We start from the raw sequence: 57,671 nt of genomic DNA, 5'->3' as shown, positions 1-57,671 counted from the left end.
GTTAACGGATGCGCGGCGCAGACATCCTACCAGGGATGGCGCCGTTATTACTGATAAAACCGTCTGGCGGTACCTGGGGCTAGGTGCCACTAAAGCTGATTATGAAAAGTATCACTTTGATGTGCCGGAGCCGTCGTTGACCATTAACGAGGTCAACGCACGGAGTGTCGTCGCGAAACTGGAACTGGAGCCCGACCGGCCCGCCATTGCGATCTGTCCGGGTGCCGAGTTTGGACCTGCCAAGCAGTGGCCGCTGGAAAGCCACCGCGCTTTGGCAGAACAGTTGGTGCAGCAGGGTAACCAGGTATGGGTCATCGGTGGGCCGAAAGATGCGGAGGCGGGTGACCAGATTTCCAAAGGGCAGGCAGGGGTATTCAATCTCTGCGGTAAAACCCGCCTGGAGGACACCGTCGACCTATTCAGCCTGTGCCGTAAGGTGGTCAGCCATGATTCGGGGCTGATGCATGTAGCCGCAGCAGCGGGAGCCGAGGTGGTGGCTATCTATGGCTCCACCAGTCCGGATTTTACGCCGCCGTTAACGGAGAATGCGATCATTGTTCGGCACCCGGTGGAGTGCAGCCCCTGTTTCGAACGCACGTGTCGTTTCGGGCATTACCATTGCCTGACTGGCATCTCCGTACAACGGGTTCTGGAGGCGTGCCAGTGAAATTGAGCGCCGTCCTGATCACCAAAAACGCCGGGCCAGACTTTGCCAAGTGTCTAGAAAGCCTTGGGTTTGCCGATGAGATCGTGATCCTGGACTCTGGCTCAACCGACGATACCTTATCGATTGCGGAGCAGTTTGGCGCTCGCATCTTCCAGTCCACGGACTGGCCGGGGTTCGGCCCGCAGCGCCAGCGAGCTCAAAGCCATGCCCGTGGCGAGTGGTTGTTCTGGATTGATACCGATGAAGTTGTGACCGAAGAGTTGGCCAAATCCATTCAGGATGCTGTGGGGCAGGCTTCGGAGAATAGCGTGTTTCAGGTGAAGCGCTTGTCCTGGTTCTTTGGCCGGTTCATTCGCCATTCGGGCTGGTACCCGGACAAGGTGGTTCGCTTGTACCGGCGTGACGCCTATGGCTATGACGATGCCCTGGTGCACGAAAAAGTGGATTGTCCGGGCGCTTCAGTAAAAACCCTAAATGGCGACCTCCTGCACTACACCGCCACCAATTTCGCCGAGTACATGGCGAAGTCTGTCCGCTACGCCGAGGACTGGGCCGAAGGCCGGGCCCGCCGAGGCAAGACAGCTTCGTTGTTCTCTGCGTGCACTCACAGTGCCGGCGCCTTTGTCCGAAAGTATATTTTGCAAAGAGGCTTTCTGGACGGCCGGCATGGTTTTTTGTTGGCTGTAACAACGGCCATTTACGCTTTCAACAAGTACGCTGCGCTGTGGATTAAAACTCGCCGCTGACGGTTTCCTCGATAACCTGCAACAGGGCCTTTGCTGACTGCTCAACGTGAAAGCGCGAATTTATGCGTTCTCGAGCCATGCGCCCCATGCTCTCGCACAAACCCTGATCCCCATAAAGCTTTCGGATTGCGCTCGCAATCTCATCTGCGCTACCGGGTGTGACCCGGATGCCAGACACCCCGTCTTCTATCAGCTCGGCGCTACCACCGGTATCACTGACGATGGGGGCAACTCCATACGCCATGGCTTCAATCACGGTTTTCGGCAGGCCTTCTCGCTTGGTGGAGGCCAGAACGGAAACCTGGCAAGAGGCGATGATTGCCGGCGCGTCTTTGCGAAAACCCGTCAGGTGGATTCTGTTGGCCATGGGGCTGTCATTGATCAGCTTCTGCACGTCTGGGTTGTCCATGCCCCTGCCGACCAGCACCAGATGGATGTTGCTGTTTTCCGGTAGTTTGTGAGTTGCCTCAAGCAATACTGGCAGCCCCTTCCGGGGGCGAATGTTAGCGACAGAGCCGACGACGAACGCGCCTTCCGGCACCCCGAACTCTTTGAGATCAACGGGTGTGTCCTGATACCAGGCAAGGTCATGGCCTTTGTATACTGCGCAGACTTTGTTTTTGTTGCCCCAAACGTGATTTTGCAGGTCGTCCCGGGTAGCTTTTGATACGCAGACAATGCGATCCACCCTTGGGTTCAGGTGAGTCAGATAACAGCTCGGGTCCCAGCGACTGATGTTGCCTGTCTGACCACGGTAGGTCATGACCTTGACCGGCAACCCGACGGCAGCAAAATTTGTGTTGGTGATGGCCTTGTTGTTAAAGCAGTACACCGCGTCAAACTTGCCCTCGATCAGCAGGTGACGAATGCGACGAATGGCTTCTGGCTCTATTTTCTTGCGGGGATGGAAACCATGCACCTTGATTCCGTTTTCTTCAAAACGGGAGCGGTACTCTGCATCCGGTTGTGTCATCAGCTCAACGTCGACACCCAACTTTGCCAGCCCGATCAGCATTTCGGCTTCAGGCCGAACAGAATTCCAGGTATCTACATAGGAGCTGATTACAAGTAGCTTCACAGTGTTATGTCCTTTTCATGGTCGATCTCTTACACTTCCGCCATTAAAACATCGACGGGGCCGAGTTGGTATGCACATTTGCCACGTAAACCTGGCCGGAGGTTTTTCCGGTGGCGAGCGACAGACTGTAAACCTGATTCGGGAGCTGGCGAAGCGCGGTATTCAGCAAACGCTGGTGGCCAGGCCTGGGAGTCGCCTATGGGCAGAGCTGGAAGACACCCAGTCGCTCGGAATGCGCGAGTGTGCACATTTTCTGTTGGGCCACGGCAAGGGAAGCTGGGACCTCGTTCATTGCCACGACGGCAAAGCAGTCTACTGGGCCTGGATCGAATCCCGCTTGCGCGGAACGCCTTACGTCATCACCAGGCGAGTCGATAATCCCATCGGAACAGGGCGATTGACGGCTGCGGCCTATGGTGGAGCCGCGACCATCGCCTGCCTGAGCTCTGCCATTGAATCTGTTGTGCAGCACCGGCTGGGCGATGTCGACACTGTCATCATCCCGTCAAGTTTTTCAGGCTTCCCGGCCGCACCAGAGGCCGTAGCAGCCATCAGACAGCAGTATCCCGCCAAACGTCTGGTCGGTCAGGTGGGCCGCCTCCTGAAGCACAAGGGTTATCACATCACGATTGAGGCAGCGCGTTTAATGGCCAATCTCAGGCCAGACGTGCAGTTCGTATTTCTGGGAGAAGGGCCAGATGAACAATGGCTCAAATCCCAGGCACAGGATTTGCCCAACGTCAGTTTTCTGGGGCACCAGGATAGCGTTGGGGATTGGTTGGCAGCTCTGGATGTCTTCGTGTTCCCCTCACTCTCCGAGGGGCTTGGCTCAACGATTCTTGAGGCCATGCAACATCATGTGCCGGTGGTTGGGGCCAAAGCCGGAGGCATTCCTGACCTGATCTCCGATAAAGCGAATGGACTTCTGGTATCCCCGGGTGACCCGGAGGCTTTGGCTTCGGCGATTCAGTTTATCCTCGATAACCCAGAGAAGGCCGCCGCTTTCGCAGACGCTGCCCAGGCAGGCTTAACAGCGTTCAGCCCTGCATCGGTGGCGGAACGTTACCTGGGACTCTACTCCGCAACCTTGCAATCCCAAGGGAGTTCCTGGCAGCCAGGCGGTTAGTCGCATATCTGCCCAGGCTTATAAGGATTCGGATTCCCCGGCGGCCGGTGCCGCATGCGTTTGTACTCCCACTGGTACTGCTCAGGGGTCATTCGCACCACCTTTTCCACGGATTGATTCAAGGCGGTGGCGCCGGCCACTGTATCCTCGGCACCAATGCCAGGCTCCGCCCGAGTGACCAGAATCTTGAAGCCTTCGCCGTTGGGCAGGCGCTCGGCGTAGGTCACCAGAACATTGGCCCCGGTTTTCTGTACCAACTTGCCGACTAGGGTCATGGTCATCACGTCCATGCCGAAAAAGGGCGCGTAGGCGTTGGTTTTGCCCCGGGGAGACTGGTCGGGAAGAATGCCGGCTACGCCGCCTTCCTTCAAAATACCCATCAGGCGCATCAGGCCTTTACGGTCGCCGCGCACCAGTTCGGAGCCAAGGCGCCCCCTCACCCTAATCATGTAATCTTCGAATTCCTTGATGTGCGGAGGGCTGTATAGTGCGGCCATTTTATAGCGGGAGGAGAAAAACAGGCCCGCCAGCTCCCAGTTGCCAAGGTGCGGCGCGAGCAAGATCAATCCTTTGCCGGTCGCCAGGGCCTCATCAACCAGTTCCAGGCCTTCCGTTTCCTTGATCAACCCAAGGCACTTATCTACGGGCCACTCCCACATCAGCGGGATTTCCAGGGCCGTCATGCCGGTATGGGCCAGGGAGTCTCTGGACAGGTCCCTGCGCTGCTCTTCGGTGAGTTCCGGCAGGCAGATGTCCAGATTGATGTCGGTGATCTTCTTTGGCCGGCCGCCCAGTTTCCAGGCCAGGAGTCCCAGCCATTTGCCAATGAACTGTGCGGCGCCCAGGGGCAAATAGCTGACAATCCGCAACAGGCCGGCAATCAGGTAATACTTGAATTTGCTCATGATCTGCCGTACCGGTCCTCGAATCGTACAATGTCATCTTCGCCCAGATAGGATCCGGACTGCACTTCAATCAGTTCCAGGTCAATAACGCCGGGGTTTTCAAGGCAATGAATCTGGCCGACCGGTATGTAAGTGGACTGATTTTCGGTCACCAGGTACGACTCCTCGCCATTGGTTACCTTTGCGGTGCCGCTGACGACAATCCAGTGTTCTGCCCGGTGATGGTGCATCTGGACAGACAGCTTGGCACCGGGCTTCACGGTGATGCGTTTCACCTGGTAGCGGTGGCCGTTATCGATGGAATCATATACACCCCAGGGGCGGTAGACTTCCCGGTGATTCATGTGCTCGTGCCGGCCATCATTCTTGATGCGTTCAACCACCTTTTTGACATCCTGGACCTGATCTTTGTGGGCGACCAGCAAGGCGTCTTTGGTTTCAATGATCACCAGATCTTTCACGCCAACCGTGGCCACAAGGCGGCTGTCTGCGCGGACCAGAGTGCTCTCTGTGTTATGGGCAATGACATCACCGCTGAAGGCGTTTCCGCAGCTGTCTTTTTCAGAAACTTCCCATAAAGCGGACCAGGAGCCGATATCGCTCCAGCCGGCATCGAGCGCCACCACGGCGGCGTTATCGGTCTTTTCCATCACGGCGTAATCGATGGAATCTTCCGGGCACTCGGCGAATACGCTTTCATTTACGCGGGTGAAGTGCAGATCCTCGCTGGCGTCGTCCAGCGCTGCCTGGCAGATCGCAAGAATGTCCGGGCGGTGTTTCTGCAGTTCCTGAAGGTAGGTGCGGGCGCCGAACAGGAACATGCCACTGTTCCAGAGGTAATCACCGGATGCGAGGTATTCTTCCGCGGTAGTCTGGTCGGGCTTCTCCACAAACCGGCTAACGCTGAAGCTGTCGTCGGCCAATTTCGGGCCTTGCTGGATGTAGCCGTAACCGGTTTCCGCATGGCCGGGTACTATGCCGAAGGTCACCAGCTTGTCCTGCTGAGCCAGGGGTATGGCCTTCTGGATGCCGCTCTGGAACGCAGCGATATCTTTGATCAGGTGGTCTGCGGCCAGAACCAGCATCAGCGGGTTCTGGTTTTCATCTATGTTCTTGACCAGTTGCAGGGCTGCCAGAGCGATGGCCGGTGCCGTGTTGCGCCCACAGGGCTCCAGAATAATTCGGGCATCTTTGTAGCCCGCCTGGCGCATTTGCTCGGCCGCCAGAAAGCGGTGGTCTTCGTTGCAGATCAGGAGTGGATCGGCGGATTCCATACCATCCAGCCGGGCCACGGTCAGCTGCAGCATGGATAGATGTTGGTCCGTCAGTTTCAGGAACTGCTTGGGGTTCAGTTGCCTGGATAACGGCCAAAGGCGAGAGCCGGTGCCTCCGGCCATAATGACGGGGTGAATCATGTGTGCACTCCAGGGTGTTGAATTGTTACCAATTCGGCTAAGAATCACTGACACTGTATGTTAACACGCAGATCTTAGCGGTTTTATCTTAAGCGTTGGAAATCTTCCCAGGAAAGGCCTTTACTGTCTTGCTCCCAGGCCAGTCGTTTCCTGAATCTGTCGATCTTTCTGTCGATGTAATGCGAGCTCCAACCCGGCACTGGTGCCAATGCCCGAGGTATCGTGGGCGCTCCCAGGCCGTCCACGAGAAACAATTGAGTGCGGCCAATCCGATCCGTGACGACCAGGTTATGAGGGAGCAGGTTTCTGGTGAGTATTCGGGTTTGTTTCAGCCAGTCGAGAAATTCTCTGATGCCTGTTTCCAGTTCCGGTGTCAGGCCGTGGTCTTGCATCAATGTTTCGAGCGTTGGCGCAACACTGCCATTCGCACGGCAAATCAGTTCGCTTTCATTGGCCTCGCCAAGGGAGGTTTGCACGCTTCCGTAGAACCTTGGCAGATGCGCCCAGACAAGATTTTCGTGACCTTTAGCGAGCAGCCCTCGTATGGCGCGCTGATTGTGCGCGATGATCTCCTGGGTGTTATCGTTGAGCCGATGGGTTCCTAAAAGCTGTTTGAGGCGTGACTGCCTTTGGGCGCGGGCGGCGATATTTTCCGGGCGAACGATCTTCAGGCAGCGGGCTGAATCTAACGGGTGTTCGTAACACAGGCGATTGTAGCCCTGCGCGAACGGCAGTTTGTCAGACAGGTCTAGCATGGTTTCATTATTTGAGGCGAAAGAGTGAATCGGGCGATAGCATACGGGGATTGCAACACAGAAGGGCTTAAAGGTGAATGTTTCCCTTTATGGCCACAGATTGTTTGCGAGTCGGAAGCGCTGGAGTTGACCAATTGCGGACATACCATGAGCACGACTCGTGAGCTGCTTGAGTACAATCGAGCTTTCCCCGCGTCACAGTACGCTGTTGCTTTTGTTCAGTATGGTTTGGTGGACTCCTGGCTGACGTTTCGTGGGGCACCCTATGTGCTTTATTACCCTGATTTCCCCTTGCGTAAACTGGCTCGAAAGCTGGTTAAAAAGCTCAAGAAGCTGGCGCGGGTGTGGCAGTTGCAGAAGAGGTTGGGTGCCGTTGAGCAAGTGCCGTTATCAGAATATACGGATAACCTTCGTAAGGTGATTGCATCGGCGCCCCAGACCCGTTTTGTTCTTGTGGCAACGGCGCCCAACCTGGACGAGCCCCGCAACCCGAGGATCAAGATTTATAATGAAGCCTTAGCCCGGATTGCGGAAACCTACGACCATGTAATGTACGTGGATATTTATGAGGACATCTGGGCGCACCGTGGCCTCACTCTCATGGGAGACGGTACTCACCTCACAGCTGCCGGTCATGAACGGATTGCGGCGAAGATTATTAACGCACTCAAGGAAGTTCAGCGGTAGCTTTTTGATAGACGTTTAGCGTTTGCCTGGCCATGGTAGGGAGCGAGAACGTGTCGGCAGCGAAGGTTCGGGCTTCGGCCTGCTCAGCGGCCAATGATGCCGTGTCTTGCCGCAGAAAAGCAGCAAACCGCTTTGGGTCGTCACTATGGAAAATATGCTTTTCAGGCAAGACTTCGTTGGCGATGGGCACGTTGGTTGAAATGACGGGTTTGCCGAGCAATAGCGCTTCTGCACATGCGTAAGAAAAGCCCTCTCTTTCAGAACTGATCACCACCCCGTCTGCCGCCGCCATCAGTGCGGGAACATCAGTGCGGAAGCCAAGCAGCTTGACCGTGTCTGACTGAGAGGTTGAACGGATCAGATCAGCCAGTCGCTGCCGCTCAGGTCCGTCACCGGCAATGAGCAGTGTGCCCGGGCAATACTGGAAGGTCTTGATGAGAAACTCGAAGCCTTTGACGGGCACCAGCCTGCCCACGGCTAACCAAACCGGCTTTTCTGTTACTGCGGGAAGCAGGGCTGGCGCCTGGGCAATAACCGAGACGCCATTGTAGATGACCGTAACGCCCGGTTGGGCGATGTCCGTTGCGAGGGCCTGACTTACGGCGATCAGTTGGTGAAACGCAGCGGCTTTAGGGTAACGCGATTTGAAGCCGTGAATGGTCGCTACTCGCCCCCGGCCCTTTGTAAAAGGTGCCAGCCGCTGAAGAACGAAGGCCGCTTTCGTGCCCTGTGCATGAACAACATCGAAACCGGTGGCCCGAATCAGACGAAGGACGGTGAGTAGCAAAAAAGGAGAATGGCGTGAGCCACCGGTATCCAGCGCCCGCGTTGTCACGGCTGGTTCAAGGTCTGAAAGGTGCTGTGGTGCAGCGGCCAACGTCACCGTGTGCCCTAGTCGTGCCAGCTCGCAGGAGAGTTCGCGGGCGTGTTTTTCCATACCGCCGACACCGGGACTGTCCGAGAGCATCAGCATCAGGATGTTCACTGCGCAGGTTCCTGCCGCACTGCCACCAGTGTTTGATAGACGGCGAGGGTAGCCTCCGTCTGCGCCCTTAACAAAAATCGCTCAGGCAACTCAATCTCCGGTCGGGGCTTATCCAGCAATCCCAGTACCGCGCCCGCAAACGCCCCGGTATCATCCGGCGGCACCAGCCCATCCCGAAAGCAGGCTTGCAGAGTTTCTGCAGCACCACCTCTATTATAGGCCACCACCGGTGTGCCAGAGGCCAAGGCCTCGGTAACGGTTCGCCCGAAGGGTTCTGGTTTGGTGGACATATGGCAAACCACATCGGCGAACAGATACAGGTTGGTCATGTCGTTGCGCTGGCCGAGGAACGTAACTTTATCGGTCAGGCCTAACCGGCTGCGCTCTTTTTCAAGCTCTTGCAGGAAGCGTTCTTTTCCCGGTTCAGCCCCGCCTACGATGATGCCATGACAGTCCGGCCGCTGGCGTATAATGCGGGCCATGGTTTCCAGGTAGTCCAGCTGGCCTTTCCAGCGGGAGATGCGCCCGGGCATCATAATGATTTTTTTGCCGGCCAGCTGTGGGAAGCGGGACAGAAGAATGTCGAGCCATTGAGCGTTAATGGCTCGGTTTCGGAAGGCGTCAATGTCGACGCCGCGCTGGATAACGGTCAGCTTGCTTTCCGGCACGTGGAAATTCTTCAGCACGTAATCCCGTACGCAATTGGAGACGGCAATGACCTGATCTGCCTTGGCCATAATGGCGCTGTAGGGATTAACGGAATACATGCCGTGAAAGGTCGAGACAACGGCGGGCTGTTGGTTGGCAGGCAGGGTCTTCAGGGCCAGGTGGATAATCCAGGCGGGCATGCGTGAGCGCACATGCACGATGTCTGGTTGCAGCTCCTGCAACAGCTTGCGCATGGGCAGAATCTGCCCGAAAGACGCTGGCGTTTTCCGGTGGATGGGCATGTGGATGTGGGTTGAGCCCTGGCCGCGAACCTGTTCCGCCATGGGGCCGCCGTTGGAAACCACATAGGATTGATGACCACGCTTGACCAGTTCTGCGGCAAACTCCACGGTGCCCCGCTCCACGCCGCCGCTGTAGAGCGCCGGAAGAGCCTGGAGGATCTTCATTGTCTGGCCTCCTTTCCTGATTGTTGAAAAGCAGCCAAATAGTTGCCCGCCACCCATCGCGCAGCCCGGTCGGCCTCCCAGAGGCGTTCATGTCTTTCCGCCTGTTCGGCCATCACGCTGGCATGGTCTGCCCAGTGGGCAATCAGCCCCCGCTCTGCCAGGCGTTTTACTCCGTTCGCCACGCGGCTGTTGGCACGCGCATTCAGGTTCAGCAGGCCGGTGGGAACGCCGGAAGTGGCGGCTTCGCACACCATGGAAATGCTGTCCGGCGTTACCCAGACCGCGCGGGAAGCAGCGAGCTGGTGGCTGAGCCAGTCGTCGTGGGTACGAGTGTGATGCACTACCGAGATTTTCGGACTCTGCAATTCGGCCAGTCGCTCGCTGGTCGTTTCCGGCGTGCGGCGGGAATTGGTGATGGTCCAGCGCCACTGAGGGTAGCGCGCAATAAGGTCACTGATCTGGTTCAGAATGGCATCGTCGTCCCAATCGAAATGTTCCGAACGCCCACCCACCAGTATCAGGGCTTCCGGTTTGCTGGTCAGCCGGGCGAGGGGCGTGATGGTGTTGATCACGCCTTCGGTCTGCAGAATGTTGTTAGCAGGCTTTACCTCATCATGGGCCGGGATAATCGCGCCATTTACCCAGCCCAGCGGGAAAGCCGGTTTCATCAATACCAGGGTTTTGGCCTTGCCCAGGCGCCGAAGAGCCAGTAATAAGCGGTGAGTACCGGTACCTGCGGCCACAATCAGGTCCGGTTTGGGCAGTGCTGTATCCATAGCTGGGGCCACACCCAGCAGGGCCCGCCACAGAGGTACCGGGTATTCTTCGGCACTGATCCAGTAGAGCGCCGCGCCGGTCAGCACCCGCAGGCGATTGCCCAGTCCCTTAAGTTGGTTCTTGTGGCCGGGCTTGTTGTCTGTCAGCAGCCAGACAACCGGTGCTTGCGAGTGATTGCTCACGGGTTATTCCTTGCGCTTGCGCCCGTAAAAGCCGGGGTCTTCGCGGTCGGGGCGGGTTTTGAAGCGCCGGTGCATCCACAGGTATTGGTCTGGCGCTTTGCGAATTTCCTGCTCGATGACGGCGTTGATCCGGGTTGCATCGTCCAGGTCGTCACCGCTTGGGAAGTTCTCAAGGGCGGGGTGGAAATAGATGTCATAGCCGGGCTTGTCATCGCGGCGAAAATGGCTGAAGGGCACGACTTTACAGCCGCTGCGTTCGGCAATTCGCGAGGTGGCTGTGATGGTACCGGTGGGAATGCCGAAGAAGGGGGCGAACACGATGTCCTTGCGGCCGTAGTCCTGATCTGTCGCGTACCACACGGCGCGATTTTTCTTGAGACTCCTGAACAGGCCGCGCAGGTCGCGGGCACCCAGTACGGTGCCATAGCGCCGGCCCCGGGCCCTGGTCATCACAGCATTCATCAAAGGATTGTTGTGGTCACGCTGCATGACGTCGGCTTCTATGTATTCGGTGACCAGGCTGCCACCCAGGTCGAGCGTGCTGTAATGGCCGCCCAATAGCAGCACACCCTTGCCGGCTTCCAGCGCTTTCTCGAAATGTTCGATACCGTGAATGCGGGTCATGCCGGTCAGCTTGGCCGGGTCCCGGAACCAGGCAATGCCGAGCTCCATCAATCCGATACCATTGGCGATAAATGTGTTGCGCACCAGGGCGGTCTGTTGCTGTTCGTTCAGTTCCGGGAAGCACAGCCGGATGTTGACCTCGGTAATGTGTCGCCGGCTTTTCGCCAGTTTCCAGGCCAGCAAGCCCACCACCTTGCCCAGCCACCATTGAAACCGGATGGGCAGTTGGGCAACCAGCCACATCACGCTGATACCCAGCCAGGTTGGCCACCAGCGAGGATGACGGTAAGCTGAATAGTCGGTATTCCTTGGAAGTTTGCGGTACTTCTTTTTCAAAATCGTGAATCCTGCATCGACAAACGTTGAACCCGGGGGCAAGATGCAACCCCTCGACATTTTTCGCCCTATGATAACGCACTGTTTTGCCGGGAGTCCTGCGTGTTCCAGTTTATCTATTCCCTGCTGATTCGCCTGGCTCTGCCGTTTATTCTCATCCGGCTTTGGTGGCAAGGCCGCAAGGCGCCGGCGCTCAGGCAGGACTGGAAGCATCGCCTGGGCTGCGTGCCTTCCATACCCGGGCCCGTCATCTGGGTGCATGCGGTCTCCGTGGGCGAGACCATTGCCGCCGGCCCCATGGTGCGCCGACTGCTGGCGCGCAATCTCGGTGCCACCATTCTGATGACCGCCATGACCGACACCGGCCTTGCCCAGGCCCGGAAAATGTTTGGTAACAGGGTAACCTATGCCTACGCGCCATACGACACACCGGGCGCCATCCGTCGATTTTTGCGGCGGGTCAATCCCCGCATTCTGGTCATTATGGAAACCGAGATCTGGCCCAATATGATCAGCCAGTGCCGCCGGAAAAAAGTGCCGGTGTTTTTGATCAATGCCCGGTTGTCGGAACGCTCTGCCAGGGGCTATGAGCGGGTCAGGGGGCTGGCGGCGCCGATCATGAAAAGCATCACCTGGGTGGCCGCCCAGGCTAATCCGGACGCAGAGCGTTTTCGACGCATTGGGGTTGCCGCAAGCCATGTTGAGGTGACGGGCAGTGTGAAGTTCGATGTCGACATCCCGGACGATGTCCGGCTTGCCTCTGAGCGTTTTCGTGCCACGCTTGGCCCCCGCCCGGTGTGGATTGCTGGCAGCACCCACACCGGAGAGGACGAGCAACTGCTTCAGGCCCACCGGTCGGTGCTTGCCGCCCACCCGGAGGCATTGTTGATTATTGTGCCGCGTCATCCGGAACGTTTCGATACAGTGGCCGGCATGGCACAGGAACTGGGCTTCCAGGTGGCGCGTCGGTCGCAATCGCAGAGTGCCGAAGGGGCGCAGGTTTATCTGGCCGATACCATGGGCGAGCTGATGATGCTCTACGGGGCCAGCGACCTTGCCTTTGTTGGTGGGTCACTGATCGAGCGGGGCGGGCATAACCCGCTGGAGCCAGCAGCGTGGGGGATTCCGGTGTTCTCCGGGCCTCATGTGTTCAATTTCGAGACCATCTATGAACGTTTGCTGGCGGACGACGGTGTGCAGTTGGTTCAAGGCGCGGATGAGCTGGCCCGGGCCATTAACCTTTTGTTTGCCGCTCCGGAAGAATGCAAGGCATACGGCGAACGTGCGCTGGCCGTGGTGGACAAAAACCGGGGCGCGCTGGACAGGGTGGTTGAGGGGATAATAGAAAGGCTGTGATTCCGGGGCAGTCGCCACCGGAATCACATGAACGATGGCGCTACTTACTGCGTGGGATCATCCAGGGTCAGCTCTTGCTCTGCCAGAGCTTCAATGCCGCGGGCGTTTGCGCTGAGCCAGTTGTTCAAATCAATCAGGTCTTGCGGGCTTAGAGTGCCAGCAGCCTGCTTCAGCTGCAGCGTGTTGATCACGTAGTCGTAACGGGCATTGGCATAGTCCCGAAGTGCCACGTAATAGGCACGCTCTGCGTCCAGCACTTCCACAATGTTCCGGGTTCCCACATCGTAACCAGCACGGGTCGCGTCCAGCGCGCTACGACGGGAGATGATGGTCTGCTCCAGGGCAGAAGCCGTCTCAACGTTATTGTTTACGGTCAGGTACAGGCTGCGTGTGTTAACCCGAACATCCCGGCGCGTGGTGTTCAGGTCTTCCTGCGCGGCGGTAACCAGTGAGCGCTGCTGGCGCACGCCGGCTTGTGTGCCGCCACCCATGTAGAGGGGAACGTTCAGCTCAAGGCCAATAACGCCTTGTGTGCCTTCCTGCTGGGTATTCTTGGCGCCATCCAGTTCAGACTTGCCATAAGACGCGAACAGGTCAAGCGTAGGCAGGTGGCCGGATTTTGCGACCTTCAGGTTGGCCTCGTTGGCATTCAACTGATACAGCGCAGACTGAATAACCCAATTCTGTTCGAGCGCCGTATTCTCCCATGCTGCAGGGTCCATAGGCTCAGGGCGGCCGAGGGGGAAGTTTTCCCTGAGGTTTTCCAGGTCTTCAGCGTATTCGCCGGTAAGGCGGGCGAGTTGTTCTCGAGCGACATTCAGCTGATTTTCAGCAGCAATGCGCTGGCTCTTGCTGTCGTCGTAGCTGGCGCGCGCCTCGTACACTTCGGTAATGGCGATCAGGCCAACGTCAAAACGTTCCTGGGCCTGTTCATACTGGCGCTGAATGGCTGCCTCTGTAGCACGGGCCGTGGTGACCGTATCCTGGGCGCGCAGAACGTTGAAGTAGGCGGTGGCGACGTCCAGAATCAGTTGTTGCTGGGCCAGGTTGTATTGTGCTTGCGCGGCTTCGGTCTGGAACTGGCTGGCGTCGTACCGGAACCAGCTGTCGGCGCGAAACACCGGTTGGGTCAGGCGAACACCGTAGTTGAAGGCCTTATAGCTATCACCCGGGCCATTCTTGGCGTCGAAATCGGTATGGTTTGCTTCCGCAAACGCGCCGACCTGAGGCAGTAGCGAGCTTCTGCTGACGTCACTGGCTGCCTGCTGAGCCTGAAATTGTGCCAGTGCCGAGGCGATGCCTGAATCGTAAGACAGCGCCTTCTCGTAGGTTTCCATCAGATCCAGAGAAAAGGCAGGCTGGGCTGCCAGCAGGGTGATCAGTCCTGGAAGTAGACGTTTCTTCATTATTGCTCCTGAAAAAAAATACTCCGGGAATCTGCCCGGCAATGACCCAAAGGTATTGGTCGCTCATTATGGACAATAATCAGTCCGGCCTCTACACTTGCAAAGTTCACTCATTTTGTGAGCAAAACAGAATATCTATCGCGTCTTGACGGGGTGCTGAATTACCGAATGGTGATCGGCTGAGATTGCAACGCAGAACCCGCGACCTGATCCGGATAATACCGGCGTAGGGATTAAGACAGTACGAACCATGCCAGAATGCCCCGGTGGGTGAATCCTGCATAGCTCCGTCATACGCGACCCGACCCCAAACTCAACGGGAGCAAATCATGACGGACGTACCAGCATACCTCAGCGACTCCGCAAAAGTAGACTCCGCAGCAATCAAACCATTACCAGGCTCACGGAAAATATACGTGCAGGGTAGCCGACCCGATCTGCGCGTGCCTATGCGGGAAATTACTGTGGGAGACACCCCCACGGAAATGGGCGGCGAAAAGAACCCGCCAGTCGTTGTCTACGACACTTCCGGGCCGTACACCGACCCTGGGGCTACCATTGACCTGAGAAAGGGCCTGCCCCCGGTTCGCGCCAACTGGATTGCCGAGAGGGGCGATGTGGAGCAGCTGGATGGCTACACCTCCGAATTCACCCGCCGGCGCATGAAAGACCCCCAGCTCGACCCGTTGCGCTTTATGGATGAGCGTAAACCCCTGCGGGCGAAGCCGGGCAAGAACGTGTCCCAGATGCATTACGCCCGCCAGGGCATCATCACCCCGGAGATGGAATACATCGCCATCCGGGAAAACATGAAGCTGCAGGAAGCTCGTGACAATGGCCTGCTGGCCGATCAACACCCGGGCCAGTCCTTCGGTGCCAACCTGCCACCAGAGATCACCCCCGAGTTTGTTCGCGATGAAGTGGCTCGTGGCCGGGCGATTATTCCCGCCAACATCAACCACCCGGAAACCGAGCCGATGATCATCGGCCGTAACTTCCTGGTGAAGATCAACGGCAACATCGGCAACTCGGCGGTCACCTCGTCCATCGAAGACGAAGTCGAGAAGCTGACCTGGGGTATCCGCTGGGGTTCCGACACGGTGATGGACCTGTCCACCGGCAAGAACATCCACGAAACCCGCGAGTGGATCATTCGCAATTCCCCGGTTCCAATTGGTACGGTCCCTATATACCAGGCCCTGGAGAAAGTGGGCGGCGTGGCCGAAGACCTGACCTGGGAAATCTTCCGCGACACGCTGATCGAACAGGCTGAGCAGGGCGTCGACTACTTCACCATCCACGCCGGCGTGCGGCTCCACCACGTGCCGCTGACCGCGAAACGTACCACGGGTATCGTGTCTCGCGGTGGCTCCATCATGGCCAAATGGTGCCTGGCTCACCATAAAGAGAGCTTCCTGTACGAGCACTTCGAAGACATATGCGAAATCATGAAGGCCTACGATGTTTCCTTCAGCCTCGGCGACGGCCTGCGCCCGGGTTCCATCGCCGATGCCAACGATGCTGCCCAGTTCGGAGAGCTGGAAACCCTGGGCGAGCTGACCAAAATTGCCTGGAAGCACGATGTCCAGTGCATGATCGAAGGCCCCGGCCATGTGCCCATGCACCTGATCAAAGAGAACATGGACAAGCAGCTGGAATGCTGCGATGAAGCGCCGTTCTACACCCTTGGCCCGCTGACCACCGACATCGCGCCGGGCTATGATCACATTACCTCCGGCATTGGCGCTGCCATGATCGGCTGGTTCGGCTGTGCCATGCTCTGCTACGTCACCCCGAAGGAGCACCTGGGGCTGCCGAACAAGGATGATGTGAAAACCGGCATCATCACCTACAAAATCGCCGCCCATGCTGCCGATCTTGCCAAAGGTCACCCCGGCGCCCAGATCCGCGACAATGCGTTGTCCAAGGCCCGTTTTGAGTTCCGCTGGGAAGACCAGTTCAACCTCGGCCTGGACCCGGACACCGCCCGCGCTTTCCACGACGAGACCCTGCCCAAGGAATCGGCGAAGGTGGCCCACTTCTGCTCCATGTGTGGGCCGAAGTTCTGTTCCATGAAGATCTCGCAGGAAGTAAGGGATTACGCGGCAGAGCAGGGCATCGACGAGGTATCGGCGATTGATGCCGGGATGCAGGCCAAATCGCGGGAGTTCGTGGAGTCCGGCTCCAAGCTTTACGACAAGGTCTGACTTTGGCGCTCTAGATCGCCTAGCCTGCTGGTTAGGCGTTGTGAGTCGGGGTGGGGGTGCCGTTCAGGAGACGCCTCAAGACGTCCCTGTGCGGCTTGGGCTCCGCCATCCCTGGCTCCGCACACTCCTGAACGGCACCCCCACCCCAACTCTCTTGGGCTTTGGCAGTAATCGCTCCCAAGAGGGCGTCAGGCAATGTTGGGGCGTGTCGCACAAGCGTCGGCTGCAGTCGTTGGGTATTGCTTTCCAAAACTGTGCGGAGCCAGGGATGGCGGAGCCCAAGCGCCCCATGGATGGGCCGAAGGAGCGTGTTTTGGAAAGCAATACCCAACGACTGCGATGCACCAACCTGAGCAGGCTAGGGCCAGAACCAAACCATTACGCCAGCCGTAAGACACTTGCACCCAAGCAACCCCAAAGGCTATCGTTCCAAGCCGAACACCAAACCGGAAACACGAATGCCGAAACCGTTCCAGTTCAACGCCAGCGACGTCACCGTCGAAAAACGCGAAACCGTTTTCCAGGGCTTCTTCCGCATGGACAAGCTCTGGCTGACTCACCCGCGCTTTGACGGCCGCGACATGCCCACCTTCACCCGTGAACTTTTCGTTCGGGGCGACGCCACCTGCGTGTTGCCCTACGACCCGGAGCGGGACGAAGTCGTGCTGCTGGAACAGTTCCGCCTCGGTGCGCTCGGCCGTAACCAGTCTCCCTGGTTGCTGGAACTTGTCGCCGGCATGAACGAAGACGGCGAAAGCCCGGAAGACGTGGCCCAACGCGAAGGACAGGAAGAAGCCGGGCTGAGTTTCAGCCGGCTGGACAAGATTTGCGATTACCTGGTGTCCCCGGGTGGCACTACCGAAATGATTCACCTTTACTGCGGACAGGTCAGCACGGCCGAGGCTGGCGGTGTTTTCGGTGTGGAACACGAACACGAAGACATTCTCAGCCACGTGGTCAGCGCTGAAGATTGCTTCGCCATGATTGCCGATGGCCGTATCAACAACGCTGCCGCCATCATCGCTATCCAATGGCTGCAGCTTAATCGGGACAGGCTGCGCCGGGAGTGGCGGGCATGACCGAGTGGGTAAAACGGCCCAAGCCATATGTGCCGGATCTGCGTCAGTTGGGTGCGCTGTGTGATGGAAACTACCAGCGCCTGCGCAAACTGCGCCAGTTGGAGGCTGATGGTAAGCCCGTTTGCGAATTTGAGCTGCACCGGGAAAGCCAGTATTTGGGCCGGGTGCGCATCGAAGTGCTGCAAACCGCAAAGTTCACCGAAACCCTGTTACTCGAGCAAGTGCATAACAGTGGCCGGTGGCTGAACAACCCGCAAATGACGGTGCGGGTCTACCATGACGCGCTCATGGCTGAGGTGATCAGCTGCTACCGACAGCGCCAGATAGCGCCGGTGAACGATTACCCGAATCGCTTTATGCACCATCCGGATGAAAAGGTTCAGGTGAATGGCTTCCTCGCTGACTGGCTGGATTACTGCCTGCGTTTCGGCCATTTGCCTATGGAGCATGCCGCCTGGTCCGCGGGCGAAGGCGGCGAGTAGTTTTTTGTATACACCGGGAGCTGTATCGCAGTGCGCTGAAAGTCTGACTTGCTCCTGGCTCCCCTGTGCCGTAGTTGGCAAAAAATGCAAAATCTTTGTGGTGGCGGGCCAGAATGTGACCCACCTAACATTTAATTCTGATCAAACGAAACGCAGCCATCGTACACTTGTCTGAATTATCAAATGGGTTTAATCAAGATAACAGGCCCTGAATGACCGTAGACCAAACTGCTCGCCCTATGAAGGTACTTCAGCTGACCGATCCACACCTGATGGCGTCGGCAGATGGTGCGCTGCTCGGGGTAAACACCCGGGACAGCCTGGCGGCGGTGATTGATGAAGTATTGCGCAACCATGGCCAGCCGGATCTGATCCTCGCGACCGGTGATCTTACTCAGGATGCGTCATCTGAGGCCTATCGGTATTTTGGCGAGCAGTTGAAAGCGTTTAACTGCCCCTCACTCTGGATTGCCGGCAATCACGACGATTCCGACTTGTTGGCGTCCATCGCAGCGGAGTTTCAGGCGGAGCAAAAACAGCTCGTGCAGGGAGGCTGGCATTTTGTGATGTTGGACTCTTCCGTGCACGGCAAGGTTTTCGGTGAGCTTTCGCAGCCGGAGCTTGCTTTCCTGGACGAGTCACTGTCGCAGCAACCGGAGTTGCCCACCATGGTGTGCCTGCACCATCACCCGGTGGATATTGGCTCTGACTGGATGGAAAAAATCGGCCTGAAGAACCGCGATGCTTTCTGGCAGGTGATCGACAGGCACCCGCAAGTGAAAATCGTGCTCTGGGGTCACATCCACCAGGACTTGCAACAGCAACGCAACGGCGTGCAACTGCTGGCTTCCCCGTCTACCTGCATCCAGTTCGCCCGTGGCTCCAGTGACTTTGCCGTAGAGCCTTTGGCGCCGGGTTACCGTTGGTTCGAACTTGAGGCTTCCGGGGACTACTCCACGGAAGTATGCCGGGCCAATGAGTTCACGTTCGATCTGGACGAGAAGAGTACCGGTTACTGAGCGAACTCTGGCTGCCCTGCCAGGATTCCCTCTTCCCGCTGATATCCGCACATACAGGCCTTTGCCTGCCTCCGGCCCGCTGAGCAGATAATGCTGCAACTACACGGATAATGCCCGTAGATACATAGTGTTCCGATGTTGGATTGAAATCTAAAATGTCCCTATATGTTCTCATGGTGAAGGTTTTCTGGTATTTTGAGAATATATAGGGTCAGGCGTGGTTGTATGGGAGCGATTACCAGGCAGTTGGGGCAACAGATCAAAGAGCGCCGAAAGGCTTTGGGCTATCAAAGCCAGCAAGCCTTGGCAGATGAAACCGGTGTTCTTCGTAAGCGCATCAGCGAAATGGAAACGGGTCGTTATACCGGTCGGATAACAGACTTGCAGAGGGTTCTGGCGACGCTGGGGCTGGAAATGGAATTCAGGGTGAAAAGCCGTCCTACATTGGATGATCTGGATGTTCTTTTCCCTGCTGAGGATGATGAATGACGCGAAAAATCAAAACGCTTGGCGTGTCTGCAGGGTGACAGCTCTATTGGCCGACTGGGGTTTCAGTCGAAGGAGGTGGAGCGTCAGGCTGTCGTAGGAATGTCTCTGGGCTCTTTGGTCGAAACCGACAACCCCCAGTTGTTTGAGCAATTGGTGGAGCGCTATCTGGGTCAGACAACGATCGCCGGCGTCCAGCCGAAGGTTCTGGTGCCCGAAAATACTGAGCCGAAGTCCTCGATGGTTTTGCCTGAATTGATTGTAAAGTCCGCTGGCGCCGAATTCCCGGGTCTGACGATCAATGAGTTTGTCTGTATGTCTATTGCAGCAAAGGCAGGGCTTTCAGTGCCTGAATTCTACCTGTCCGATGATACTCGAATGTTTATCATGCGCCGTTTTGACATCGGTGAGAGCGGTGAGCGGCTCGGCATGGAGGATATTTGTGGACTGATAGGCCTGGTGGCCAACGACAAGTACAAGCGCAGCTATGAGCAGGTGGCCAAGGCAATCGAAGTTTATTCTGAAGCCCCCAATCGGGATCTGGAGATACTTTTCCGGTCACTCTGTGTGTCGGTTCTGGTCGGGAATGGCGATGCGCATCTGAAGAATTTTGCCATGCTGTATCGGGATGCATCCTCAGGCAAAGCCTGGATGTCGCCGGCCTATGACATCGTTAACACCACGGTTTATCTGGAGGCGGATACCCTGGCCCTGAAGCTGGGCGGCACAAAGGACTTTCCAAACCGGGCGACTATGATCCGGTTCGGCCGGGAGCACTGCAACCTCACAGAGAAAATGGCCGAAGCGGTTATTGATGAGTGCATCTCTGCGGTTGAATGGGGTATGCGTGAGTTTGCTGACTATGCAGAATCGGTCGAACTGGGAGGGCGATCGATGCTGGGTGAACTGGGTAAAGGCGTCGGCCGGCTGATGAAACCTGAGCAAAAACAGAAAGTCTGGAAAGGCGAGGCGCGCCTGCCAAAGCGCACCCGCTGATTCCCATGGAGGCTTGTTACGCCCGCAAAGCCTGGGCCGCTGCAACCATCGTCTCCAGCGCTGGCGTCACTTCCTCCCATTTCCGGGTTTTCAAGCCGCAGTCCGGGTTGATCCACAATCGTTCTGCCGGGATGCGTTCTGCCGCCAGGGTCATCAGATTGATGATGTGTTGCTTGTCCGGAATGTTGGGGGAGTGAATATCGTACACGCCTGGGCCGATGTCATTCGGGTATTCAAAGTTCCGGAAAGCATCCAGCAACTCCATGTCAGACCGCGAGGTCTCGATGGTGATCACGTCGGCATCCATGCGGGCGATGGCCTCGATGATGTCGTTGAACTCCGAGTAGCACATGTGGGTGTGAATCTGGGTGCTGTCATCCACGCCATTGGCAGCGATGCGGAAGCTGTTAATCGCCCAGTCCAGGTACGTTGCCCAGTCTGACTGGCGCAGGGGCAAGCCTTCCCGCAACGCGGCTTCGTCGATCTGGATGATGTTCACGCCGGCCTTTTCCAGGTCCTGTACCTCCTCGCGAATGGCCAGGGCCAGCTGCAGGCAGGAGTCTTTCCTTGGCTGATCGTCCCGAACGAAAGACCAGTTCAGGATGGTGACCGGGCCGGTAAGCATTCCCTTGACGGGTTTGTCGGTCAGGGATTGAGCATAGCGAATCCAGTCCACCGTCATGGCCTTGGGGCGGTGGATATCCCCGAACAGGATGGGCGGTTTTACACAGCGGGAGCCGTAGGATTGCACCCAGCCGAAGCGGGTAAAGGCATAGCCCTCCAGCTGCTCACCGAAGTATTCCACCATGTCGTTTCGCTCTGGCTCACCATGAACCAGTACATCCAGCCCCAGCTTTTCCTGCTCTTCGATGCAGCGGGTGATCTCTGCCTGCATCTGCTCGGTGTACTGCTTGTCGCTCAACTGTCCCTTGCGGAACTGCAACCTTGCCTGGCGGATTTCCGGGGTTTGCGGGAAGGAGCCAATGGTAGTGGTCGGGAAGGCCGGCAGGTTCAGAATTTGCCGTTGCCTGGCAATACGCTGGGGGTAGGGGCTTTGGCGGTTGCCCAGTTCTTGCGTCACTGCGGCAATGGCACGGCGAACCTCCGGGTTGATAACACGGTCGGAGTTCTGGCGACTGTCAATGGCCCGCTGGTTTGCGGCCAGCTCTGCGCGAACACTGGCGTGGCCTTCGTTCAGGGCCTTCGCCAGCGTGCTCAGCTCATCAAGTTTTTGCACAGCAAAGGCCAGCCAGCTGCGGATTTCAGTATCCAGCTCCTGCTCACGATCCAGGTCTACCGGCACATGCAGCAGTGAGCAGGACGGCGCCAGCCAGAGGCGGTCAGCCAACTTCCCGCTCAGCGGTTCCAGCCAATCCAGAATCTTGTTCAGGTCGGATTTCCAGATGTTACGGCCGTTGATGACGCCAAGGGAAAGCACCTTATGGCTGGGCAGCCAGTCCGCCACCCGGCTGACTTCCGCCGGGGCGCTCACGGCATCAATATGCAGCCCGGCCACCGGCAATTCACAGGCCAGTTGCAGGTTATCCCGGAGCTCTCCGAAATAGGTAGCCAGCAGCAGCTTCGGGCGATTGGCCTTTAACTGGTGATAGGCCAGGTTGAACGCATAGCGCCAGTTGGCGTCCAAATCGGTCACCAGGGCCGGTTCATCAATCTGCACCCATTCGGCACCGGCATCGGCCAGGGCTTCCAGTAGCTGCGAGTAGACTGGCAGCAGGCGCTCCAGCAAATCCAGGCGATGACTGCCATCCGAGGTTTTGCCTAACCACAGGTAAGTAACGGGCCCGATGATCACGGGCTTGGCATTAACGCCCTGTTTCCGTGCTTCAGCCAATTGGGCCAGAAGGCGTTCGGGATTCAGCTCGAACTGGGTGTTGGCATGCAGCTCCGGCACGATGTAGTGGTAGTTGGTATCGAACCACTTGGTCATTTCGCCAGCGGCGGTGGCGCAGCAGGGGCTGTCGTTGGCACCCCGGCCCCGGGCGGCACGGAAGTAGGCGTCAAGCTCTGAGCCTTCTTTGTCTTTGGCCCGTGCTGGCAGGTTGCCGAGGGTGACGGACATATCCAATACCTGGTCGTAAAGGGAGAATTCACCTACCGGTGCATAGTCCAGCCCGGCTTGCTGCTGCCAGTGGCGCCGGCGCAGGTCGGCGGCCGTAATGGCTAATTCTTGCTCGGTCTGCCGGCCAGCCCAGTAGGCTTCCAGTGCGAATTTCAGCTCCCTCTGGCCGCCAATGCGGGGGAAGCCCAGGTTGTGAGTGATTGCCATGATTGAATCCTTGAATTCCGTGGTTTGTTAAAGGCCTTCAAGATTAGGTGGGTGATGGCATGAATAAAAATGGTATTATTTCACCTATTCATGAGAATAATTCACGGGTTGGCCATGATTGAACGACATCACCTGGAGATATTGCGAGCGGTGGAGCGCCATGGCTCGTTGACGGCGGCAGCGGAACAGTTGCACCTGACTCAATCCGCGCTGTCCCATGCGGTTCGTAAGTTGGAGCAGCAACTGGGCACGCCGGTCTGGCTGAGGGAGGGCCGGCAACTGAGGTTTACCCAGGCGGGCAGTCAGCTATTGGGATTGGCAAACCGCCTGTTGCCCCAGTTTGAACATGCGGAAATGCAGGTTCGACAGATTGCCAGGGGGCAACGCGGGAGCCTGCGCGTGGGAATGGAATGCCACCCCTGCTATCAATGGCTTCTGAAGGTAGTGGGTCCTTACTTGCAGCATTGGCCGGATGTGGATGTGGATGTAAAGCAAGAGTTCCAGTTTGGTGGTATGGGGGCGCTTTTCGGCCATGACATCGATCTTCTGGTAACGCCAGATCCGCTGCACAAGCCGGGAGTATGTTTTGAGCCGGTGTTCGACTACGAGCAGGTGTTGGTGGTGCCTGAAGGGCATCCGCTGGCGGGCAAGGCATGGGTAGAGCCCCACCAATTGGAGAAAGAAACCCTGATTACCTACCCGGTGGCGGTGGAGCGGCTGGATATTTTTACCCGGTTTTTCCTGCCGGCCCACTGCGCGCCCGCCCGGCACAAGACCATCGAAACCACTGATATCATGTTGCAGATGGTGGCTGCGGGCCGGGGAGTGAGTGCGTTGCCACGCTGGCTGGTGGATGAGTACGCCAGAAACCTGCCAATTACTGCGCTGAAACTGGGTAAAGAGGGTATGCCCAAACAGATTTTTCTGGGCTTCCGGGAGCGGGATGAGTCGGTGGATTATCTTGCGGAGTTTGTGAAGTTGGCGCGTGAGGTTCGCTGGGGCTAGGATCTTCGGTTAAACTGCGCGAAAAATTTCAACAGGACACACAAAATCATGAGCGATATTCCTGCAGATCTGAAATACATCGAAACTCATCAGTGGGTTCGGGTGGATGCCGATGGCACAGCCACCGTGGGGATTACCGATTTTGCCCAGGAGCAGTTGGGTGATGTGGTTTATATTGGTGTGCCGGAGGTTGGTGCGACGGTGAATGGTGGTGAGGAGGCCGGTGTGGCCGAGTCGGTTAAGTCGGCTTCGGATGTTTTTAGCCCGGTGACGGGTGAGGTGATTGAGATTAATGAGAAGCTTGAAGACGAGCCGGAGATTGTGAACGAAGATCCTTATGGCGATGGTTGGATGTTCAAGGTGAAGCTGGCTGATAAAGGCGAGCTTGATGGCCTGATGGATGCGGCAGCCTATGGTGAGCATGTGGCAGCAGAAGAGTAAGATCCGCTCCTGGTGCAAGCGTGTTTCCGGGGACAGGCCTCCCGAAACACGCTCCTTCGGCACATCCATGTGGCGCTTGGGCTCCGCCATCCATGGCTCCGCACAGTTTCGTGAGGCCTGTCCCCGGAAGCACGCCCAAGCAATGGCGCGGTCCTCTATTTAACCGAACTCTCAGGTAACTATTCGATGGATTTTCCCGTTCTCTACCTGCGCAAGGGCGCAGAACGCCGTCTTCGTGCCGGCCATTTGTGGGTGTACAGCAACGAAGTAGACACCCGGCGTAGCCCGCTGCCAGGGTTTGAGCCCGGCGCGCAGGTTCAGGTGCGTGCATCGAACGACAAGCCGATGGGTGTGGCGTTTGTGAACCCTCACGCATTGATTTGCGGCCGGCTGATCAGTCGGGATGCGGACCATGGCATGACGCCTAAGCGGCTGACGGATCGGATGGAGGCGGCGCTCAGTCTTCGGGAGCGTTTGTTTGATAAGCCTTTTTACCGTTGGGTGTTTGGTGACAGTGATGGGCTGTCTGGCTTGGTGGTGGATCGGTTTGATGATGTCGTGGTGGTGCAGATTTCCACCGCGGGCATGGAGCAGATGAAGGATGCCATTGTGCGTGCCGTTCAGCGGTTGGCTCATGCCCGGATTATCGTGCTGAAGAATGATGGCAAGATGCGCAAGGTTGAGGGGCTGGACACCTATGTGGAGTTTGCTCATGGGCCGGAAGCGGATACGGTGCTGGTGGAGGAGAACGGTGCTCGTTTTGAGGTGCCGTTGGCCGGTGGTCAGAAAACCGGCTGGTTCTATGATCATCGTATGAATCGGCAACGCCTGCAGGCCTATGCGCCGGGTAAGAAAGTGCTGGATGTGTTCAGTTACGTGGGCGGTTGGGGTATTCAGGCCGCTTGTGCCAGGGCATCCCAGGTGACCTGTGTGGATGCGTCCTCATCGGCGGTGGATGCGGTGCACCACAACGCCAAACTGAACGGGCTGGACAATGTAGATACCATTGAGGGCGATGCCTTTGATGCCCTGAAAGCCCTGGCGGATGAGAAAGAAAAGTTCGACATTGTGGTGCTGGACCCGCCCGCGCTGATTCCCCGCCGCCGTGACCAGAAGGCCGGGGAGCAGGCCTATGCCCGGCTGAATCAATTGGGGCTCAGGCTGCTGGAGCGTGATGGATTGCTGGTGTCAGCATCTTGCTCCATGCATCTGTCCCAGGAAAAGCTGATCGACATTATTCGTGGCAGTGGCCGCAAGATTGATCGGTTTGTGCAGCTGCTGGAGCAAGGTCACCAGGCACCGGATCATCCCATCGTGCCGGGGATTCCGGAGACGGACTACATCAAGTCCTGCTTTGTGCGGTCGCTGACAGGGTTTTTCTAGGTTTTAAGGGTCTGTCCCCGCATGGGGACTGACCCATCTTGGAATCCAGTACCATTGTCTAGGGGTCTGTCCCCGAACGGGGACTGACCCATCTTGGACTCCAGCACCATGGTTCGATCTGGTTGCAACAGACGGGCAAAAGTGGGTCAGTCCCCATGCGGGGACAGACCCCTGGAGCAGACCCCTGTCAGACCCGTAACGACATAACCCGCCAGCCATTCTCCACAGCCGTCTTCTCCAACGTCGGGTCTGGATCAACCGCCACCGGGTTCTCCACCCTCCGCAACAGCGGCAGGTCGTTATGTGAGTCGCTGTAGAACCAGGCGCCCTCAAGGCTCTCACCGTGAGCTGCCAGCCAGTCGTTCAGCCGTTCCACTTTGCCTTCCTGAAAACTTGGTGTGCCAGCCACTTCACCGGTGAATTTGCCGTTGACCAGCTCGGGTTCGGTGGCGATCAGGTGCTCAATGCCCATTAGTTCAGCAATTGGCTCGGTAATGAATCGGTTGGTGGCGGTGATAATCATCAGGGTATGGCCCTGTTCGCGGTGGTCGGCCAGTAGCTTCGCCGCCTTATCCTGCATCATGGGCTGTACTTTCTTGGCCATGAAGGCTTCGCGCCAGCGTTCCAGCTCGTCCATGTTGTGCCGGGTCAGTGGTGCCAGGACAAAGCGCTGATAGTGGAATACGTCGAGCTCTCCGTTCAGATACTCTTCGTAAAAGCGGTCATTGGCGCGCTTGTACTCTTCGGCATCCACCATGCCCTCTTCCACCAGAAATTCACCCCAGGCGTGGTCGCTGTCACCGTTCAGCAAGGTGTTGTCCAGATCAAATATTGCGAGCGTCAAGCCGTTTCCTCCCATTGTGACAGGCTCTGAAGCAGGAGCCACAGTCTACCATGACCTGCCGCTAACGGCTCCGTTTGCCGAAGCCTTGGGATTCTGTAAGAATGAGAGCAACTTGGACAATTTTCGCCGGTTAAAACTTAACCGGTGCCGACTTTAATGAGGACTGTGCCGTGATCGACTCAGACGGTTTCAGACCCAACGTCGGAATCATTCTGGCCAACCACAGGGGAGAGGTTCTCTGGGCAAGGCGAATAGGGCAGGACTCCTGGCAGTTTCCACAAGGTGGTATCAAGCACGACGAATCACCGGAGGATGCGCTTTATCGGGAGCTTGGAGAGGAAATCGGCCTGAGTGCCAGCGATGTGGAAATCATCAGCTGCACCCGGGGCTGGCTGCGTTACCGGCTTCCGAGGAGGATGGTACGCCATAACTCGCACCCCGTTTGTGTGGGGCAAAAACAGAAATGGTTCCTGCTGAGGATGATGTCGCCAGACGCGCATGTGCGCGTGGATGGTACCGATTCACCGGAATTCGACGGGTGGCAGTGGGTAAGCTACTGGTATCCGTTAGGACAAGTAGTTTCATTCAAGAGAGAAGTGTATAGGCGCGCGCTGAGAGAACTGGCTCCCAGGCTGTTCCACAACATGGAACAGTGGCAACGGAGTGAGCAGAACCGGCGTTTGAAGGAACACCAGAAATGACGGACTGACTCCATGCTGAGCATCCTGCGAAGTCTAGTACAAGAGGTAAACAGCGCCCGCGATTTGCAGGAGGCGCTGGATATCATTGTCTCGCGGGTGCAAAAGGCCATGAATACCGAGGTCTGCTCCGTCTATCTTTTAGATCCGGCATCCAACCGTTACATCCTGATGGCTACCGAGGGTCTTTACAAAGACTCTGTTGGAAAGGTCAGTCTTGCTTATTCTGAGGGCCTGGTGGGCCTGGTGGGCTCCCGTGAGGAGCCTATCAATCTTGAAGACGCCCCTGCCCATCCCCGCTATCGTTACTTTCCGGAGACGGGTGAGGAACGCTTCCGTTCATTTCTGGGTGTGCCCATCATTCACCACCGCCGGGTATTGGGCGTGCTGGTGGTTCAGCAGCGGGAGAGCTCCCGCTGTTTTGACGAGGGCGAAGAAGCCTTTCTGGTCACGGTTTCGGCCCAGCTGGCGGGTGTCATTGCCCACAGCGAGGCCACCGGGGCCATCAGCGGCTTGTCGTTGACCGGGGAAGAAACCCAGGATGTCAGTTTCAATGGTGTGCCTGGCTCCCCTGGTGTCGCGATTGGTACTGGTGTGGTGGTGTATCCGTCCGCCGATCTGGACGTGGTGCCGGAGAAACCGACCGAGAACATCGAGCAGGAACTGGAGCTGTTCCAGTCTGCCGTGCAGGCCGTTCGGGAAGACATCGAGCGGGTAGCGAACCGCCTGGCCTCGCAACTGCGCCCCGAAGAACAGGCCCTGTTTGACGTTTACCTGCGGATGCTGGATGACGGTGCCCTGCCAGGCGAGGTTGCGATCAAAATTCGCGAAGGCATCTGGGCTCAGGGTGCTTTGAAACAGGTGGTGCAGCAGTACATCCGTCATTTCGAGATGATGGATGATCTTTACCTGCAAGAGCGGGTGGTGGATATCCGGGATCTCGGCCGGCGGCTGCTGTCCCATATGCAGGAAGGCGAGCAAAAGCTTCAGGAATACCCGGAGCACACGGTACTGGTCAGTGAAGAACTGACGCCAGCCATGCTGGGCGAAGTGCCGAAAGGGCAACTGGTTGGCCTGGTGTCCGTCAAAGGGTCCAGTAACTCCCATGTGGCCATACTGGCCCGCGCCATGGGTGTCCCCACCGTGATGGGATTGGTGGATATTCCGGTCAACCAGCTGGATGGCCGAGAACTGGTGGTGGACGGCTTTGAAGGGCAGATTTTTGCCTCGCCGTCATCGGATCTTCGCGCTTTCTACCAGGCCATCTGTGAGGAAGAAGACGAGCTGATCCGTGGGCTTGAGGTGCTGCGGGACAAGCCCTGCGAAACCACCGATGGCCATCGGGTATCACTGCTGGTAAATACCGGCCTGATGACCGATGTGGTGCGCTCGCTGTCTCACGGGGCCGAAGGCATTGGGCTGTATCGCACCGAAGTCCCGTTCATGATCAAGGACCGCTTTCCGTCTGAGCAGGAGCAGCGGGAGTATTACCGGGAACAACTGGAAGCCTTTGCGCCTAATCCGGTGACCATGCGTACTCTGGACATCGGTGGTGATAAAGCCCTGACCTATTTCCCGATTGAGGAGGAAAACCCCTTTCTTGGTTGGCGGGGCATCCGGGTTACCCTGGATCACCCCGAGATCTTTCTTGTTCAGGTGCGGGCCATGCTGAAGGCCAGCGAAGGCTTGAACAACCTGCAGATCATGCTGCCGATGATCAGCAACATTTCCGAGGTGGAGGAATCCCTGCACCTGATTTACCGGGTTTATCACGAAGTGCGCGAAGAAGGCTACGACATCCACATGCCCAAAGTGGGTGTGATGGTGGAAGTGCCGGCTGCCGTTTACCAGATTCGTGAACTGGCTGAGCGCGTGGACTTTCTCTCGGTGGGTTCCAACGACCTGACCCAATACCTGTTGGCGGTAGATCGCAACAACCCGCGTGTTGCCCAGCTTTACCATTCTTATCATCCGGCCGTTTTACAGGCATTGGTGCGCATTGCCCAGGATGCCCACTCCGTGGGTAAGCCGGTGGGCATCTGTGGCGAGCTGGCCGGCGACCCGGGTGGCGCGTTGCTGTTAATGGCGATGGGCTATGATTCCCTGTCGATGAACGCGGCCAGTCTGCCGAAGGTGAAATCCGTTATCCGCAGCATTGATCGGGAGTGGGCTATCCAGTTGCTGGAAGATGTTCTGCTGCTGGATTCCCCCCACGTCATCAAGAGCTGTGTCGACCTGGCCCTGCGTAATGCCGGGTTTGGCCGGTATTTGCGACCGGTGAAATCCTCCAGCGCCGCGATGGCAGAGCAGGCGGTTTCCTGACCGACTGTGACAGTAATAGGGTGCTTACTCTAAAATCCGTTGATAGGTTAGTAACGTAATTCTTACTGCAGTACCTACGAAGGACAGGCTATGACCAAAGCGACCGAGCTCAAGCCAGCACCGCGCATTGGCCTCGCCCTTGGGGGCGGTGGGCCACTGGGTGGCATTTATGAGATCGGAGCGCTAAGGGCGCTGGACGAAGCCCTGGATGGCCTGGATTTCAACAACATCGATGTTTATGTCGGGGTTAACTCTGGCTCCTTTGTGGCGGCTAACCTGGCCAATCAGATGACCACGGCCCAGTTGTGTCGTATCTTCGTGCGCAATGAAGCCGAGGTTCACCCGTTCCACCCGGAAGTGTTCTACCGCCCTGCATTCCGTGAGATTGGCAGCCGCTTGCTGGCCGTGCCCGGGCTGCTGTCTTCCGCTGTCAGCCGTTTCATCAACAACCCCTACGATCAGAGCCTGCTGGAGGCCATGACCATTCTGGCCCAGGCCGCGCCGGCCGGGTTGTTTGATAACGAGGGCCTGCACGAATACCTGCGGCGAGCCTTTACCATGCTTGGCCGCACCAACGATTTCCGCCAACTCAAACGTAGCCTCTACGTGGTGGCAGCGGATGTGGAAAGCACCGAAGCCGTGTGTTTTGGTGCGCCTGGATACGACCATGTGCCGATCTCCAAAGCTGTTCAGGCGAGTACCTCCTCACCGGGCCTGTACGTGCCGGTAGACATCGATGGTCGTTACTATGTAGACGGCACCTTGCGTAAAGGCTTGCATGCCTCGGTCGCCTTCGAAGACGGCGCCGATCTGGTGCTTGCGGTGAACCCCCAAGTGCCTATCGATGCCAGCGCCGCGGTGAGGGCCGGTACCATGAAGCCGGGCGATCTCACCCGCTCCGGCATGCCTAACCTGTTATCCCAGATGTTCCGCACCATGGTCTATTCCCGCATGCAATCGGGCATCGCACAGTACGGGCGAGACTACCCGGACAAAGACATCCTGCTGTTCGAGCCCACCCGGGACGACGCCAAGCTGTTTTTCTCCAACGTGTTCAGCTTCCAGAGCCGGCGCATGGTGTGCGAGCACGCCTATCAGATGACTCGCCGGGACTTGCTGAACCGGGCAGACGAACTGGAGCCGAAACTGCTCAAGTACGACATCAAACTTCGTCGCGATCGCCTGGAAGACGAACAACGGACCATCAGCACCAGCCTGTATGGCGAAATGCTGCCGTTGTATGTGGCCAAGGGGCGCAAGAAGCAGGCGGAGAAGGGCACGCTGGCAGCCAGCATCAGTAACGTGACCCACCTGTTTTCGAAAGCCCAGTAATGTAGGGCGAGCCCGGTGCGCTATGGGTGATCGGTGATCAATAGTCAGATGCCGGGAGCAAGCTGAGGGAAGTAGTAAGGCTCTGCATGCTCTGGTATTTCCCATTTCAGAGGGGATCTAGAGCTTGTCTCGCTCAGCAGCCCATCGTCTTTCAATTGCTTGATCAGTCTCCTTGCAGTCCGGCTTTCCGAAGTACCGGTCATGGCCAGTGCGCTGGACCGCTCGAGCGTGCCTTGAATAAAAGCCTGAAACAGAATTTGCGTAGCCTCCGGCTTTAGGCCGCCTTCAGCTCCCGGAACGCGACCTTCATTTCTGGCCTGAACATAATTCTGAATTCGTTTCTGCATGCCCCCAAGGTCAAGGAGTCTGGCTACGTAAGCCACTTGATCCTTCGCAGCTTCAAGCATAAACCGGACAAACAGGGCCAACTCTGTTTCACTGAGGTGCCCGCGACCATCCTGATTTCCTTGTCGCGGGAAGTCGGCTCGCGCCAGCTTTGCTTTGTAATTGCCTGATTGTCTGGCCAGACCGCGGCTCAGACACCATACGCCGATGCTCTCCAGGCCAGCGGCTCTCCATGCGGCATCAGTCCAGAGCCTGATAACCCTGCCATTTCCGTCCAGAAAGGGGTGGATCCACAACAGGCGATGGTGAGCGCAGGCCAGGGCAATGAAACGTTTATCTCCGGCATAGAGTCTGCTGGAGTAGTGTTCAAGGGCCTGAGAAACGAGTTGTTCTATATGTTCTGCTGCTGGAGGGATGTGTCGTCCGACGGCGACCGGCTGTTTTCTGAATTCCCCTGGCTCGACCAGAAACTCTTCTCCCGTTTCAGTCTTCATACGCCGCAGCGAGTCGGGTAAATCCCGATAAAAGCGCTCATGAAGCGCCAGCAGAAACTCCGGAGAGCACACGCGAGCCAGCTCCGGGTTCTGCTCTTGTATCCAGTTCTGGGCTGAAATGTGTGCAACGGATTCCAGCTGATGATCCCTTGCTACCGGGTCGTGACTGAAATCACCACGTTGAGCCTCTCGGATCTCATGGGGTAAAGTCCGATTGCCTTCGATAAGGTTCGAGTAGTAAGAATTAATAACAGCCATGTGCTTCCGGATTGTTTCTGCAGTCTCACTTGCCAGCTTGCCGGTCAGTTTGGCCGCTTCACGATTAAGTTCGCTGGCAAGGTCGAGAAGTCCGTGTTCAAGTAAAGCGTCTTCTCGGGGCACAAAAGGGGCGAGATCCAGGAATGATGTCATAAAGCGCCTCTGGCTTATCCGTGCGAGCGAAACTGGTTGGCGTGTCCGGTTTGATGTCCGCTTTTATAATGCCATATAGGGCTTGAATAGAAAGGGTTATTAAGAGATTTCTGCGAAACTGTCCCAGGTAATTTGCGGGATAATGTCCGGTTAAGCGAACTGACTTTTTTCACCAAGTACAAAAAAGGCCGAATGCGCTAAGCACATCCGGCCTTTTCAGTGTCGGGCGAAGCCAGTTAGAGAATATACCGGCTCAGGTCCTCGTCCTCAGACAACTCACCCAGCTTCTCATCGACGTACTCCGCAGTAATCTCGAAGCCATCCGTTACCTTGTCACCGGCATCGAACGACAGGCTTTCAAGCAAGCGTTCCAGCACCGTATGCAGGCGACGGGCACCGATGTTCTCGGTGGTTTCGTTGACCTTGAAAGCCACCTCTGCGATCCGCGCAATGGCATCTTCGCTGAAGTTGAGCTTCACGCCTTCGGTGCCCATCAGGGCTTCGTATTGCTGCACCAGAGAGGCGTCTGGTTCGGTCAGGATGCGTTTGAAGTCCTCCGGTGTCAGCGCCTGGAGTTCTACCCGGATCGGCAAACGCCCCTGCAGTTCCGGGATCAGGTCTGACGGCTTGGACAGGTGGAAGGCGCCGGAGGCGATAAACAGAATGTGATCGGTGCGCACCGCGCCATACTTGGTGCTGACGGTGCTGCCTTCAATCAACGGCAGCAAATCCCGCTGCACGCCCTCGCGGGAGACATCCGATGAGGTGTTCTCCGAGCGCTTGGCGACTTTGTCGATCTCATCAATGAACACAATGCCATTCTGCTCAACCGCATCAATGGCCTTGTGCTTGATCTCTTCCTCGTTCACCAGTTTGGCGGCTTCCTCGTCTTTCACCTGCTTCATGGCGTCCGCCACTTTCATCTTGCGGGTCTTACGCTTGTCAGATGACAGGTTGGAGAACATGCTTTGCAGCTGGTTGGTCATCTCCTCCATGCCAGGAGGAGCCATGATTTCAACACCGGCGCCGCCACTGCGAACGTCAATCTCGATTTCCTTGTCATCCAGCTCGCCTTCCCGCAGCTTTTTGCGGAACATCTGGCGAGTGGCGGAATCGTTACTGGCGCGCTGGCTGTCTTCGTTGAAATCCCGGGCTGGTGGCAGCAAGGCATCCAGAATACGGTCCTCGGCGGCATCCAGGGCACGGTTCTCGTGGCGTTTCATCTCCTTCTCGCGGAGCAGTTTCACCGCCATATCCGCCAGGTCCCGGATGATGGATTCCACATCCCGGCCGACATAGCCCACCTCGGTAAACTTGGTGGCTTCCACCTTCAGGAAGGGCGCATCCGCCAACTTGGCCAGGCGCCGGGCGATCTCGGTTTTACCCACGCCGGTGGGGCCAATCATCAAAATGTTCTTGGGAGTGATTTCGTCACGCAGACTGCTGTCCAGCTGCATGCGGCGCCAGCGGTTACGCAGGGCAATGGCAACGGCGCGTTTGGCTTCATCCTGACCCACGATGTGTTTATTGAGCTCGTGGACAATCTCACGGGGAGTCATTGCAGACATGGTCGCTCCGGTCAGTCTTTGAAGGACAGCACTTCCAGAGTGCGGTTCTGATTGGTGTAAATGCAGATATCACCGGCGATCTCGAGCGCCTTTTCGGCGATTTCATGCGCACTCAGGTCGGTATTTTCAAGCAGCGCACGAGCCGAGGCCTGGGCAAACGGGCCACCGGAGCCAATGGCAATCAGCCCTTGTTCAGGCTCGATGACATCCCCGTTACCGGTAATGATGAGCGAGGCGGTTTTGTCGGCCACGGCCAGCAGGGCCTCCAGCTTTCGCAGAGCGCGATCGGTACGCCAGTCTTTGGCAAGCTCTACCGCAGCCCGGGTCAGATTGCCCTGGTGCTTCTCCAGCTGGGCTTCAAAGCGTTCAAACAGGGTAAACGCATCAGCGGTGCCGCCGGCAAACCCGGCAATCACCTGGCCGTTATAGAGCCTGCGAACCTTACGGGCATTGCCTTTCATGACGGTGTTGCCCAGAGAAACCTGGCCATCGCCGCCCATGGCGACTTCATCGTCCCGACGGACGGAAACTATGGTAGTCATTTTGGCTCCAGTTGCCTGATGTAAAAGTGTCTTGGAGCTTTATGGAGGCTTCTGGCGGGAATTCAAGAGGGCCGGCTTGGGGTGGAGGCCAGCTTTGTGGGGGTGCTTTCCTGAGCCCCGACAACTCCAACAGTCTAGCCTTCTTTCGGGATCTTCCGAACCAGCGGCTGAATATTAATAGAAACCAGCTTATCCACCGCCGCATTCATCTGGCTGCGAGACTCAAATGGCCCCACATTCACCCGATACCACACACTGCCACTTTCCAGATCAATGCGCTGAACCTGCGCCCGCAAACCCTGGAACGCGATCTGAGCCCGCTGCCGTTCGGCATCCGCCTGGCTGCGGAAAGAGCCGGACTGGACGATATAATTGAAGTCTTGCTGAGCAGGGTTGGGGGAGTACTCCTGAACCTTGGGGGGCACCACTTCTGATTCCGGCAACATATCGTAGAACCGGAAATTCTGCTCCCGTGGCCGGCTTGGCTCCTGCTTGGCCGTGCTGGGCGCGGGTGTTTTGGGCTGGGCAGACTGCTGTGCGGGTTGGCTCGGCCTGGCGGATTCCTGGCCCGTAGGCAGCGTGTTGAGATACACGATAAAGCCGACAAAACCACCCACCGCAGCCAGAGACAGAATCCATTTGAACGACAGCGCCCCGTGCTGGGAGTGCGATGGCGCACTCCTCTTGGCGGGGGAAGCTTTGCGGGGCTTCGGCGCGGCCTTTTTGGGGGCAGCCGCACCTCGGCCGGCTGGCCTGTCCTTCTTGGCGTAATCTCTGGCCATGGTCTTTTTACATCTCCTCTGGCGCGCTAACGCCCAGCAAATCCAGGCCGTTGGCAATCACCTGGCGCACGGCCAGGTAAAGGCTCACACGGGCATCCCGCAGGGCGGTATCTTCAATCAACACCTTGTGGGCGTTGTAATAGGTATGGAACTGGCCGGCCAGCTCACGCAGGTAATGGGTGAGGTGGTGCGGCTCCCGCTGGGTGGCGGAGTTGGCAATCAGCTCCGGATACTTGGCCAGCTGATTGGCCAGTTCTTTCTCTTCGTCCAGGGTTAACAGGCTGAGATCGCCAACACATTCGGTCATGCCCCGTTGTACGCCCTCGGCTGCGAGCTTACGCAGCACGCTGCAAATACGGGCATGGGCATACTGGATGTAATACACCGGGTTTTCATTGGTCTGGGAGCGGGCCAGGTCGATATCGAAGGTCAACTGGGAATCGACACGGCGCGCGGCCAGGAAGAAACGGGTGGCGTCGCGGCCTACTTCGTCGATCAGGTCGCGCACGGTTACGTAACTGCCGGCCCGCTTGGAGATTTTCACTTCCTGGCCGGAGCGGGTCACCATCACCATCTGGTGCAGAACATAGTCCGGCCAGCCCTGTGGGATGTCGGCTTTCAGTGCCTGCAGGCCGGCGCGCACGCGGGTCACGGTGGAGTGGTGGTCTGCACCCTGTTCGTTGATCACGGTGGTAAAGCCACGCTGCCACTTGTCCAGGTGATAGGCCACATCCGGCAGGAAGTAGGTGTAGCCGCCGTCCTTTTTGCGCATAACCCGGTCTTTGTCGTCGCCGAACTCGGTGGTTTTCAGCCACATGGCGCCGTCTTGCTCGTAGGTGTAGCCGTTGGCCTTCAGGCGCTCAACGGTGGCCTCCACCTTGCCGTCCTCGTACAGGGAAGATTCCAGGAAATACACATCAAACTGAACGCCAAAGGCTTTCAGGTCCAGGTCCTGCTCCCGGCGCAGGTAGGCCACGGCAAAGTCGCGGATGGCGTCCTGGTCGTCCGGGTCGGCCTTGGCGGTCACTTCCCGGTCATCGGCAATCACGGTTTCGCCGGCCATATAGGCGTTGGCCACGTCGACAATATAGTCGCCCCGGTAGCCGTCTTCCGGCCAGCTTTCGTCTTCTGGAGTCAGGCCCTTAACGCGGGACTGAACCGACAGGGCCAGGTTGTTGATCTGGGCACCGGCGTCGTTGTAGTAGAACTCCCGGGTAACGTCGTAACCGTTGGCTTCTAGCAGGCGGCACAGGCAGTCGCCAATCGCGGCGCCACGGCCGTGGCCTACGTGCAGCGGGCCGGTGGGGTTGGCAGACACAAACTCCACCTGAACCTTCTCACCTTTGCCCGAGTTGTTACGGCCAAACTGTTCCGCTTCGCCCAGGATGGTATTCACTATTCCGAACGCGCTGGCGGTGCTCATGAAAAAGTTAATAAAGCCCGGCCCGGCAATTTCCACCTTCTCCACCGCTGAACTCTCCGGCAACGCCGCCACCAGGGCCTCGGCCAGCTTTCGCGGCGGGCAGCCAGCCGCCTTGGCGGCCATCAGGGCAATGTTGCAAGCGTAATCGCCATGGGATTTGTCCTTGGTGTTGCCAACCTGGGGGGTAAAGGTCTGGTCAGCCGGCAGAGTGCCTTCAGACTGCAGGGCAGCCAGTGCGGACTGGAGAAGCTCGGATACGGTCTCTTTCATGCGTCAGATGACTCGGTTTTCAGGAGAATGGGTGCAGGGCAGGCGCCCGTTGAAATCAGAAGAGGCGTATTATCGCGGAAAGTTTGGGTGTAAGCAAAAAGCCCGGCGCTGGGGCCGGGCTCTGTTAGGAAAATTATTGATTAATCAGTAATCGGTGCCTGTAGCGTGAAAGGGTCGCCGTTAAATGGTGCTGGAGGCGTCACTTCGACGGTGAAGGTGCCTGTAGATGATGTGCCGTCGGCCTCGACCGTTACGCATAGCTCGATCGGTGTTGTCCTGTATGACGTGGTGGACGTGAAGCTGGTTGGATCAACCAATGTTCCGTTTGTTGTCGCGAACGAAACATCGGTGCCTCCTGGCGGTGGGCCTGCAACTGTAGTGCCCAAGTCGTCGTTCCAAAACATGCCGGCAACCTGTGCGCATACAAGTCCTGGCGCGACCGGCGTTGTAAACGTGATCATGATGTCGTCACTGGCAAGGAAAAGTTTGCCTGTTTGCGTGATTTCCAGCAGAGAGCTCGTACAGTTCTCTTCCGTCACGCAGGCTGTTCCGTTATAGATGCCGTTGGGCGGGTCATACTGGCCATTGTTGTTGTAATCGAAATACTCTTCACCAGGGTCGTAAACGCCGTTTTGATTTCTATCTAGAAACGCTTCCCCCAAATCATCTGCAACTGTGTTGAATTGATCTGTCCCGAAAGTATATTGTCCGTCACTGTTAACATCGCGGAAGCTCTCCTCACCAACGGTTCGAGCTAGTATTAAAACAACGCCGTCTGAGCTGCGGGGGTTCTGGCTGATCCATTCAATTGAGCAAGCACCATCAACTAGGGTGCACTCGCTTTGAACAGATCCAGCGTTGGTGAGAAAGTTAACTACAGCATCTCTGACCCTGTTGTTGTTTCTGTCTGCGGCGCGAATAGTAATTGGGACCTCAATACCATCGTAGTTGCGGGCGTTTGGAAGAAAATTTTCTTCAATAGAGATCGAAAAACTGTCTTGGTCTGGGATTGCTGCACTGATAGATATAGGGGCGGAAGTGGTTTGGATCGTCGCGCCTGAGTCGGTGGTGTGACTTGCGGTGACGCTTACAACACCGGGGACGGAGCCGGCATTTACTCGTGTTGTAGCTACCCCATTGCCATCAGTTTCGACTGATTCACGTGAAAGCGAGATGCCTCCTACTGTTGTGGAAAGCCTGAATCGGACCTCCTTGCCGGTTGTAATCGGCTCACCACCATTCGCAGTAAGTCTGAAAGAGACTTCTGAGACACTTGGTCTGGAAGCGTTCGAATTTCCGCTTAAAGCAATTGAATCTGGTACAACACTAACAAATTCAAGCTCGCCTACTTGAGCTGAGGCCACTGAGAGTACGACGGTCGCACTCGCGCCATTATCCAGCCTTGCGGTAATTGTGTCGGAGCCCTCACATGCAGCATTATAGTTAAACGTAAATGAGCCAGAGTTAGAGGTGATCAATCGGTCGAAATCAGCATTTTGGCAAAGCGAAGAGATTGCTGCCGAAGTCGGTTCTGAGTTGTAAATGGTGTTTCCGGTTCGCGCATCAACCACGTTGAATTCGAGACGTGCAGAACCCCCAAAAGACAGCTCTGTCGCAGAAGCCTGAATTCGACCCGACTGGAAGCTAGAGCCGCTGCCGCTTCCAAGCTCAAGGACAGCTGTTTGGGCCCCATCACCGTTGCCCGTTCCTCCATTATTCCCGCCGGTCCCACTGCCACCGGCCAGAGGAGTGGAGTTTTCATCTCCCCCGCAAGCGGCCAAAACAAAAGCCAGCGACAACGCTGACGCACGCGCAAGGAATTTCCCTGACATTTTTATATCTCCAGTTTTCGTTACAGCAAAAGCCTTTTCGCTGCGCATTCCCTGCTTGAGAACCGCAACCTCAGGTGTTGTTACAGCTTTATTAGGTAGTTTGCTGAAAATCATAGCACAGTCGGCGCGAACGCAATGCTTACGGGTGCCGATTTCTGCAAAAGATTGTAACGATTTGCAGGTTATCGACTGCGTCACATTTTTGTTGGCTGATCAGGTTAGCCGGTTTCCTGCGGATCTACATCAACCACCCATCGGGTACTGGAGGGCAGCCTGGCTTGGTCCAGGTATTGGCAGAGCTGTGTCAGCACGCGGTTCAGGTGGCCACGGCTATCGCTGCACAGAATCAGTTGGGCCCGGTGGCGGTCGGCTTTGCGGGCGATAACGGCAGGTAACGGGCCCCAGATTTCGATGCCGGGGCTTTGCGCCATGGGTTTCAGGGTGTCCAGAAGTTGCAGGCTGTTCTGCATGGTGTCGGCTTCGGCCCGTACGATCGCCATAGCACGGTAGGGTGGCAGTGCGCCGGTTTCTCGCTCGGCCAGGAGCTGGTCGGCGATCGCAGCGTAGTTACCCTGGCACAAGTTGGTGAGAAGCGGGTGGTCGCTGTGGCAGGTCTGGATCAGCACTTTTCCCGGTTTGTCGCCCCGGCCGGCGCGTCCACTAACTTGTAGCAGAGTCTGGATCATCTGTTCCGGCGCCCGGAAATCAACACTGAACAGGCCGCCGTCGGCGTTTACCACGCACACCAGGGTGACGTTGGGGAAGTCGTGGCCCTTGGCGAGCATTTGGGTGCCTACAAGAATGCAGGACTCACCAGTGTTTACCCGTTTCAGGATGGCTTGAATGCTGCCTTTGCGCTGGGTGCTGTCCCTGTCTACCCGCACGATGGGCGTGTCCGGAAATTGCTCGGCAAGGGTGTCTTCGGTGCGCTCGGTGCCCTGGCCAACGGGTTTGTAGTTTTCGCTCTGGCATTTTGGGCAGGTGTGGCTGGCCGCCATCTGGAAGTCGCAGTGGTGGCAGCGCATGGCGTGGTCGCGGCGGTGGTAGGTCAGGCGGGTGTCGCAGCGTGGGCATTCTTCAAGGTGGCCGCAATCAAAGCACATCATCACAGGGGCAAACCCCCGTCTGTTGACGAAGACCAGCGCCTGCTCGCCCCTCGCAATCGTTTCTTTGATCGAATTCAGGGTCGGGCGGGACAATCCCGCTTCAAGTGGCCGGCTTCGGATGTCCAGTAATTCAAGCTGGGGCGGCTTCGCGTTGCCGGCCCGTTCTTCCAGTCGAATCAGTTGGTATTTGCCCTGTTGCGCGTTATGCCAGGATTCCAGGGACGGTGTGGCCGAGCCGAGAATCACCGGGCACCGGTTCAGGTGAGCGCGGTAGACGGCAACATCCCGCCCGGAATACCGGAAACCTTCGCCCTGTTTGTAGGAGCTGTCGTGCTCCTCATCGACGATGATGGTGCGAAGGTGGCTAAAAGGAAGCAGTACTGCCGAGCGGGTGCCGATCAGGATCACCGGTTCGCCATTGCGGATTTTCAGCCAGGTGCTCAGGCGCTCACCGTCATTCAGGGCAGAGTGCCATACCTGAATGCGGTTGCCGAAGTAGCGGCGAAAGCGGGCGAGTGTTTGTGGTGTCAGGTTGATCTCGGGTACCAGTACCAGTGCCTGCTCGTTCGCGTTGAGGTGCGTTTTTAAATAATGAAGGTAAAGTTCGGTTTTACCGCTACCGGTTATTCCATAGAGCAGGATGGCAGAGAATTCGTGTGTGTGCTCCGGCATCTGAGCTGACGCTGCCTGTTGGGCGGCGGACAGGGTCGGGGCCGGCAGGTCTTTGGTGGCCGGCGCAGTTATGGCTTTGGCGCCCTCGGTGATCAGATCTTTCTGTTGCAGATTGCGAATCTGGGCCCGGCTGAAGCCGGATTTCACCAGCGCGCTGGAGCTAATGCCGGGTGATTCCTTGATGGCATTGAACAGGGCGACTTGCCGATGTGCGTTGGCTGGTAAGACGGCCTCTGTTGCTGCCGGGTGCCAGCTTTCATCGGCTTTCTCCTGAGCGGGCCGACCCCGTCGCAAGGCCGGGGGGAGGGCGGTAAACAGGCATTCTCCCAGCGGATGCTGGTAATAATCGCTGGCCCAGGTGAGCAGGTTAAAGGTGTTGTCTGGCAGGGCTGGCCAGGCTTCCAGTGTGCCTTTGATAGCCTTCAGGTTGACGCCGGGCGGGGGCTCAACGCCAATCTCTACTACCAGGCCAGTCAAAGTCTGGCGCCCGAAAGGCACGGTAACCCGCTGGCCAGGTGCGAGCTCAAGGCTGTCGGGAATCAGGTAGTCAAACAGGCGCCTCAGGGGGCGGTTCAGGGCGATTCGGGCGATAGCTGGCCGTGTCACGGTATCTGCGTATCCTGATGGCGGGCCTTCTGGCGCCGGGCGTTGTGTTCTGGAGTCTTGTGAGGCGTCAAGATACTTGCCTGTGGCCGGGTTTGTCAGTAAGATTCGCGGTCTGTTTATGGCCGGGCATGATTGTGCACGGTCTTTCCAATTGATTCAAACATGCGGTGCCTGGCATGTAGGCCGTTTTCGGCGGGTGATCAGGTAGCGGCATGACCGACAGAGGTTCGCCATGAAAGAAGGTATTCACCCGAAGTACGAAGACATTACCGCCACCTGTTCATGCGGTAACGTGATCAAGACTCGCTCCACTGTAGGCCACGACCTGCAGCTGGACGTATGCTCCCAGTGCCACCCGTTCTACACTGGCAAGCAGAAGGTTATGGACACCGGCGGTCGTATTGATCGGTTCCAGAAGCGTTTCGGCAGCCGTATCGGCGGCAAGAAAGCCTGATCTGCACCGAAATGTTGCAAAAAAGCGCCTCAGGGCGCTTTTTTTGTGTCTGGACGTCGGTTTTTTCGATGTCTTATACGCAAAATGCACTATTGACTGGTCATAAAATATTCGGTTTTGGCTTGTCGTTTCGGGGCGGTCGCGCCATAATGTCGCGCTCCGTTGGGCGAGCCCCGGCGGTTAATACCTTTAAACGTGACAAACGGAACAGTGGCAATGTCTCAAGATCTGAAAGAAGCAGCCCTTGAATATCACGCCAAACCGCGGCCGGGTAAGCTGAGTGTTGAAATCACCAAGCCAACCCAAACTTCCCGCGACCTTTCCCTGGCGTACAGCCCCGGGGTTGCCGAACCGGTCCGCGAGATCGCGAAGGACCCCGAGAACGCATACAAGTACACGGCCAAGGGCAACCTGGTAGCTGTGATTTCTGATGGTACTGCGATCCTGGGTCTGGGTAATCTCGGCCCCCTGGCAAGCAAGCCGGTAATGGAAGGCAAGGGCGTACTGTTCAAGCGCTTTGCTGGTATTGACGTGTTCGATATCGAAGTCAATTCCGAAAGCCCGCAAGCGTTTATTGAAACTGTAGAGCGTATCGCGGATACCTTCGGTGGTATCAACCTCGAAGACATCAAGGCACCGGAGTGCTTCGAGATTGAGCGTGCGCTGATCGAAAAGTGCAACGTGCCCATCTTCCATGATGACCAGCACGGTACTGCCATCGTGACTGCAGCTGGCATGATCAATGCCCTCGAGCTGCAGGGCAAGAAAATTGAAGAGGCGAAGGTAGTTTGTCTGGGCGCCGGTGCGGCTGCCATCGCCTGCATGAAGCTGCTGATCAGCTGCGGCATTCGCTCTGAGAACATCTTCATGCTCGACCGTAAGGGTGTGATCCACTCTGGTCGTGACGATCTGAATCAGTACAAGGCGATGTTCGCCAACGATACGGACAAGCGTACACTGGATGACGCCATTGACGGCGCCGACGTGTTCCTGGGTCTGTCTGGTCCGGACCTGTTGAGTGCTGAGCAGCTGGCGAAGATGGCTCCGAACCCGATCGTATTCGCGTGCTCCAACCCGGATCCGGAAATCAGTCCGGAAGTGGCTCTGGCTACCCGCGATGATCTGATCATGGCGACCGGCCGTTCGGACTATCCGAACCAGGTGAACAACGTTCTGGGCTTCCCGTTCATTTTCCGCGGCGCGCTGGACGTTCGTGCAACCGCCATCAACGAGGAAATGAAAGTGGCAGCGGTTCATGCTATTCGTGAACTGGCTAAAGAGCCCGTGCCTCAGGAAATCTGTGCCGCTTACGGTGTCGACAGCCTGGAGTTCGGTAAGGAATACATTATTCCCAAGCCGATGGACGTTCGTCTGCTTGACGTAGTGCCTGCTGCGGTTGCCCGTGCTGCCGTAGACTCTGGTGTGGCGCGCAATCCTTACCCGGCGCACTACCCGCTGAAGTCCATGGACGACATCATCTGATCTGGATGTAGTTGTTGGGCTACAAAAAAAACCGGCGGAGATCCCGCCGGTTTTTTTGTGTCTGCCCATTGCTGGGCTCGGCTGCGCCGGATCAGAAAATCTGTCCGGGAAGGCTCTCAGAGTCGTTGGCGCCAGACCCGTTGCCGTTGGTGTCCTGTGATAGCGGCGCTGGGGCATCTTCCTCTTTGAAGATTTCAAACGTGCCATCTTCTCCAGGGCGCGCCCGTTCGCCGGTTCTGGGGTTAATGCGGATGTTCACAATCCCGTTGGGTCTTGCCATGGTAGATTCGGGTGCGCCTTGCATGGCGGTTTTCATGTAGTCAACCCAGATTGGCAGGGCTGTGCTTGCGCCAAATTCCCGACGGCCGAGGGGGGCTGGCTGGTCGAAGCCCACCCATACGGTTGTTGCCACGTCGTGATTGAAGCCGGCAAACCAGGTGTCTTTCTGTTCGTTTGTGGTGCCGGTTTTACCGGCCAGGTCTTTGCGGTTCAGTGCCAGTGCGCGGCGACCAGTGCCGCGACGGACCACGTCCTGAAGAATCGTGTGCATGATATAAACCGAGCGTTCGTCGGCCAGGCGTTTCATCACGCGTTTTTCCGCAGACTGCTGAGCGCTTGCCGGCAACAGAATGCCATCCGTTTCCGGTGTGTCGCTGTTGCTCTCTGTGAGCGGGCCTTCACTGGCGTTATCTGTCAGTTGCTGTTCGCAGTCGCTGTCGCAAAGTACGGTTTCAGGTGCCTCGTAGACAACGGTGCCATCCGGTTCCTGGATGGTTTTAATCAGATACGGTTCCACGTCATAGCCGCCGTTGGCGATAACGGCGAAGCCGCGCGCCAGCTCCATTGGCGTGAGCTGGCCTGCCCCCAGGGAGAGAGACAAGTTGGCTGGCATGTTGGCGGTCGGGATCTTCAATTGATCCAGATAGTTCAGTGTTTGGCGAATGCCCAGATCTCTCAGCAGCCGGATTGAAACCAGGTTGCGCGAGCGATAGAGGCCTTCCCTGAGTGTCGTTGGGCCATAAAACTGGCCCGATGAATTCTGGGGGCGCCAGGCGCCTTCGAGTTCTGAGTCTTCGAAAACGATGGGGGCGTCATTATAGATGGTGGCGGGTGTTCTGCCGCTCTCCAGTGCCGAGAGATACAGGAATGGCTTGAATGTGGACCCCGGTTGGCGGTTCGCCTGGGTTGCCCGGTTGTATTTACTCTGGCTGAAGCTGTAGCCGCCGGCAAGGGCCTCAATGGCGCCGGTTTTCGCCGACAGGGAAATCACGGCGCCTTCCACTCTCGGGGCCTGGGAGAGCGCAACCTGCAGTTCAAGCTGCTGCTCGCTGCTGTCAGTTTCGTTGTCCTGTTCCTGAACCTGTGGCAGTTGTACCACCTTGACGTAGACTACATCGCCAATACTGACGACATCCGAAGGCTTTTCGGGGGTTGGGCCCGTCAGATTCTCGGTACGGTAACGCTTGGCCCAGATCATGGTGTTGAAGTTCATCTTGCCAGGGCCGAGATGGCGGGTGTGCACCCGCGCTTCGCCTTCGTCATCATTCACTGCGGTGACTACCGCTGGGATCAGGCTTTCTACCCTTGGGTAATTGAGTAATTGGTTGGATAGATCCGCTGCCGACATGCCGGCAATGTCAAATTGGCCGATGGGGCCGCGGAAGCCGTGCCGGCGGTCGTAGTTTTCAAGGCCGGTGCGAAGGGCTTCCGTTGCCGCTTGTTGTTTGGTTCCGTCAACGGTCAGCGTCACGCTGTAGCCATCATTGTAGGCAGCTTCACCAAAACGGCGAACCATCTCCGTTCGTGCCATCTCGGCGACGTAATCGGCGTCTACCTCAGCTTCCCGCATGTTATAGGTGGCGGTGAGCGGGGCTTTGGTTGCTTCTGACCAGTCTTCCTGTGTGATGTAGCCGAGATCCCGCATTCTTCCAAGAATCCAGTTTCGGCGTATCAGTGCTCGCTCAGGGTTGGCCAGAGGGTTGTAGGCAGAAGGCGCCTTTGGCAGTCCAGCCAGCATGGCCATTTGGGCAAGGGTGAGCTCGTCGACGGGTTTGTCGTAATAGACCTGGGCGGCGGCGGCGATGCCGTAGGCGCGGTTGCCCAGGTAGATCTTGTTCAGGTACAGCTCCAGGATCTTGTCTTTATCAAGTTCACGTTCGATCTGAAGAGCCAGAAGTATCTCGTTGAACTTACGAATAAAGGTGCGGTCGCGTGACAAAAAGTAATTTTTTGCAACCTGCATGGTGATAGTGCTACCGCCGGACTGGATGCTGCCGGTGGACACCAGTTCGATGGCAGCCCGCGTCAACCCTTTGATGTCGACTCCGAAATGGTCGTGGAATCGGGCGTCTTCCGCGGCCAGAAAGGCTTGTAACTGAATTGTAGGGATCTGTTCGATTGTGATCGGTGCCCTTCTCTTTTCGCCGAATTCTGCTATTAATCTGTTGTCTGCACTGTATACCCGAAGCGGCGTCTGAAGTTTTACGTCCAGCAGTTGGTGAACAGGAGGCAGACTGGGCCGAAGGTATAAATAGAAGGCCGAGGCGATAATAATGGCGACACTCACGCCGGTGAGCAGGAACCAGGCGAAAACACGAGATGTACGCAGCAAATGAGACATTTTTTTCTGACAACAGTTGGATATAGGTCTATTATTTGAGAAATTGCTTTAGGAGTCTTGGGTTGCTTCACTAAATGCAATATCTCTTGAATAACAAAGAGCCTGCATTGTAGACGGAAAACTTGAAGAATTCTCTTACATAAAAAACACATAAAGCGTCTCTGTCATGATTGCCGTATCAGGGATTGGTTCAGAGGCGCCTTAGCCGGGTGCATTAAACCAGGTATAGGGTGAGCGCGTGTTCGGATTGCTAGGAAAAAAATCCAGTGCAGTGCTGGGCGTGGATGTCAGCTCCAGCTCGGTCAAACTTCTGGAACTGTCAAGGCATGGCGACCGTTACAAGGTTGAAAGCTATGCGGTTGAGCCGTTACCGGCCAACGCAGTTGTCGAGAAAAACATCACTGATGTAGAAGCGGTGGGTGAGGTACTCAAGCGAGTGGCCTCTAAATCCCGTACCGGCGTTAAGCAGGTTGCCGTGGCTGTGTCAGGTTCTGCGGTTATCACCAAGGTCATCCAGATGGATGGCGGCCTCAACGAATTCGAGATGGAAGACCAGATCACCCTCGAGGCCGATCAGTACATCCCGTATCCGCTGGATGAAGTAGCCATCGATTTTGAGGTGCAGGGTCCGTCTGAGTCGAATCCGGACCAGGTCGACGTGCTGCTGGCTGCGTGCAGAAAAGAGAACGTGGATATCCGTGAGGACGCTCTCGAGATTGCCGGCCTGACCACCAAGATTGTCGATGTCGAGGCCTATGCACTGGAAAGGGCGTACAAACTGATCGAGCCCCAGTTGGAGTCCCAGGGCGAAGAGCTGGTGGTTGCCATCGTCGATATCGGCGCAACCATGACCACGCTGAGTGTGCTGGCTGAGGGTAAGACAGTTTATACCCGTGAGCAGATTTTCGGGGGCAAGCAGCTTACCGAGGAAATTCAGCGCCGCTACGGCTTATCACTTGAAGAAGCCGGTCTCGCGAAGAAACAGGGCGGGCTTCCGGACGACTATGAGCCGGAGGTCCTTACCCCCTTCCGTGAAGCGGTTGTGCAGCAAGTTGCACGCGCTCTCCAGTTCTTCTTTGGTGCCAGCCAGTACAACGCCGTTGATTACGTCGTTCTTGCAGGCGGTACGGCATCCATTCAGGGCCTGACCGAGATGGTGGAGGAGAAGACCGGTACTCCAACCCTGGTTGCGAATCCATTCGCCGACATGGCCGTGGGTTCCAGAGTGAATGCATCAGCCCTGAGCAATGATGCTCCATCGTTGATGATTGCCTGCGGCCTGGCAATGAGGAGTTTCGACTGATGGCAAAGATTAACCTCAGACCATGGCGTGAGGAACTGCGAGCGGAGAAGCAGAAGCAGTTCGTGGTCATGATCCTTGGCGCAGCTATTGTGGCGGCTGGCCTGGCATTCCTCTGGAAGTCGGATATGGACAGCCGGATTGCTTATCAGCAATCCCGAAACGCCTATATTGAAACCGCTGCAAAACAGCTTGATCAGCAGATCAGAGAGATCGAGAACCTCAAGCGCCAGCGCGATGAGTTGTTGGCTCGGATGCAGGTAATCCAAGATCTCCAGGGCACACGTCCGGTCATCGTTCGGGTGTTTGATGAGTTGGTTCGCACCTTGCCTGATGGCCTCTTCTACACCGATCTGAAGCGGACGGGAGAACGCATCGAAATCGTGGGTATGGCGGAGTCGAACAGCCGTATATCCAATCTGATGCGTCAGTTTGATGACTCTGACTGGTTCACCAATCCCAATCTCACCAATGTGGCTGCAGCCGACGCTCGTCGTGCAGGTTACAGCCAGTTCAACCTGTCTGTTCAGCAGCAGACACCAGAGCCCGAAGGGGAGGATAATTAATGAGCCTCGCGGACTCACTCAAGAGCTTGAACGAATTTGATATCAACGACCTCGATATCAATAACGCCGGTATCTGGCCTGCACCGATAAAAGCAATTGTTGCTCTGATTATCTTTGGCTTGATTCTTGGCGGCGGCTACTGGTTCTTTATAAAAGATCAGTATGCCCAGCTCGATCGGGTCGAACGCACCGAGCAGGAGCTCAAGCAACAATATGAGCGCAAAGCTTATCAGGTAGCCAACCTGGACGTGTTCAAGGCCCAAATGGCTGAGATGGAAGAAACGTTTGGCGCCCTGGTTCGGCAGTTGCCCAGTGAGACCGAGGTGCCGGGTTTGCTGGAAGATATTACCAATACCGCATTGGGTAGTGGCCTGTCTTTGCAGCAGGTGGCGCTGCAGCCTGAGCAGCGGCGTGATTTCTACTCGGAGTTGCCGATCAATATCCGGGTATCCGGTGCCTATCACGAGTTGGCGACATTCGTCAGCAGCGTGGCAAGCCTGCCACGGATTGTGACGCTGCACGATTTAACCATTCAACCAATTGGCGGTGATGGCGAACGGCTTGATATGCAAGTTGTTGCACGTACCTACCGCTACCGGGCTGGAGAGTGAGCATGACAGGAAAGCATGCGGGAAAAGCCTGGCTGGGTGTGTGTCTGGCGTCTTTGCTGACGGCTTGTTCCCAGGGCAACGGTTTCTCGGATCTGGACAAGTTCATGGCCGATACCCGGGCCAAACCCCGGGGGCACGTGGAGCCCCTGCCAGAGTTCAAGGCTTATGAGGCGTTCAGTTATTCAGCGGCAGATCGCCGGGCCCCCTTTGAGCCGCCTGTTGACGTTCAGTTGACCATGGTGGACGACGAACCGGTCAGTGACGTCGAGCCAGATCTGGACCGGCCGAGAGAGGTTCTTGAGAACTTCGATCTTAAATCTCTGACCATGGTTGGTACGCTTCAGGGTGTCGGCGGCGGATTGTTTGCATTGATTCGTGACGGCAGTGGCGGCATCCATCGGGTGCGAAGCGGAAATTATATGGGTCAGAACTACGGCCGGATTGTCGGTATTAGTGAAACTCGCATTGAATTGATTGAAATCGTTCCAAATGGCCGGGGTGGCTGGGTCGAGCGCCCACGTTCCCTGTCTTTGGATGAAGGATAAGGCCGGGAGCGATAAAGGATGAATGAAAAAAACATGCACGAACAAAATGGTTTAAGGTCGAGGCTAGCGATGTTCAAAAAACTCAATGTCTGCGTGGGCGTGATCGCCATCGGGTTATGGAGCAGCCTGGCCAGCGCGGTCACGCTGGAAGACGTGTCGTTTTCGTCGCTGCCGGGAGAACGCCTGGAAGTGACCATGAAATTCGATGGGCCACCGCCCGAGCCTACCGGGTACACGATTGAGCGCCCGGCGCGCATCGCTGTGGACCTCAAAGACACCACCAGTGGGCTTAACCAGCGGAGTATTCCGCTTGGGTCCGGCAACGCCCAGAGCGTGACCGTGGTGGAAACCAAAGATCGCACCCGGCTGATCTTCAATCTGGTTGAATTGACCCCCCACGAAACGGTTCGCCAGAACAATTCGTTGGTGATGACCATTGGTGGCGCCAGTGGCGCGCCGACGGTGACAGCGGGAGCCCAGCAGAGCAGGACCGGAACGACCAATGCCGCTGCAGCCAACGCCTTGGCTGGCGTTGACTTCCGTCGGAGTAAAGAGGGCGAGGGGCGCGTTATTGTTGATCTGGGTAGTGCGTCTGCTCCGGTTAATCTGTCTGAGCAGGCCGGCCGCATTCGCCTGACCATGCCGGGCCTTGAAGTACCCGTGGATCTTCGTCGTCGCCTGGACGTAACTGACTTCGCAACACCTGTTACTCGGATCGACACCTTTGTTGAAGATGGAAACGCCGTTGTAGAGATTCGCCCGGAAGGAAACTACGACTATATTGCGTACCAGTCTGGCCGTGAGTTCACTGTAAGCGTGGAGCGCCTCACCGAAGAAGAGGCGGAGACCCGTCGCGAAGAGAAATTCCCGTACACCGGCGACAAGCTGTCCTTGAACTTCCAGGACATTGAAGTGCGTTCGGTGCTTCAGTTGATTGCGGACTTTACCGGCCTGAACCTGGTGGCCAGTGACACCGTTGGTGGCAGCATTACCCTGCGGTTGCAGAATGTACCCTGGGATCAGGCGCTTGACCTTATTCTTAAAACTAAAGGTCTGGACAAGCGTCAGATTGGCAACGTTCTGCTGGTGGCTCCGGCAGAGGAAATCGCCGCCCGCGAAAAGCTTGAGCTCGAGACCAGTAAGCAAATTGCGGAACTGGCGCCGGTGCGCCTGGATATTATTCAGGTGAACTACGCGAAAGCGGCAGATATCGTGGCGCTGATTCGTGCGGATGAAGAGTTGATTTCCTCTCGTGGCTTTGTGTCTTCAGACGTCCGCACCAACACGATCAGCGTTCGTGAGACGCAGCAGAAGCTGGAAGAAATTCGTCGCCTTGTCGGCACCTGGGATGTGCCGGTACGCCAGGTATCCATTGAGGCTCGTATCGTTCGCGCCCAGACCAACGTTGCAGAGAATCTTGGCGTTCGCTGGGGTGGTGCGGCATACAATGTCAGCGGGAACGATGTAATCAGCATTGGTGGTTCCCTTGGCACTCTCCAAGAGGCTCGTGATGCTGCAGCTGGCGGTAGTGGGGCAATCTCGTTCCCGGGAGCGTTGGGCGTGGACCTTGGGGTTTCCGGTGACGGCGCATCTTCCTTTGCCATTGGCTGGGGTAGTGATGACTTCCTGATCGATCTGGAGCTCTCTGCTCTGGAAACTGACGGCCGTGCAGAAGTTGTTTCTCAGCCGCGCGTAGTAACAGCGGATCGCCAGAGTGCTTCCATCAAGTCAGGTGAGGAAATCCCTTATCAGGAAGCGACTTCCAGCGGTGCCACTAACGTAGAATTTAAAGAGGCGGTTCTGTCTCTGGAAGTAACCCCACAGATTACTCCAGATGATAAGATCATCATGGATTTGGTTGTGAACCAAGATTCCAGGGGTGAGGTAACCGCGGGTATTCCGTCCATCAATACCAACTCTGTGACCACTCAGGTTCTGGTGGCCAACGGGGAGACCGTTGTGTTGGGCGGTATCTTCCAGTCAGAAGTGGCTACGCAAACCACCAAAACTCCGTTCCTTGGTGACATTCCTTATCTTGGGCGCCTGTTCAAGCGCACAGAACACATCGACGAGCGCAGCGAGTTGCTGATTTTCATTACCCCGAAGATCATCAAAAACGATCTGATCCAGTAATCGTTTAGCTCATAAAAAAGCCGCCGTTAACTCCGGCGGCTTTTTTCTTTGTATCGGCCTCTGTCTTATGGAAAGTCCCGCCCTGTGCTATTCTCACGCGCTTAAACCCTGTTGAGCGGAAATTATGTCTTTGCCCGAACGTGTTGTCCTGGTCGGCCCTATGGGAGCCGGAAAAAGTACGATAGGCCGTATGCTCGCCAAGGAGCTCGGCTATCGTTTCCTTGATTCAGACCGGATAATTGAAGAGCGGTGCGGAGCGAATATTCCCTGGATATTCGATGTTGAGGGAGAAGAGGGCTTCCGGCAGCGTGAAACCGCCATGCTGGATGAGCTTTCAGATGCCGAGGGAACAGTATTGGCAACTGGCGGCGGAGCGGTTATGCGCCCGGAAAACCATGCATTGTTGCGGAAAAATGCAGTGGTGATCTATCTCAAAACGTCGATTGAGCAGCAGGTAGAGCGCACCCGAAAAGATCGAAATCGCCCCCTGCTTCAGAACGATGACCCCGAGGGTGTGTTGAGAAGGCTGTTCGCAGTCCGGGACCCGCTATACACCAAGCTCGCTGATATCGTGATGTTCACCGATCGCAAGAGTCCACGATTGGTGGTGCGCCAGCTGGTGAATCGAATCAATCCCAAAACCCCAAGACACAAACGGCAGAGACGTAAAGAAGGTCGTCAACATGTACCAGGTACTCAAAGAGCTTAAAGTAGAGCTGGGTGACCGCAGCTATCCCATCGTTATTGGTCAGGGGTTGCTGGGGGCTTATGATCTGACACCCTGGGTCTCCGGCAGTCAGGTTATGATTGTCACCAACGAGACGGTTGCACCTTTATATCTTGAGCGCGCGAAGGCTTGCTTCCCAGGAAAATCGGTTGATGTGGTCACGCTTCCGGATGGCGAGAAGTTCAAGGATTGGCAGACCCTTAACCTGATTTTCGACCGGCTGCTGGAGCGCCGGCACTCCCGAAAAACAACGCTTGCTGCCCTGGGCGGCGGCGTCATCGGGGATATGGCGGGGTTTGCAGCGGCCTGCTATCAGCGGGGCGTGCCATTTATCCAGATGCCCACAACCCTGCTTTCCCAGGTGGATTCATCCGTTGGTGGTAAAACCGGAATCAATCATCCATTGGGCAAGAACATGGTTGGCGCTTTTCATCAGCCGAACATCGTCCTGATTGATACCGATTCCCTGACCACACTTCCCCCCAGGGAGGTGTCGGCTGGGCTTGCGGAAGTTATCAAGTACGGCCTGATTCGTGACGTGCCTTTTCTGGAGTGGCTGGAAGCTAACATGGATGCGTTGGTCCGGCTGGAGCCCGAAGCAGTAGGAGAGGCCATTTTTCGTTCCTGCCAGTGCAAGGCAGACGTTGTGGCCTTTGATGAGAGGGAAGGGGGCTTGCGGGCCATCCTGAATCTTGGCCATACCTTTGGTCATGCGATCGAAACCTACGCGGGTTACGGCAACTGGCTCCACGGCGAGGCGGTTGGAACCGGGATGATGATGGCATCTGACTTGTCTTTGAGAGAAGGTATGATCAGTGCCGACGATCATAAGAGAGCGTTGGCCTTGATTCGCCGGGCTGGGCTACCGGAGCGGGCCCCCAAAGGCATGACGCCCGATGATTTCATGTCTCTGATGGCCGTTGATAAGAAGAATGTGGATGGCAAGCTCCGGCTGGTGTTGATGCGGGCCTTGGGGGATGCTTTTGTAACCGCTGACGCCCAGCCGGACAACCTCAGAAAGACCTTATTGGAATTTATCGATTAAGCGTCGTATCACGCAGTGATTGAGCAACGGGCAGGGATGAGTTGTGACCCAGGATAACCTGAACGCGATAGACAGTGGCGGATTGTTTCCCCGCCTCCAGCAACGCTACGGCTTGCGCGATAATCCGCTGGACATGGAGACGCCGTTCTTCCCGGACGCCATGCGCCACCATGCACTGGAGTCACTGCGTCATCTCTGCGGTTTCGGGGATATGGCGCTGCTGGTAACGGGTGCGCCAGGTGCTGGCAAAACGCGGATACTCACGGAGTTGGTTCGCAGCGAATCATCCCGGCTCGATTTTCATCGTATCCCCACGGCAGCGCTGACGAGTGCCCAGGCATTGGCCAGGGATCTCCGTAAAATCGCCCGTTCAGGTGTACCGGCGGACTCGGAGCCTCGAGAGCTGGTTTACCAATTTTTCCGGTGGTCCCAGGCGCGTGCTCAACGTGGGCAGCGGCTGGTGTTGATTCTGGATGATGCCGACCGGGTAGCTCCGGAGTTATTGAATCTTTTACTCTCCGGATTTCTTGCGGCTGACCGGTCGCTGGCCGCTGCTTTGGTGTTCTCTGGTGCCGAAGGTTTGCAGGATCAGTTTCGGGTGGAAGATCTTGCCGTTCACATCCACCACATCAGCCTTCCCCCGTTAAGCCGAGACGAGATTTTCGCCTTCCTTGAGCCCCGGGTTCACCGCGCTGGTGGCCGAAAGGAAGAGTTGCTTTCTTCATCACGGCTAAAGCAGCTTCATGCTTTGAGTCAGGGCAGTTTCGGCCGACTGAAACGCGTTGCACCAGGTATCTGGCTCGACATGGTTGCGCCACAAAGCCGAGCCGCAGCCCGTAGCTGGCCACCCCTTGCTTCAATGCGTTGGCCCGCCTTGGCACTGGTGATATTGCTGGTGTCATGGTGGTTCGTGGCGCGGCAATACGATGACTCGGTCGCTGGTTCTGCGGGTATGGAGACCCCGAGAGAGACTGTTCGAAGGAGCATTACCGTCGGGCCTGAGGCAGGGCGAGGTGCGGGTGAAACACTTCCCGTTGATGCACTGCCGTCGCCGGAGTTGGCACGCCAGCAGGAACCGGATAACCCCGCGTTGACGGACCTGGATGCGGTGACCGAAGCTGAGCCAGAGCCAGAGCCAGAGCCAGAGCCAGAGCCAGAGCCAGAGCCAGAACCAGAACCAGAACCAGAACCAGAGCCAGAGCCAGAGCCAGAGCCAGAGCCAGAACCAGAACCAGAACCAGAACCAGAACCAGAACCAGAACCAGCCTTCGCTCCGGCAAGACCGGAGAACTTTGTGGCTTTGGCGCAACTGAAACAACGTAAAGGTTGGACGCTTCAGCTCGTGGCTGGTCATCAGGAGCGTACGATTCTGAGCGTTATTGATCGCCAGCCAGATAACCCTCAGTTGAGCTATACCGTCGGAGAGCGCCAGGGGCAGCCTTGGTTTATGCTGGTGTATGGCCAGTATCCCAGCCTCGAATCCGCCCGGGAGGCAGCCGGACAATTGCCCGCCGCGCTCGGGATATCTGAGCCTTGGGTGCGATCCTTCGAAAGTTACTAGGTGCACCGTTATGGTGCATTTTCGTCCTGTTCTAGCGGTAAAACAGCGAAAAAAATTGTATACGTAGTTTCACGTGTGTAAAATCGCTTCCCCCTTTTTTTCGGTGTCAGTACGTTTTGCGCACTAATTTGGTGCGCTTCGGGCTGGCGAGAAAGCATTTACACGCGAGAGAACGCTTATGACAACAGGCTTGTATCATCCCGATGAGTTCAGGGACAACTGTGGTTTTGGCCTGATTGCCCACATGAAGGGCGAGGCGAGCCATAAGCTGTTGCAAACGGCCATCGAGTCATTGACTTGCATGACCCACCGTGGAGGCATCGCAGCCGATGGCAAAACCGGTGATGGTTGTGGGCTTCTTATTCAAAGTCCCAAGGCCTTCCTCTACAAAGCTGCTCAGGCGGCGTTCGGGAAAAAACCTGGAGACTTATTTGCAGTCGGCCAGGTTTTTTTAGCCCGGGACGAAAGCCAGGCGGCCGCGGGTCGCGCTGCGGTTGAGAAAAATCTCGTCGATCAGGGGCTGGAAATCGTGGGCTGGCGAGAAGTGCCTGTGGACGACAGTTGCCTGGGGCCGATGGCCCTGGATTGTCTGCCCAGGATTGAGCAGGTTTTTGTTGAGCCGGGTGGAAAAACCGAGCAGGAGTTTGCCGTTGCGCTGTTTGTTGGCCGCCGCCATGCTGAGCGGGAGATGTCGGACGACTCTGAGTTTTACATCTGCAGCTTGTCGCATCGGACCCTGGCCTACAAAGGCCTGATGATGCCGGCGGATCTCGCCAACTTTTATAAGGATCTGGGTGACCCGGATCTGCAAACCGCCATTTGTGTGTTCCACCAGCGGTTTTCCACCAACACCATGCCCAAGTGGCCGTTGGCCCAGCCGTTCCGGTTCCTGGCTCATAACGGTGAGATCAACACCATCGACGGCAACCGTAACTGGGCGATCGCCCGTGCGGCCAAGTTCAGTTCACCGGACCTGCCAGACCTGCAAACCCTGCAGCCGCTGGTTAACCTGACCGGCTCGGATTCATCCAGCATGGATAACATGCTGGAGATATTGCTGGCCGGTGGCGTTGACCTTTTCCGTGCCGTTCGGATGATGATCCCACCGGCCTGGCAGAATGTAGACACCATGGATTCCCAGTTGCGGGCGTTCTATGAATACAACTCCATGCACATGGAGCCCTGGGATGGCCCTGCCGGCCTGGTTATGTCTGATGGTCGCTATGCCCTGTGTATGCTCGACCGTAACGGCTTGCGCCCGGCTCGCTGGGTCATCACCAAGGACGACTTCATCACCCTGGCGTCGGAAGTGGGCACCTACGGCTACTCGCCCGACGATGTGGTTGCCAAGGGCCGTGTGGGGCCCGGGCAGATGCTGGCCATTGATACCGAGTCAGGGGAGGTGTTGCACACAGCGGATATCGATCAGCGCCTGAAAACCGCGCAGCCTTATAAGCGCTGGTTGAAAGACAACGCCCTGCGGGTAGAAACCACGCTGAACCAGGCCACCCCTGAGTTCAAACTGATGGAGCCGGACGAACTTCTGGTTCATCAGAAGATGTTCAATATCTCCTTTGAAGAGCGCGACCAGGTGTTGCGTCCGCTGGCTGAAAGCGCGCAAGAAGCTGTGGGCTCCATGGGTGACGATACGCCGATGGCCGTGCTGTCCAGCAAGGTGCGGCATGCGGCGGATTATTTCCGCCAGAAGTTTGCCCAGGTCACCAACCCGCCTATCGACCCGCTGCGCGAAACCATCGTGATGTCGCTGGAAACCTGTTTGGGTGCGGAGCAAAACGTCTTTGAGGAGACCCCGGAACACGCCAACCGGATTATTCTGACAACCCCGGTGTTGTCGCCGGCCAAGTTCCTCAAGCTCAGCAATAACGATCGCCCGGGCTTTGAAGTGGCCAGAATTGCCATGAGCTACCGCCCGGAGGAAGGCCTTCAGGAGGCCGTTCGCCGGATGTGCGATGAGGCTGAAAAGTCGGTCCGCGACGGTAAGGTACTGCTGATTCTAAGCGACAAGGACCTGGTGGAAGGCGAGTTGCCTGTCAACGCCATGATGGTGACCGGTGCTGTGCACCACCACCTGGTTGAGCGGGGTCTGCGCTGCGATTCCAACATCATTGTGGAAACCGGCTGGGCCCGGGATCCCCATCACTTCGCCGTACTGTTCGGCTTTGGTGCCACTGCGGTTTATCCGTACCTGGCCTATCAGGTCCTTAACGATCTGATCCGGACCGGCGAGTTGCTGATGGATCCGATTGAAGCCAAGAACAACTACCGTAAGGGCATCAACAAAGGCTTGCTGAAGATCCTGTCGAAGATGGGGATCTCCACCATCACCTCCTACCGCGGTGCCCAGCTGTTTGAAGCCATCGGTCTGGCCGATAACGTTGTGGATCTCTGCTTCAAGGGTGTGCCCAGCCGTATTCAAGGCGCGGACTTCTTCGACTTCCAGCAGGATCAGGAGCAGCTAGCAGCCGTTGCCTGGAAGCCCCGTAAGCCGCTGTCTCAAGGTGGCTTGCTCAAGTACGTTCACGGTCAGGAGTACCACGCTTTTAACCCGGACGTGGTTGCCAAGCTCCAGGATGCGGTTATCAGTGGTGATTACGGCCATTACCAGGAATATGCTGGCCTGGTGAACGAGCGCCCGGTGGCCACTCTGCGTGACCTCCTGGTATTCAAGAAAGATCTCAAGCCGATTGATATCTCCGAGGTTGAGCCGGTTGAGAATATCTTCCCCCGGTTTGATTCGGCGGCCATGTCGTTGGGCGCTTTGTCTCCCGAGGCCCACGAGGCGCTGGCAGTAGCCATGAATACTCTGGGTGGCCGGTCTAACTCTGGTGAGGGTGGTGAAGACCCTGCCCGCCATGGCACCAACCGCCGTTCGAAGATCAAGCAGGTTGCCTCTGGCCGATTCGGTGTAACCGCAGAATACCTGCGAAGCGCCGATGTCATGCAGATTAAAGTCGCCCAGGGTGCCAAGCCCGGTGAGGGCGGTCAGTTGCCTGGTGGCAAGGTGAACGATCTGATCGCTCGCCTGCGTTATTCCGTGCCGGGTGTGACCCTGATTTCGCCACCACCGCACCACGATATCTATTCTATCGAGGATCTGGCGCAGCTGATTTTCGATCTGAAGCAGGTGAACCCGGAAGCCCTGGTGTCGGTGAAGCTGGTGTCCGAACCTGGAGTGGGTACTATCGCCGCCGGTGTGGCAAAGGCCTATGCCGACCTGATTACTGTATCTGGTTACGATGGCGGTACCGCGGCCAGCCCGCTGACATCGATTCGCTATGCCGGCTCGCCGTGGGAGCTGGGTCTGACCGAAACCCAACAGGCGCTGAGGGCAAATGACCTGCGGGGCAAGATTCGCCTGCAGACTGACGGTGGTATCAAGACTGGCTTGGATGTTGTTAAAGCAGCCATTCTGGGCGCCGAAAGCTTCGGCTTCGGCACTACGCCAATGGTGGCCCTGGGTTGTAAATACCTGCGTATCTGTCACCTGAATAACTGTGCCACCGGTGTTGCTACCCAGAACGATTACCTGCGGGAAGAGCATTTTAAGGGCACCGTTGAGATGGCCATGAATTTCTTCCGTTTTGTCGCGGAAGAAACCCGCGAGTGGATGGCCAAGCTGGGTGTTCGCAGTCTTGAGGAACTGGTTGGCCGTGTCGATCTGCTTGAGCGCCTGCCGGGCAATACCGAGCGCCAGAAAAAGCTGGATCTGACCCGTCTGCTGCAGAATGATCACATCCCGGCGGACAAGCCCCAGACTTGTCAGGTTGAGCGCAACCATCCGTTCGACGAAGGCCGCCTGGCGGAGCAGATGGTG

The 57,671-nt window shown here is 57.0% G+C and carries 47 protein-coding genes and 1 riboswitch (2 of these 48 running past the window's edge); of the genes, 28 read left to right on the top strand and 19 right to left on the bottom strand.

The genetic code is table 11. From position 1 onward, the window contains the following. Positions 1 to 667, top strand: partial view of a lipopolysaccharide heptosyltransferase II gene (gene waaF, locus ABIE59_RS10610; RefSeq protein WP_354446720.1) — the 3' portion only. It extends 341 nt beyond the left edge of the window; only the last 667 of its 1,008 coding nucleotides appear in the window; its start codon lies beyond the left edge, outside the window; its stop codon occupies positions 665 to 667. After that, entirely contained in the window at positions 664 to 1,413 is a 750-nt protein-coding gene (locus ABIE59_RS10605; RefSeq protein WP_354446718.1) for a glycosyltransferase family 2 protein, read from the top strand. Before waaF ends, ABIE59_RS10605 begins: the two co-directional genes overlap by 4 nt. Here the strand turns inward: ABIE59_RS10605 and ABIE59_RS10600 are convergent. Beyond that, the gene (locus ABIE59_RS10600; RefSeq protein WP_354446716.1) at positions 1,397 to 2,491 is read right to left on the bottom strand and encodes a glycosyltransferase family 4 protein; all 1,095 of its coding nucleotides are present in this window, start codon (positions 2,489 to 2,491) and stop codon (positions 1,397 to 1,399) included. The genes ABIE59_RS10605 and ABIE59_RS10600 overlap by 17 nt on opposite strands. A 70-nt stretch (positions 2,492 to 2,561) precedes the next feature. On the opposite strand from ABIE59_RS10600, the gene ABIE59_RS10595 reads away from it, so the two are divergent. After that, the gene (locus ABIE59_RS10595) at positions 2,562 to 3,617 is read left to right on the top strand and encodes a glycosyltransferase family 4 protein (RefSeq protein ID WP_354446714.1); all 1,056 of its coding nucleotides are present in this window, start codon (positions 2,562 to 2,564) and stop codon (positions 3,615 to 3,617) included. Here ABIE59_RS10595 and ABIE59_RS10590 read toward each other — a convergent pair. The 3 genes from ABIE59_RS10590 to ABIE59_RS10580 form a co-directional block, all read right to left on the bottom strand. Further along, the gene (locus ABIE59_RS10590; RefSeq protein ID WP_354446712.1) at positions 3,614 to 4,522 is read right to left on the bottom strand and encodes a lysophospholipid acyltransferase family protein; all 909 of its coding nucleotides are present in this window, start codon (positions 4,520 to 4,522) and stop codon (positions 3,614 to 3,616) included. The genes ABIE59_RS10595 and ABIE59_RS10590 overlap by 4 nt on opposite strands. Continuing rightward, complete coding sequence (locus tag ABIE59_RS10585; RefSeq protein ID WP_011784313.1) at positions 4,519 to 5,937, bottom strand: mannose-1-phosphate guanylyltransferase/mannose-6-phosphate isomerase; 1,419 nt, start codon at positions 5,935 to 5,937, stop codon at positions 4,519 to 4,521. The genes ABIE59_RS10590 and ABIE59_RS10585 overlap by 4 nt, the downstream gene beginning before the upstream one ends. 83 nt (positions 5,938 to 6,020) lie before the next feature. Continuing rightward, entirely contained in the window at positions 6,021 to 6,692 is a 672-nt protein-coding gene (locus tag ABIE59_RS10580) for a YrbL family protein (protein ID WP_354446710.1), read from the bottom strand. A gap of 24 nt (positions 6,693 to 6,716) precedes the next feature. Between ABIE59_RS10580 and ABIE59_RS10575 the strand changes: the two genes are divergently transcribed. Further along, positions 6,717 to 7,379, top strand: coding sequence for an SGNH/GDSL hydrolase family protein (locus tag ABIE59_RS10575; protein ID WP_354446708.1), 663 nt, complete (start codon positions 6,717 to 6,719; stop codon positions 7,377 to 7,379). On the opposite strand, the gene ABIE59_RS10570 is transcribed toward ABIE59_RS10575, so the two are convergent. The 4 genes from ABIE59_RS10570 to lpxL are packed head-to-tail and all read right to left on the bottom strand — an operon-like array spanning position 7,360 to position 11,398. Continuing rightward, positions 7,360 to 8,364 (bottom strand): glycosyltransferase, encoded by a 1,005-nt coding sequence (locus ABIE59_RS10570; RefSeq protein ID WP_354446706.1) that lies wholly within the window; start codon positions 8,362 to 8,364, stop codon positions 7,360 to 7,362. The two genes, ABIE59_RS10575 and ABIE59_RS10570, sit on opposite strands and share 20 nt — an antisense overlap. Next, complete coding sequence (locus tag ABIE59_RS10565) at positions 8,361 to 9,479, bottom strand: glycosyltransferase family 4 protein (protein ID WP_354446704.1); 1,119 nt, start codon at positions 9,477 to 9,479, stop codon at positions 8,361 to 8,363. The genes ABIE59_RS10570 and ABIE59_RS10565 overlap by 4 nt, the downstream gene beginning before the upstream one ends. Further along, on the bottom strand, positions 9,476 to 10,438 hold the full coding sequence (locus ABIE59_RS10560; protein WP_354446702.1) for a mitochondrial fission ELM1 family protein: 963 nt from the start codon (positions 10,436 to 10,438) through the stop codon (positions 9,476 to 9,478). The genes ABIE59_RS10565 and ABIE59_RS10560 overlap by 4 nt, the downstream gene beginning before the upstream one ends. A 3-nt stretch (positions 10,439 to 10,441) precedes the next feature. Continuing rightward, positions 10,442 to 11,398 (bottom strand): LpxL/LpxP family Kdo(2)-lipid IV(A) lauroyl/palmitoleoyl acyltransferase, encoded by a 957-nt coding sequence (lpxL, locus tag ABIE59_RS10555; RefSeq protein ID WP_354446700.1) that lies wholly within the window; start codon positions 11,396 to 11,398, stop codon positions 10,442 to 10,444. 102 nt (positions 11,399 to 11,500) lie between these two features. Between lpxL and waaA the strand changes: the two genes are divergently transcribed. Next, complete coding sequence (gene waaA / locus ABIE59_RS10550; protein WP_354446698.1) at positions 11,501 to 12,754, top strand: lipid IV(A) 3-deoxy-D-manno-octulosonic acid transferase; 1,254 nt, start codon at positions 11,501 to 11,503, stop codon at positions 12,752 to 12,754. Between the two features lie 44 nt (positions 12,755 to 12,798). Here the strand turns inward: waaA and ABIE59_RS10545 are convergent, their stop codons facing one another. Next, positions 12,799 to 14,160, bottom strand: a complete 1,362-nt coding sequence (locus ABIE59_RS10545; RefSeq protein ID WP_354446696.1) for a TolC family outer membrane protein — start codon at positions 14,158 to 14,160, stop codon at positions 12,799 to 12,801. Positions 14,161 to 14,299: 139 nt separating this feature from the next. Continuing rightward, a riboswitch (TPP riboswitch) is annotated at positions 14,300 to 14,410 on the top strand. A 79-nt stretch (positions 14,411 to 14,489) separates the two neighbouring features. On the opposite strand from ABIE59_RS10545, the gene thiC reads away from it, so the two are divergent. The 6 genes from thiC to ABIE59_RS10515 all read left to right on the top strand — a co-directional run bounded on the left by thiC (position 14,490) and on the right by ABIE59_RS10515 (position 20,429). Then, a complete protein-coding gene (gene thiC, locus ABIE59_RS10540) occupies positions 14,490 to 16,367 on the top strand; it encodes a phosphomethylpyrimidine synthase ThiC (protein WP_354446694.1) in 1,878 nt (625 codons plus the stop codon). Positions 16,368 to 16,825: 458 nt separating this feature from the next. After that, positions 16,826 to 17,446 (top strand): NUDIX domain-containing protein, encoded by a 621-nt coding sequence (locus ABIE59_RS10535; protein WP_354446692.1) that lies wholly within the window; start codon positions 16,826 to 16,828, stop codon positions 17,444 to 17,446. Then, a complete protein-coding gene (locus tag ABIE59_RS10530) occupies positions 17,443 to 17,928 on the top strand; it encodes a DUF1249 domain-containing protein (RefSeq protein WP_354446690.1) in 486 nt (161 codons plus the stop codon). Before ABIE59_RS10535 ends, ABIE59_RS10530 begins: the two co-directional genes overlap by 4 nt. A gap of 212 nt (positions 17,929 to 18,140) precedes the next feature. After that, complete coding sequence (gene cpdA / locus ABIE59_RS10525; RefSeq protein WP_354446688.1) at positions 18,141 to 18,947, top strand: 3',5'-cyclic-AMP phosphodiesterase; 807 nt, start codon at positions 18,141 to 18,143, stop codon at positions 18,945 to 18,947. Between the two features lie 225 nt (positions 18,948 to 19,172). Next, positions 19,173 to 19,436 carry a helix-turn-helix domain-containing protein gene (locus ABIE59_RS10520; protein WP_354446686.1) on the top strand — a complete coding sequence of 88 codons (264 nt, stop codon included), beginning with the start codon at positions 19,173 to 19,175 and terminating at the stop codon, positions 19,434 to 19,436. A gap of 99 nt (positions 19,437 to 19,535) precedes the next feature. Next, the gene (locus ABIE59_RS10515) at positions 19,536 to 20,429 is read left to right on the top strand and encodes a type II toxin-antitoxin system HipA family toxin (protein ID WP_354446684.1); all 894 of its coding nucleotides are present in this window, start codon (positions 19,536 to 19,538) and stop codon (positions 20,427 to 20,429) included. Between the two features lie 16 nt (positions 20,430 to 20,445). Here ABIE59_RS10515 and metE read toward each other — a convergent pair whose 3' ends face one another. Then, entirely contained in the window at positions 20,446 to 22,716 is a 2,271-nt protein-coding gene (gene metE / locus ABIE59_RS10510) for a 5-methyltetrahydropteroyltriglutamate--homocysteine S-methyltransferase (RefSeq protein WP_354446682.1), read from the bottom strand. Positions 22,717 to 22,830: 114 nt separating this feature from the next. Between metE and ABIE59_RS10505 the strand changes: the two genes are divergently transcribed. The 3 genes from ABIE59_RS10505 (at position 22,831) to ABIE59_RS10495 (ending at position 25,545) form a co-directional block, all read left to right on the top strand. Continuing rightward, a complete protein-coding gene (locus ABIE59_RS10505; protein WP_354446680.1) occupies positions 22,831 to 23,721 on the top strand; it encodes a LysR family transcriptional regulator in 891 nt (296 codons plus the stop codon). A gap of 48 nt (positions 23,722 to 23,769) precedes the next feature. Continuing rightward, positions 23,770 to 24,162 carry a glycine cleavage system protein GcvH gene (gene gcvH / locus ABIE59_RS10500; protein WP_061332400.1) on the top strand — a complete coding sequence of 131 codons (393 nt, stop codon included), beginning with the start codon at positions 23,770 to 23,772 and terminating at the stop codon, positions 24,160 to 24,162. A gap of 186 nt (positions 24,163 to 24,348) precedes the next feature. Further along, a complete protein-coding gene (locus ABIE59_RS10495) occupies positions 24,349 to 25,545 on the top strand; it encodes a class I SAM-dependent rRNA methyltransferase (RefSeq protein ID WP_354446677.1) in 1,197 nt (398 codons plus the stop codon). 187 nt (positions 25,546 to 25,732) lie between these two features. Here ABIE59_RS10495 and ABIE59_RS10490 read toward each other — a convergent pair whose 3' ends face one another. Continuing rightward, complete coding sequence (locus ABIE59_RS10490) at positions 25,733 to 26,389, bottom strand: histidinol-phosphatase (RefSeq protein WP_354446675.1); 657 nt, start codon at positions 26,387 to 26,389, stop codon at positions 25,733 to 25,735. A gap of 170 nt (positions 26,390 to 26,559) precedes the next feature. Here ABIE59_RS10490 and ABIE59_RS10485 point away from each other — a divergent pair, with 170 nt between their 5' ends. The 3 genes from ABIE59_RS10485 to ABIE59_RS10475 all read left to right on the top strand — a co-directional run bounded on the left by ABIE59_RS10485 (position 26,560) and on the right by ABIE59_RS10475 (position 30,741). After that, complete coding sequence (locus tag ABIE59_RS10485; protein ID WP_061332397.1) at positions 26,560 to 27,090, top strand: RNA pyrophosphohydrolase; 531 nt, start codon at positions 26,560 to 26,562, stop codon at positions 27,088 to 27,090. 12 nt (positions 27,091 to 27,102) lie between these two features. Further along, positions 27,103 to 29,409 carry a phosphoenolpyruvate--protein phosphotransferase gene (gene ptsP / locus ABIE59_RS10480; protein WP_061332396.1) on the top strand — a complete coding sequence of 769 codons (2,307 nt, stop codon included), beginning with the start codon at positions 27,103 to 27,105 and terminating at the stop codon, positions 29,407 to 29,409. A gap of 90 nt (positions 29,410 to 29,499) precedes the next feature. Beyond that, positions 29,500 to 30,741 (top strand): patatin-like phospholipase family protein, encoded by a 1,242-nt coding sequence (locus ABIE59_RS10475; RefSeq protein ID WP_286920903.1) that lies wholly within the window; start codon positions 29,500 to 29,502, stop codon positions 30,739 to 30,741. A 44-nt stretch (positions 30,742 to 30,785) separates the two neighbouring features. Here the strand turns inward: ABIE59_RS10475 and ABIE59_RS10470 are convergent, their stop codons facing one another. The 7 genes from ABIE59_RS10470 to ABIE59_RS10440 all read right to left on the bottom strand — a co-directional run bounded on the left by ABIE59_RS10470 (position 30,786) and on the right by ABIE59_RS10440 (position 40,792). After that, positions 30,786 to 31,991 (bottom strand): Fic family protein, encoded by a 1,206-nt coding sequence (locus ABIE59_RS10470; RefSeq protein ID WP_286920902.1) that lies wholly within the window; start codon positions 31,989 to 31,991, stop codon positions 30,786 to 30,788. A 236-nt stretch (positions 31,992 to 32,227) separates the two neighbouring features. Beyond that, positions 32,228 to 33,559 carry an ATP-dependent protease ATPase subunit HslU gene (gene hslU, locus ABIE59_RS10465; protein WP_061332394.1) on the bottom strand — a complete coding sequence of 444 codons (1,332 nt, stop codon included), beginning with the start codon at positions 33,557 to 33,559 and terminating at the stop codon, positions 32,228 to 32,230. A gap of 11 nt (positions 33,560 to 33,570) precedes the next feature. After that, positions 33,571 to 34,101 carry an ATP-dependent protease subunit HslV gene (gene hslV, locus ABIE59_RS10460; RefSeq protein ID WP_058090075.1) on the bottom strand — a complete coding sequence of 177 codons (531 nt, stop codon included), beginning with the start codon at positions 34,099 to 34,101 and terminating at the stop codon, positions 33,571 to 33,573. A 134-nt stretch (positions 34,102 to 34,235) separates the two neighbouring features. Then, the gene (locus ABIE59_RS10455; protein WP_354446671.1) at positions 34,236 to 34,883 is read right to left on the bottom strand and encodes an SPOR domain-containing protein; all 648 of its coding nucleotides are present in this window, start codon (positions 34,881 to 34,883) and stop codon (positions 34,236 to 34,238) included. Positions 34,884 to 34,890: 7 nt separating this feature from the next. Continuing rightward, positions 34,891 to 36,576 carry an arginine--tRNA ligase gene (gene argS, locus ABIE59_RS10450; RefSeq protein WP_354446669.1) on the bottom strand — a complete coding sequence of 562 codons (1,686 nt, stop codon included), beginning with the start codon at positions 36,574 to 36,576 and terminating at the stop codon, positions 34,891 to 34,893. Between the two features lie 140 nt (positions 36,577 to 36,716). After that, positions 36,717 to 38,522: a hypothetical protein gene (locus tag ABIE59_RS10445; RefSeq protein WP_354446667.1), complete on the bottom strand. Its 1,806-nt coding sequence runs from the start codon at positions 38,520 to 38,522 to the stop codon at positions 36,717 to 36,719. A gap of 104 nt (positions 38,523 to 38,626) precedes the next feature. Next, positions 38,627 to 40,792 carry a primosomal protein N' gene (locus tag ABIE59_RS10440; RefSeq protein ID WP_354446665.1) on the bottom strand — a complete coding sequence of 722 codons (2,166 nt, stop codon included), beginning with the start codon at positions 40,790 to 40,792 and terminating at the stop codon, positions 38,627 to 38,629. A gap of 232 nt (positions 40,793 to 41,024) precedes the next feature. Here ABIE59_RS10440 and rpmE point away from each other — a divergent pair, with 232 nt between their 5' ends. Then, a complete protein-coding gene (rpmE, locus tag ABIE59_RS10435) occupies positions 41,025 to 41,246 on the top strand; it encodes a 50S ribosomal protein L31 (RefSeq protein ID WP_061332390.1) in 222 nt (73 codons plus the stop codon). A gap of 216 nt (positions 41,247 to 41,462) precedes the next feature. Beyond that, positions 41,463 to 42,728, top strand: coding sequence for a malic enzyme-like NAD(P)-binding protein (locus ABIE59_RS10430; protein ID WP_286920898.1), 1,266 nt, complete (start codon positions 41,463 to 41,465; stop codon positions 42,726 to 42,728). A gap of 91 nt (positions 42,729 to 42,819) precedes the next feature. Here the strand turns inward: ABIE59_RS10430 and ABIE59_RS10425 are convergent, their stop codons facing one another. Next, on the bottom strand, positions 42,820 to 45,348 hold the full coding sequence (locus ABIE59_RS10425; protein WP_354446662.1) for a penicillin-binding protein 1A: 2,529 nt from the start codon (positions 45,346 to 45,348) through the stop codon (positions 42,820 to 42,822). Positions 45,349 to 45,586: 238 nt separating this feature from the next. Here ABIE59_RS10425 and ABIE59_RS10420 point away from each other — a divergent pair, with 238 nt between their 5' ends. The 9 genes from ABIE59_RS10420 to gltB form a co-directional block, all read left to right on the top strand. Next, positions 45,587 to 46,651 carry a pilus assembly protein PilM gene (locus ABIE59_RS10420; RefSeq protein ID WP_061332387.1) on the top strand — a complete coding sequence of 355 codons (1,065 nt, stop codon included), beginning with the start codon at positions 45,587 to 45,589 and terminating at the stop codon, positions 46,649 to 46,651. Next, positions 46,651 to 47,214, top strand: coding sequence for a PilN domain-containing protein (locus tag ABIE59_RS10415; protein WP_106693178.1), 564 nt, complete (start codon positions 46,651 to 46,653; stop codon positions 47,212 to 47,214). Before ABIE59_RS10420 ends, ABIE59_RS10415 begins: the two co-directional genes overlap by 1 nt. Further along, positions 47,214 to 47,825, top strand: coding sequence for a type IV pilus inner membrane component PilO (locus tag ABIE59_RS10410; RefSeq protein ID WP_072678328.1), 612 nt, complete (start codon positions 47,214 to 47,216; stop codon positions 47,823 to 47,825). The genes ABIE59_RS10415 and ABIE59_RS10410 overlap by 1 nt, the downstream gene beginning before the upstream one ends. 2 nt (positions 47,826 to 47,827) lie before the next feature. Continuing rightward, entirely contained in the window at positions 47,828 to 48,370 is a 543-nt protein-coding gene (locus ABIE59_RS10405; protein ID WP_354446659.1) for a pilus assembly protein PilP, read from the top strand. Positions 48,371 to 48,388: 18 nt separating this feature from the next. Next, a complete protein-coding gene (locus ABIE59_RS10400) occupies positions 48,389 to 50,503 on the top strand; it encodes a type IV pilus secretin PilQ (protein ID WP_354446657.1) in 2,115 nt (704 codons plus the stop codon). 124 nt (positions 50,504 to 50,627) lie between these two features. Beyond that, positions 50,628 to 51,212 (top strand): shikimate kinase AroK, encoded by a 585-nt coding sequence (gene aroK, locus ABIE59_RS10395; RefSeq protein WP_354446655.1) that lies wholly within the window; start codon positions 50,628 to 50,630, stop codon positions 51,210 to 51,212. Then, positions 51,187 to 52,275 carry a 3-dehydroquinate synthase gene (gene aroB / locus ABIE59_RS10390; protein ID WP_286253840.1) on the top strand — a complete coding sequence of 363 codons (1,089 nt, stop codon included), beginning with the start codon at positions 51,187 to 51,189 and terminating at the stop codon, positions 52,273 to 52,275. Before aroK ends, aroB begins: the two co-directional genes overlap by 26 nt. A gap of 43 nt (positions 52,276 to 52,318) precedes the next feature. Next, the gene (locus tag ABIE59_RS10385) at positions 52,319 to 53,836 is read left to right on the top strand and encodes an AAA family ATPase (RefSeq protein ID WP_354446653.1); all 1,518 of its coding nucleotides are present in this window, start codon (positions 52,319 to 52,321) and stop codon (positions 53,834 to 53,836) included. Positions 53,837 to 54,014: 178 nt separating this feature from the next. Then, positions 54,015 to 57,671, top strand: the 5' portion of a protein-coding gene (gene gltB / locus ABIE59_RS10380; RefSeq protein ID WP_286253843.1) for a glutamate synthase large subunit. It continues 792 nt past the right edge of the window; 3,657 of the gene's 4,449 nt are visible here — the first part of the coding sequence; its start codon is at positions 54,015 to 54,017; the stop codon falls past the right edge of the window.

Source organism: Marinobacter sp. MBR-99, assembly GCF_040547575.1.
GTDB lineage: Bacteria > Pseudomonadota > Gammaproteobacteria > Pseudomonadales > Oleiphilaceae > Marinobacter.
This window is presented reverse-complemented; position numbering and strand designations above follow the sequence as displayed.

Excerpts from the sequence above, each read along its gene's own strand:
- hslU (WP_061332394.1), bottom strand. The coding sequence starts at position 33,559 with ATGTCTGCAATGACTCCCCGTGAGATTGTCCACGAGCTCAATAAACAC.
- ABIE59_RS10595 (WP_354446714.1), top strand. The coding sequence starts at position 2,562 with ATGCACATTTGCCACGTAAACCTGGCCGGAGGTTTTTCCGGTGGCGAG.
- ABIE59_RS10530 (WP_354446690.1), top strand. The coding sequence starts at position 17,443 with ATGACCGAGTGGGTAAAACGGCCCAAGCCATATGTGCCGGATCTGCGT.
- metE (WP_354446682.1), bottom strand. The coding sequence starts at position 22,716 with ATGGCAATCACTCACAACCTGGGCTTCCCCCGCATTGGCGGCCAGAGG.
- rpmE (WP_061332390.1), top strand. The coding sequence starts at position 41,025 with ATGAAAGAAGGTATTCACCCGAAGTACGAAGACATTACCGCCACCTGT.
- cpdA (WP_354446688.1), top strand. The coding sequence starts at position 18,141 with ATGACCGTAGACCAAACTGCTCGCCCTATGAAGGTACTTCAGCTGACC.
- aroK (WP_354446655.1), top strand. The coding sequence starts at position 50,628 with ATGTCTTTGCCCGAACGTGTTGTCCTGGTCGGCCCTATGGGAGCCGGA.
- ABIE59_RS10415 (WP_106693178.1), top strand. The coding sequence starts at position 46,651 with ATGGCAAAGATTAACCTCAGACCATGGCGTGAGGAACTGCGAGCGGAG.
- ABIE59_RS10545 (WP_354446696.1), bottom strand. The coding sequence starts at position 14,160 with ATGAAGAAACGTCTACTTCCAGGACTGATCACCCTGCTGGCAGCCCAG.
- ABIE59_RS10430 (WP_286920898.1), top strand. The coding sequence starts at position 41,463 with ATGTCTCAAGATCTGAAAGAAGCAGCCCTTGAATATCACGCCAAACCG.
- ABIE59_RS10505 (WP_354446680.1), top strand. The coding sequence starts at position 22,831 with ATGATTGAACGACATCACCTGGAGATATTGCGAGCGGTGGAGCGCCAT.
- argS (WP_354446669.1), bottom strand. The coding sequence starts at position 36,576 with ATGAAAGAGACCGTATCCGAGCTTCTCCAGTCCGCACTGGCTGCCCTG.
- ABIE59_RS10470 (WP_286920902.1), bottom strand. The coding sequence starts at position 31,991 with ATGACATCATTCCTGGATCTCGCCCCTTTTGTGCCCCGAGAAGACGCT.
- ABIE59_RS10580 (WP_354446710.1), bottom strand. The coding sequence starts at position 6,692 with ATGCTAGACCTGTCTGACAAACTGCCGTTCGCGCAGGGCTACAATCGC.
- ABIE59_RS10535 (WP_354446692.1), top strand. The coding sequence starts at position 16,826 with ATGCCGAAACCGTTCCAGTTCAACGCCAGCGACGTCACCGTCGAAAAA.
- ABIE59_RS10400 (WP_354446657.1), top strand. The coding sequence starts at position 48,389 with ATGAATGAAAAAAACATGCACGAACAAAATGGTTTAAGGTCGAGGCTA.
- ABIE59_RS10425 (WP_354446662.1), bottom strand. The coding sequence starts at position 45,348 with ATGTCTCATTTGCTGCGTACATCTCGTGTTTTCGCCTGGTTCCTGCTC.
- ABIE59_RS10585 (WP_011784313.1), bottom strand. The coding sequence starts at position 5,937 with ATGATTCACCCCGTCATTATGGCCGGAGGCACCGGCTCTCGCCTTTGG.
- ABIE59_RS10410 (WP_072678328.1), top strand. The coding sequence starts at position 47,214 with ATGAGCCTCGCGGACTCACTCAAGAGCTTGAACGAATTTGATATCAAC.
- gcvH (WP_061332400.1), top strand. The coding sequence starts at position 23,770 with ATGAGCGATATTCCTGCAGATCTGAAATACATCGAAACTCATCAGTGG.
- ABIE59_RS10405 (WP_354446659.1), top strand. The coding sequence starts at position 47,828 with ATGACAGGAAAGCATGCGGGAAAAGCCTGGCTGGGTGTGTGTCTGGCG.
- hslV (WP_058090075.1), bottom strand. The coding sequence starts at position 34,101 with ATGACTACCATAGTTTCCGTCCGTCGGGACGATGAAGTCGCCATGGGC.
- ABIE59_RS10565 (WP_354446704.1), bottom strand. The coding sequence starts at position 9,479 with ATGAAGATCCTCCAGGCTCTTCCGGCGCTCTACAGCGGCGGCGTGGAG.
- ptsP (WP_061332396.1), top strand. The coding sequence starts at position 27,103 with ATGCTGAGCATCCTGCGAAGTCTAGTACAAGAGGTAAACAGCGCCCGC.
- ABIE59_RS10495 (WP_354446677.1), top strand. The coding sequence starts at position 24,349 with ATGGATTTTCCCGTTCTCTACCTGCGCAAGGGCGCAGAACGCCGTCTT.
- ABIE59_RS10590 (WP_354446712.1), bottom strand. The coding sequence starts at position 4,522 with ATGAGCAAATTCAAGTATTACCTGATTGCCGGCCTGTTGCGGATTGTC.
- ABIE59_RS10475 (WP_286920903.1), top strand. The coding sequence starts at position 29,500 with ATGACCAAAGCGACCGAGCTCAAGCCAGCACCGCGCATTGGCCTCGCC.
- ABIE59_RS10455 (WP_354446671.1), bottom strand. The coding sequence starts at position 34,883 with ATGGCCAGAGATTACGCCAAGAAGGACAGGCCAGCCGGCCGAGGTGCG.
- ABIE59_RS10445 (WP_354446667.1), bottom strand. The coding sequence starts at position 38,522 with ATGATTTTCAGCAAACTACCTAATAAAGCTGTAACAACACCTGAGGTT.
- ABIE59_RS10515 (WP_354446684.1), top strand. The coding sequence starts at position 19,536 with ATGTCTCTGGGCTCTTTGGTCGAAACCGACAACCCCCAGTTGTTTGAG.
- thiC (WP_354446694.1), top strand. The coding sequence starts at position 14,490 with ATGACGGACGTACCAGCATACCTCAGCGACTCCGCAAAAGTAGACTCC.
- ABIE59_RS10520 (WP_354446686.1), top strand. The coding sequence starts at position 19,173 with ATGGGAGCGATTACCAGGCAGTTGGGGCAACAGATCAAAGAGCGCCGA.
- aroB (WP_286253840.1), top strand. The coding sequence starts at position 51,187 with ATGTACCAGGTACTCAAAGAGCTTAAAGTAGAGCTGGGTGACCGCAGC.